The 45,777-nt window shown below is 55.7% G+C and carries 39 protein-coding genes, 1 tRNA gene and 3 pseudogenes (1 of these 43 running past the window's edge); 19 read left to right on the forward strand and 24 right to left on the reverse strand.

Annotated features, from left to right (window positions below):
• Positions 1 to 214, forward strand: partial view of an AraC family transcriptional regulator gene (locus tag BLU64_RS12255; RefSeq protein WP_026744060.1) — the 3' portion only. Its footprint begins 701 nt before the window's first position; only the last 214 of its 915 coding nucleotides appear in the window; its start codon lies beyond the left edge, outside the window; its stop codon occupies positions 212 to 214.
• 45 nt (positions 215 to 259) lie between these two features.
• On the opposite strand, the gene BLU64_RS12260 is transcribed toward BLU64_RS12255, so the two are convergent.
• Together BLU64_RS12260 and metC are read right to left on the reverse strand one after the other, a co-directional pair.
• A complete protein-coding gene (locus tag BLU64_RS12260) occupies positions 260 to 919 on the reverse strand; it encodes a DedA family protein (protein WP_026744061.1) in 660 nt (219 codons plus the stop codon).
• Between the two features lie 188 nt (positions 920 to 1,107).
• On the reverse strand, positions 1,108 to 2,301 hold the full coding sequence (metC, locus tag BLU64_RS12265) for a cystathionine beta-lyase (protein WP_074728876.1): 1,194 nt from the start codon (positions 2,299 to 2,301) through the stop codon (positions 1,108 to 1,110).
• A 329-nt stretch (positions 2,302 to 2,630) separates the two neighbouring features.
• Between metC and exbB the strand changes: the two genes are divergently transcribed.
• The gene (gene exbB, locus BLU64_RS12270; RefSeq protein ID WP_081825737.1) at positions 2,631 to 3,587 is read left to right on the forward strand and encodes a tol-pal system-associated acyl-CoA thioesterase; all 957 of its coding nucleotides are present in this window, start codon (positions 2,631 to 2,633) and stop codon (positions 3,585 to 3,587) included.
• A gap of 3 nt (positions 3,588 to 3,590) precedes the next feature.
• On the forward strand, positions 3,591 to 4,010 hold the full coding sequence (exbD, locus tag BLU64_RS12275) for a TonB system transport protein ExbD (RefSeq protein ID WP_074728878.1): 420 nt from the start codon (positions 3,591 to 3,593) through the stop codon (positions 4,008 to 4,010).
• A gap of 235 nt (positions 4,011 to 4,245) precedes the next feature.
• On the opposite strand, the gene BLU64_RS12280 is transcribed toward exbD, so the two are convergent.
• The 5 genes from BLU64_RS12280 to BLU64_RS12300 form a co-directional block, all read right to left on the reverse strand.
• The gene (locus BLU64_RS12280) at positions 4,246 to 5,265 is read right to left on the reverse strand and encodes a LacI family DNA-binding transcriptional regulator (protein ID WP_026744065.1); all 1,020 of its coding nucleotides are present in this window, start codon (positions 5,263 to 5,265) and stop codon (positions 4,246 to 4,248) included.
• A gap of 31 nt (positions 5,266 to 5,296) precedes the next feature.
• Positions 5,297 to 6,709 carry a glycoside hydrolase family 32 protein gene (locus BLU64_RS12285; RefSeq protein ID WP_074728880.1) on the reverse strand — a complete coding sequence of 471 codons (1,413 nt, stop codon included), beginning with the start codon at positions 6,707 to 6,709 and terminating at the stop codon, positions 5,297 to 5,299.
• A complete protein-coding gene (locus tag BLU64_RS12290) occupies positions 6,709 to 8,079 on the reverse strand; it encodes a sucrose-specific PTS transporter subunit IIBC (RefSeq protein ID WP_074728881.1) in 1,371 nt (456 codons plus the stop codon). Before BLU64_RS12290 ends, BLU64_RS12285 begins: the two co-directional genes overlap by 1 nt.
• 82 nt (positions 8,080 to 8,161) lie before the next feature.
• Complete coding sequence (locus BLU64_RS12295) at positions 8,162 to 9,733, reverse strand: carbohydrate porin (RefSeq protein ID WP_026744068.1); 1,572 nt, start codon at positions 9,731 to 9,733, stop codon at positions 8,162 to 8,164.
• A gap of 185 nt (positions 9,734 to 9,918) precedes the next feature.
• Positions 9,919 to 10,845, reverse strand: coding sequence for an aminoimidazole riboside kinase (locus tag BLU64_RS12300; protein WP_026744069.1), 927 nt, complete (start codon positions 10,843 to 10,845; stop codon positions 9,919 to 9,921).
• Between the two features lie 400 nt (positions 10,846 to 11,245).
• On the opposite strand from BLU64_RS12300, the gene BLU64_RS12305 reads away from it, so the two are divergent.
• Positions 11,246 to 11,701, forward strand: a complete 456-nt coding sequence (locus tag BLU64_RS12305) for a YhbP family protein (RefSeq protein WP_026744070.1) — start codon at positions 11,246 to 11,248, stop codon at positions 11,699 to 11,701.
• Positions 11,702 to 11,705: 4 nt separating this feature from the next.
• Here BLU64_RS12305 and nrdG read toward each other — a convergent pair whose 3' ends face one another.
• Together nrdG and nrdD are read right to left on the reverse strand one after the other, a co-directional pair.
• The gene (gene nrdG / locus BLU64_RS12310; protein WP_026744071.1) at positions 11,706 to 12,170 is read right to left on the reverse strand and encodes an anaerobic ribonucleoside-triphosphate reductase-activating protein; all 465 of its coding nucleotides are present in this window, start codon (positions 12,168 to 12,170) and stop codon (positions 11,706 to 11,708) included.
• 159 nt (positions 12,171 to 12,329) lie between these two features.
• The gene (nrdD, locus tag BLU64_RS12315) at positions 12,330 to 14,468 is read right to left on the reverse strand and encodes an anaerobic ribonucleoside-triphosphate reductase (RefSeq protein ID WP_026744072.1); all 2,139 of its coding nucleotides are present in this window, start codon (positions 14,466 to 14,468) and stop codon (positions 12,330 to 12,332) included.
• Between the two features lie 337 nt (positions 14,469 to 14,805).
• Here nrdD and BLU64_RS12320 point away from each other — a divergent pair, with 337 nt between their 5' ends.
• From BLU64_RS12320 to BLU64_RS12345, 6 genes are all read left to right on the forward strand, one after another.
• The gene (locus tag BLU64_RS12320; protein WP_026744073.1) at positions 14,806 to 15,075 is read left to right on the forward strand and encodes a hypothetical protein; all 270 of its coding nucleotides are present in this window, start codon (positions 14,806 to 14,808) and stop codon (positions 15,073 to 15,075) included.
• 114 nt (positions 15,076 to 15,189) lie between these two features.
• Positions 15,190 to 16,098 (forward strand): homocysteine S-methyltransferase family protein, encoded by a 909-nt coding sequence (locus BLU64_RS12325; protein ID WP_074728883.1) that lies wholly within the window; start codon positions 15,190 to 15,192, stop codon positions 16,096 to 16,098.
• A 67-nt stretch (positions 16,099 to 16,165) separates the two neighbouring features.
• Positions 16,166 to 17,707, forward strand: coding sequence for an ABC transporter substrate-binding protein (locus tag BLU64_RS12330; RefSeq protein ID WP_026744075.1), 1,542 nt, complete (start codon positions 16,166 to 16,168; stop codon positions 17,705 to 17,707).
• A 58-nt stretch (positions 17,708 to 17,765) separates the two neighbouring features.
• Positions 17,766 to 18,731, forward strand: a complete 966-nt coding sequence (locus tag BLU64_RS12335) for an ABC transporter permease (RefSeq protein WP_051625594.1) — start codon at positions 17,766 to 17,768, stop codon at positions 18,729 to 18,731.
• 47 nt (positions 18,732 to 18,778) lie between these two features.
• Complete coding sequence (locus BLU64_RS12340) at positions 18,779 to 19,600, forward strand: ABC transporter permease (RefSeq protein ID WP_026744077.1); 822 nt, start codon at positions 18,779 to 18,781, stop codon at positions 19,598 to 19,600.
• Positions 19,593 to 21,188 (forward strand): ABC transporter ATP-binding protein, encoded by a 1,596-nt coding sequence (locus BLU64_RS12345; RefSeq protein WP_026744078.1) that lies wholly within the window; start codon positions 19,593 to 19,595, stop codon positions 21,186 to 21,188. Before BLU64_RS12340 ends, BLU64_RS12345 begins: the two co-directional genes overlap by 8 nt.
• 122 nt (positions 21,189 to 21,310) lie before the next feature.
• Here BLU64_RS12345 and ridA read toward each other — a convergent pair whose 3' ends face one another.
• The 4 genes from ridA to argF form a co-directional block, all read right to left on the reverse strand.
• Positions 21,311 to 21,697, reverse strand: a complete 387-nt coding sequence (gene ridA, locus BLU64_RS12350; protein ID WP_026744079.1) for a 2-iminobutanoate/2-iminopropanoate deaminase — start codon at positions 21,695 to 21,697, stop codon at positions 21,311 to 21,313.
• Positions 21,698 to 21,813: 116 nt separating this feature from the next.
• Positions 21,814 to 22,278: an aspartate carbamoyltransferase regulatory subunit gene (gene pyrI, locus BLU64_RS12355; RefSeq protein ID WP_026744080.1), complete on the reverse strand. Its 465-nt coding sequence runs from the start codon at positions 22,276 to 22,278 to the stop codon at positions 21,814 to 21,816.
• A gap of 13 nt (positions 22,279 to 22,291) precedes the next feature.
• Positions 22,292 to 23,227: an aspartate carbamoyltransferase gene (pyrB, locus tag BLU64_RS12360; RefSeq protein ID WP_026744081.1), complete on the reverse strand. Its 936-nt coding sequence runs from the start codon at positions 23,225 to 23,227 to the stop codon at positions 22,292 to 22,294.
• A 348-nt stretch (positions 23,228 to 23,575) separates the two neighbouring features.
• Entirely contained in the window at positions 23,576 to 24,586 is a 1,011-nt protein-coding gene (gene argF, locus BLU64_RS12365) for an ornithine carbamoyltransferase (protein ID WP_026744082.1), read from the reverse strand.
• Between the two features lie 161 nt (positions 24,587 to 24,747).
• Between argF and rraB the strand changes: the two genes are divergently transcribed.
• On the forward strand, positions 24,748 to 25,173 hold the full coding sequence (gene rraB / locus BLU64_RS12370; protein ID WP_026744083.1) for a ribonuclease E inhibitor RraB: 426 nt from the start codon (positions 24,748 to 24,750) through the stop codon (positions 25,171 to 25,173).
• A 75-nt stretch (positions 25,174 to 25,248) separates the two neighbouring features.
• Here the strand turns inward: rraB and BLU64_RS12375 are convergent, their stop codons facing one another.
• From BLU64_RS12375 to pepA, 4 genes are all read right to left on the reverse strand, one after another.
• Positions 25,249 to 25,752 (reverse strand): GNAT family N-acetyltransferase, encoded by a 504-nt coding sequence (locus BLU64_RS12375; protein WP_074728885.1) that lies wholly within the window; start codon positions 25,750 to 25,752, stop codon positions 25,249 to 25,251.
• A gap of 287 nt (positions 25,753 to 26,039) precedes the next feature.
• A complete protein-coding gene (locus BLU64_RS12380) occupies positions 26,040 to 28,895 on the reverse strand; it encodes a valine--tRNA ligase (RefSeq protein WP_074728887.1) in 2,856 nt (951 codons plus the stop codon).
• Between the two features lie 12 nt (positions 28,896 to 28,907).
• On the reverse strand, positions 28,908 to 29,357 hold the full coding sequence (locus tag BLU64_RS12385) for a DNA polymerase III subunit chi (RefSeq protein ID WP_074728889.1): 450 nt from the start codon (positions 29,355 to 29,357) through the stop codon (positions 28,908 to 28,910).
• A gap of 137 nt (positions 29,358 to 29,494) precedes the next feature.
• Positions 29,495 to 31,003 (reverse strand): leucyl aminopeptidase, encoded by a 1,509-nt coding sequence (gene pepA, locus BLU64_RS12390; protein ID WP_074728891.1) that lies wholly within the window; start codon positions 31,001 to 31,003, stop codon positions 29,495 to 29,497.
• 281 nt (positions 31,004 to 31,284) lie between these two features.
• Here pepA and lptF point away from each other — a divergent pair, with 281 nt between their 5' ends.
• Positions 31,285 to 32,385 (forward strand): LPS export ABC transporter permease LptF, encoded by a 1,101-nt coding sequence (lptF, locus tag BLU64_RS12395; RefSeq protein WP_026744088.1) that lies wholly within the window; start codon positions 31,285 to 31,287, stop codon positions 32,383 to 32,385.
• The gene (gene lptG / locus BLU64_RS12400; RefSeq protein ID WP_074728892.1) at positions 32,385 to 33,455 is read left to right on the forward strand and encodes an LPS export ABC transporter permease LptG; all 1,071 of its coding nucleotides are present in this window, start codon (positions 32,385 to 32,387) and stop codon (positions 33,453 to 33,455) included. The genes lptF and lptG overlap by 1 nt, the downstream gene beginning before the upstream one ends.
• 63 nt (positions 33,456 to 33,518) lie before the next feature.
• Here lptG and BLU64_RS12405 read toward each other — a convergent pair whose 3' ends face one another.
• A complete protein-coding gene (locus BLU64_RS12405) occupies positions 33,519 to 34,811 on the reverse strand; it encodes a DUF445 domain-containing protein (protein ID WP_026744090.1) in 1,293 nt (430 codons plus the stop codon).
• 202 nt (positions 34,812 to 35,013) lie between these two features.
• Here BLU64_RS12405 and BLU64_RS12410 point away from each other — a divergent pair.
• The 3 genes from BLU64_RS12410 (at position 35,014) to BLU64_RS17025 (ending at position 37,574) form a co-directional block, all read left to right on the forward strand.
• A tRNA-Leu gene (locus BLU64_RS12410) sits at positions 35,014 to 35,098 on the forward strand.
• A gap of 219 nt (positions 35,099 to 35,317) precedes the next feature.
• Positions 35,318 to 36,574: a tyrosine-type recombinase/integrase gene (locus tag BLU64_RS12415; protein ID WP_026744091.1), complete on the forward strand. Its 1,257-nt coding sequence runs from the start codon at positions 35,318 to 35,320 to the stop codon at positions 36,572 to 36,574.
• Positions 36,575 to 36,626: 52 nt separating this feature from the next.
• Positions 36,627 to 37,574 carry a hypothetical protein gene (locus tag BLU64_RS17025; protein ID WP_051625595.1) on the forward strand — a complete coding sequence of 316 codons (948 nt, stop codon included), beginning with the start codon at positions 36,627 to 36,629 and terminating at the stop codon, positions 37,572 to 37,574.
• A 118-nt stretch (positions 37,575 to 37,692) separates the two neighbouring features.
• On the opposite strand, the pseudogene BLU64_RS12425 reads toward BLU64_RS17025, so the two are convergent.
• A pseudogene (locus tag BLU64_RS12425) lies at positions 37,693 to 37,881 on the reverse strand (transcriptional regulator); the annotation flags it as partial.
• A 55-nt stretch (positions 37,882 to 37,936) separates the two neighbouring features.
• Between BLU64_RS12425 and BLU64_RS12430 the strand changes: the two are divergent.
• Positions 37,937 to 38,197 (forward strand): DUF2442 domain-containing protein, encoded by a 261-nt coding sequence (locus BLU64_RS12430; RefSeq protein WP_051625596.1) that lies wholly within the window; start codon positions 37,937 to 37,939, stop codon positions 38,195 to 38,197.
• A gap of 150 nt (positions 38,198 to 38,347) precedes the next feature.
• On the opposite strand, the gene BLU64_RS17895 is transcribed toward BLU64_RS12430, so the two are convergent.
• The 4 genes from BLU64_RS17895 to BLU64_RS12450 are packed head-to-tail and all read right to left on the reverse strand — an operon-like array spanning position 38,348 to position 41,988.
• A complete protein-coding gene (locus tag BLU64_RS17895; protein ID WP_074728894.1) occupies positions 38,348 to 40,381 on the reverse strand; it encodes an AAA family ATPase in 2,034 nt (677 codons plus the stop codon).
• Entirely contained in the window at positions 40,374 to 40,910 is a 537-nt protein-coding gene (locus tag BLU64_RS12440; RefSeq protein WP_036153594.1) for an ash family protein, read from the reverse strand. Before BLU64_RS12440 ends, BLU64_RS17895 begins: the two co-directional genes overlap by 8 nt.
• A complete protein-coding gene (locus BLU64_RS12445; protein WP_074728896.1) occupies positions 40,907 to 41,107 on the reverse strand; it encodes a helix-turn-helix transcriptional regulator in 201 nt (66 codons plus the stop codon). Before BLU64_RS12445 ends, BLU64_RS12440 begins: the two co-directional genes overlap by 4 nt.
• A 2-nt stretch (positions 41,108 to 41,109) precedes the next feature.
• Complete coding sequence (locus BLU64_RS12450) at positions 41,110 to 41,988, reverse strand: integrase domain-containing protein (protein ID WP_026744097.1); 879 nt, start codon at positions 41,986 to 41,988, stop codon at positions 41,110 to 41,112.
• Positions 41,989 to 42,997: 1,009 nt separating this feature from the next.
• On the opposite strand from BLU64_RS12450, the pseudogene BLU64_RS12460 reads away from it, so the two are divergent.
• Positions 42,998 to 43,357: pseudogene (locus tag BLU64_RS12460) on the forward strand (type II toxin-antitoxin system RelE/ParE family toxin).
• Complete coding sequence (locus BLU64_RS12465; RefSeq protein ID WP_074728898.1) at positions 43,341 to 43,664, forward strand: helix-turn-helix domain-containing protein; 324 nt, start codon at positions 43,341 to 43,343, stop codon at positions 43,662 to 43,664. The pseudogene BLU64_RS12460 and the gene BLU64_RS12465 overlap by 17 nt, the downstream one beginning before the upstream one ends.
• Positions 43,665 to 44,224: 560 nt before the next feature.
• On the opposite strand, the pseudogene BLU64_RS17030 reads toward BLU64_RS12465, so the two are convergent.
• Positions 44,225 to 45,714, reverse strand: a pseudogene (locus tag BLU64_RS17030) (IS3 family transposase).
• Positions 45,715 to 45,777 lie beyond the last annotated feature (63 nt).

Raw genomic sequence — 45,777 nt, forward strand, 5'->3', positions numbered from 1 at the left:
TACCTCGCCGCTGCAATATCTGAAATCTTATCGTTTGCACAAGGCGCGATTAATGATGCTGCATGATGGACTAAAGGCCAGCGCCGCCGCGCTGCGGGTCGGGTATGAAAGCCCGTCGCAGTTCAGCCGGGAGTTTAAACGCTATTTCGGCACGACGCCGGGCGACGAGGTGGTGCGGCTACGGTCGGGCAGCGCGCTGGTGGAAGGTAATTAACAGACGTCGCCGCGCAGGCGTTCAGCCCGGCGGCGAAAGGCGGCATTAAACGCTGACGCGTTTTTTACGCCATAGCATGATGGCGATACCGACCAAACTGCTGAGCAGCAGCACGACGGGCAGCAGGCACAGTCCGGTCATCACCTGGTCTTCGTAGCGTTTCACCAGGGGTATATGGCTGATGGCGTAGCCCAGCGATACGATGCCGCAGACCCACAGCATTCCGCTCAGCCAATTGAAAACCTGAAAACGGGTATTGCTCAGCCCGGAAATCCCGGCGATGGTCGGAAGCAGCGTACGCACAAAGGCCAGAAAACGACCGATCAGCAGCGCCACCAGTCCATGCCGGTGAAACAGCGAATAGGCGCGCTGGTGATAATGCACCGGCAGTTGTCCCAGCCAGGTTTTGACCAGCCGGGTGTGGCCCAGCCAGCGCCCTTGCAGGTAACTGAGCCAGCAGCCAAGGCTGGCCGCAATGGTCAGCAGCACCATGGTCGGGACAAAACTCATCACGCCTTTCGCGATCATTGCGCCCGCCAGCAGCAACAAGCTGTCTCCCGGTAGGAAGGACGCCGGCAGCAGCCCATTCTCAAGAAATAAGGTGACGAAGAGAATGCCGTAGACCACCCAAATAACGTGAGGATCGGCCAGCGCGCTGAAGTCCTGCTGCCATAGCGCCTGAATTATTTCGTGAACAACACTCATTTTGCGTCCTGTCTGGTTTTGCTGGAACCCTCTGAAATGAACAACGTATTGCTGCTCCGTGCCGCGATTCGGGTACGTAATAGGGTGAAAAACGTGGGTTTGTCGTTAGAACTGCCGTGTAACGACCATAATACACGTTTTCCCTATTCAATCGCAGAGAAACAAGGGATATAGCGCGACAGGAACCTTTACGATTCCTGAATTCTTCTGAACCCGTCGGTGAGATCCTCGATCAGATCGTCGCAATCTTCCAGTCCGATATGTAACCGAATCAACGTTCCGTTAAAACCAACGCCGCCGGCCGGTCGGATTTTGGCTAATTCTTCCGGCTGACTAGCCAGAATCAGCGATTCGAAACCGCCCCAGGAGTAGGCCATGCTGAAGTGATTGAAGTTATCAAGATAGCTGGCTAACTGCGCTGATGAGAGTTTTTGTTTCAACACAAACGAAAAAAGCCCGTTGCAGCCGCTGAAATCGCGCGCGAAGGTCGCGTGGCCTTTACATCCCGGCAAAGCGGGATGATTGACGACGTCGACTTCCGGACGTTCCGCCAGCCAGCGCGCGATGCGCAAACTGCTTTCCTGATGCTGCTTCAGGCGCACCCCCAGCGTACGCAGGCCGCGGCTCGCGATATAGGCGCTGTCGGCGTCCGCCATCTGACCCATCAGATAAGACTGCTCGCGCAGCCTGTCCCAGCAGCGCGCATTCGCGACCGCGGTGCCCAGCATGCTGTCGGAGTGCCCCACAATGTACTTGGTGCCTGACTGAACGGAGATATCCACGCCGGCATCCAGCGCCTTAAACAGAATGCCCGCCGCCCAGGTGTTGTCCATGATGATGACGATCTCTGGATTGATACGGCGGACGGCGGCGACAATGGCGGGGACATCCTGCACTTCCATCGTGATGGAGCCAGGCGATTCCAAAAAGACCACTTTGGTTTCCGGCTGGATTAACCCGGCGATATCGCTGCCGATCATGGGATCGAAATAGGTGGTGCTGACGTTCATTCTACCCAGCACTTTGTTACAAAAGTCCTGCGTCGGTTCATAGGCGGAGCCGGTAACCAGCAGATGATCGCCCGATGAAACGAATGACAGGATAGCGTTGGCGATGGCCGCTGCACCGCAAGGATATAACGCGCAGCCCGCGCCGTTTTCCAGCTCGGTCATGGCTTCCTGTAGAGAAAAGTGCGTCAGCGTCCCACGGCGGCCGTAGAACAGGGCGCCTTTGGCGCGATTTATCGTTGCCTGTTTCTTCTCTTGCACGCTGTCGAAGACGAGCGAGGAGGCTCGCTGAATCACGGGGTTAACCGAACCCTGGGTAAATTTCTTCTGTCTTCCCGCGGATACCAGTGCTGTGGCGGTTTTTTTGCTAGTCATGCTTCACCTGTTGCTCATCGGTCTTGATGGCTCCTGTCATTAAGGAGTGCGGCGGTTTTATCTCTTTAACACCTTTATCTTTACGTTATCATGGCTGACACCGAGTGTGTCGGGCGGAAGGCTAAAAAGCACACTCTTGCTGCCAGCGAGGGCAGTAAAAGGGGATTGTGCTGTAAGGAAAGGCGGGGTTTTGGCCAGAAGCGCCGACTGCCACGGAGATATATGCGCAATAATAATGAGAATAGCTATCAATTAATTTTGGCTTTGGTATCATTTTGACCAAAATGGTTGACTAATGAATAGCACTGAATGATTGGCGGAGGAACAGCGTGAATACGGCTGACATTAAAGGAAAGCAGCAGGTTTCATCAGCCTGGCGGACGATCGGGGGCGCCTTTGGCGCAGTGTACCGAAGCCTGCTGGCGTTATTGCTGGTGGCGGGCTTCAGCGGCTATGCGTTTGCCGCACCGTCATCTTTACCTCTCTCCACGAACGGTGGCGATGCGGCGACGACATCACCCCTCTCGTTGCCGCCCGGTTCCGAATCCACCGCGCCGGGCAATTTGATGCAGATGGATTTATCCGTGCTGGGGATGTACCAACATGCGGACATCGTGGTCAAGATCGTGATGATCGGCTTGATACTGGCATCGGTGGTGACCTGGGCCATCTTCTTTGGCAAAAGCGCCGAGTTAATCGGCGCCAAGCGCCGTCTGCGTCGCGAGCATGATGCCTTGAGCAACGTGCGCTCGCTGGACGAAGCGGCGGAAATGACGCGGCTTTGCAAGACGGGCAGCGTCGCGCAACAGTTCGTCGTTGATGCGCAGGACGAAATCTCACTGTCGGCCCGTTCCGACGACAATCAAGGTGTCAAAGAGCGCACCGCGTTCCGCTTTGAGCGCCGCGTCGCCGCTAACGGACGTCATATGTCGCGTGGGACCGGATACCTGGCGACCGTCGGTGCCATCGCGCCGTTTATCGGTTTGTTTGGCACGGTTTGGGGCATCATGAACAGCTTCATCGGCATCGCCCACACGCAGACCACGAATCTGGCTGTTGTCGCTCCGGGTATCGCCGAAGCGTTACTGGCGACGGCCATCGGTCTGATTGCGGCTATTCCGGCGGTGGTCATCTACAACGTGTTCGCCCGTTCCACAACCAGCTACAAAGCGCTAGTCGGCGATGTGGCGGCGCAGGTGCTGCTGCTTCAGAGCCGCGATTTGGATATCGCCGCCAGCGAAAACAGCGCGGCGTCTACTTCGACGCAGACACTGCGGGCGGGCTAAGGCATGGCGATGCATCTGAACGACGGACAGAACGAAAACGGCGAAATGCATGACATCAACGTTACGCCGTTTATTGATGTCATGCTGGTGCTGCTAATTATCTTTATGGTGGCGGCGCCGCTGGCGACGGTCGACGTTCGCGTCAATCTGCCTGCCTCTTCCGCCGCGCCTCAGCCGCGTGAAAAGCCGGTCTATCTGACGATAAAAGCCGATAAGCAGCTTTATTTGGGTGAAGATCCTGTCACGCAGGACACGCTGGCGCAGACGCTGAATGCGAAAACCAACGGCAATAAAGAGAACACCATCTACTTCCAGGCAGATAAAAGCGTCGACTACGAGACCATGATGCAGGTGATGGACGCGCTGCGTTCCGCCGGATATCTCAAAGTGGGGTTAATGGGGATGGAAAAAGTTTCTCGTTAAGGACTCATGAAACATGCTTCACGTTAAGCGCGGCTTTTGCCGCGCTTTTTTGTTTCTGCGGTTTGCTGAGCTGTCAGCGACGAAACAAAACGGGTGATATAGCGCGTTTAGGTCGTGCTAAATCCCGGTTCTATCGGTGATAGTGGATAGATAATCCTATCGAACCAAGCGTTTGCTGGCCTGGTTCGCGGTATTGCTGAAAGGTCTACTGCGGAAAACCCGTTGTGGGAAGCGTTTATCCGCGAGAGTCAGGATGCCGCCAATGGATGCGGCTGGGTACGTAAACGCGCTTTTCGGGGAGAGTGCGCCCGTCAATCAGCGCAGTGATCATATCGAAGCTCCTGCTGGCCAGCGTTTCGCAATCTTGCGCGACGGTGTCGATTCGTAGCGGCAGACAGTCGAACAGATAGTGATCGTCGAAGCTGCACAGTCGGATCTCGTTGTTCATCAGGTTGTGCTGGTTCAGGTAGCGCAGCACCCCTTCCAGCAGGCCGCAGGCGGCGACAAATAGCGTTTTGGGAGGTCGCCCCAGCCTTGCGCACAGCTCGGCGAACATTTCGTAGCCGGAGCTGGGGCGATAGTTGCCCTGCATGATCCAGTCGGGATGGCAACTGATTCCGGCACGTTCCAGCCCTAGTTGGAAACCGGCGAGACGGTCGCGGGTGGGCGAAATGCGGGACTGGCCGCCAATGAAATAGAACTCGCCCTGATGCTGACGTGCGACGGTTTCCACCAGTTTAGCTGTCGGCTCGATCGACTCGGTGATCACCAGCGGCAGATCGGAATCACCTATCATGCGGTCGAACTGTACGACAGGCAGTTGCTGGTTGATCTTCTGATATTCAGCGTCGTTAAGCATGCTGGAGGCGACAATCAGCCCGTCCACCTGACGCTGAATCAGGCTATTCACCGCCATGATTTCCTGGCTGGGATTCTCATCGGTACAGGCGATAAGCAGTTGCAGACCCGCCTCGCGGCACAGCATTTCCAGCTCGTGAGAAATTAACGCAAAGCCGTAGTTGGTCATTTCCGGCACGACCAGGCCGAGCGTGTTGCTGCGGGTAGAGCGAAGCGAGCGGGCGTGAATACTGGGAAGGTAACGATGCTGTTGAGCGAGAGCGAGAATGCGGTCGCGTGTGGCGTCCGAGACGCGAAACTCCTTACTACGCCCATTTAAGACCAAGCTAGCGGTGGATTTGGAAACCCCCGCCAGCTTGGCGATATCACTGATGGTTACGCGCTTAGTTTGTTTCACCACTCGTTCTTAATGGTAGAAAAAAGGGAAACTATTCTATCACGCATGGCGCTAACAGCCAGTGCTGCAGCGTTAACCTCCCTGAACCGCTGAAACTGACGGTGGCATCCCGCAGTGGGAAATAGCGGGCCGACATTACGGCAGCGCCGTGGTTGATGAAAATCTCCACGCTGGAGCGATCGCACAGGATATGTAGGCGGTGCAATTCGCCGCGCCAGTAACGATGTTCCGGTTCGCCCGTCCGCAGGTTATGACGACTCAACGTCAGCCGTTCGCCATCCCAGCATAAGACCATCAGATTGGCGAAGTTGATCTGGAACTCGCCCTGCGTATCCACCATCAGTTCGGCGCTGCTCGCAGGCAGGATTGGCGCGTAATCCGCTACGCCTTTCCAAACGTGTTTCTGCGTTCGCAGGCTCTGCAGCTCTCGAGCGGGCTGCTGATAAAGCATGCCGTCCTGCAGCGTTAGCTCACGCGGGCAGGTCATGGTGTGTACCCAGCCGTATTCGATGGTCGGTTGTTGGAACTCATCCTGATCCGGCACTGCCATCCAGCCGAACATCAGGCGACGGCCGTCCTGACTCGTCGTGGTCTGCGGCGCATAGAACTCAAATCCCAGATCCAGCTCCTGGAAGTCTCCGTGGGTAAACTGCCCTTGGTCATAATCAAGCTTACCGACGAAGTAGCCCGCCTGAAAGATGTTCAGGTAGCGTTCTTCTTCGGCCGCCAGACCTTGCGGACTGCAAATCAGCACGTCGTGCTGCCCTAACGGGAACAGATCCGGACATTCCCACATGTAGCCGAAATCGCCCAGTCCGCCGAGGCGGGAACCGGCGATTTCACCCAGAGACTGCCACTGGTGCAAATCGTCGGAGGAGAACAGCAGCACCTTGCCCTGCAAGTCGGTGTCCTGAGCGCCGAGCACCATGTACCACTTGCCGTCATGACGCCAAACTTTGGGATCGCGTACGTGGCCGGTATAGCCTTCCGGCAGTGGCAAAACGGTGCCGAGCTTGTCGAAGCCGCCGTCGGCATTTTCCCGCGCCAGACACTGGTTGGCCGTACGGGAGCCGTCGTCGTACTTCACGTTGCCGGTATATACCAACGTCAGCGTGCCGTCGTCGTCTTCTACCGCGGAACCGGAGTAGCAACCGTGGCTTTCATAATTTTCCGCCGGTATCAGCGCCACGGGTTCGTGGCGCCAGTTGACCAGATCGGCCGAGCTCCAATGCCCCCAGAATTTGGCTCCGTGGGCGCAAGCTAATGGATTCCACTGATAAAACAGATGGTAACGCCCTTTATGCTGAATGAATCCGTTGGGATCGTTCAGCAAACCGACATTCGGTGACAGGTGCCACTGCGGACGGTAAGGGTCATAGCACTGGCGCGATTGAGCCGACATCAAGGCATGAGCCATACGTTTTAATAAGTGGGTTTCTCTCATTATTTGCTATCCGTTTTGTATCTCAGGAACAGTGAAAGCACGAAGGCTGTCCCGAAGGCTATCAGCATGCCGATCACATAACTGATAAATGAGTCGGGTTTTACGATCGCCATACCCGGAATACCGGTCAGGCCTACGGCGGTCATGCCGACGTGGTTCGCTACGACCCAGGCACCGCCCAGCGCACCACCAGCGATGGCAGCCAGGAACGGTTTCACGAAGCGTAGGTTGATGCCGAACAGCGCCGCTTCGGTGATCCCCAGCAGTGCCGAGAAACCGGAAGGAATGGCGATGGCTTTGATGCGGGCATCTTTGGTCTTAAAGTAAACCGCCAGACAAGCTCCGCCTTGAGCGATGTTGGCCATACACCAGATCGGTAGCAGAAAGTTGACGCCGATGTTTGGATTGCCCAGCAGACCTGCTTCGATGGCGTGGAAACTGTGGTGTACCCCGGTGATCACGATAACGGAGTAGAGACCGCCGAAGAGTAGGCCCGCAAGCCATCCAGCATGCGAGATCAGGGTGCTCAGTACCATGGAGATACCGTCGCCCAGCATCCGGCCCGCAGGACCAATCACCAGCATGGCGACGAAGCCGGAGATAATGACGGTCAGGAACGGCGTCAGGATAATATCCAGCGCGTTAGGGATAATTTTGCGCAGGCGTTTTTCCACCATGCTCATGAACCAGACCGCCAGCAGTACCGGGAACACGGTGCCCTGATAGCCGATCATGGCGACGTCGTAACCGAACAGGTGCATGGTCTTGAACCCTTCGGTAACGCCCCAGGCGTTGGTCAGCGCGGGGTGGGTCAGGATCCCCCCGAGCGTCGCACCCAGATAGGGGTTACCGCCGAATTCGCGCGCGGAGGTGAAACCAATCAGGATCGGCAGAATGATGAAGGCGGCGGAGCTGAAGATATCCAGCAGGATGAAAATGGCGCTATCAGGGTTCACCCAGTTATAGGTTTTGATCATCCCCAACAGGCCCATCAGCAGGCCGGAGGCGACAATAGCCGGAATGATAGGAACAAAGATATTGGACAGCAGACGCGCCAGACGCTGAAGCGGGTTTAGCTTTTTGGCGGCGGCCGACGCGGCCTCTGCTTTGCTGGACTCATTGACGCCCGCGGCTTTGATGAACTCCGCATGAACCTTGTTGACCAATCCGGAGCCGAAAATGACCTGCATTTGCCCTGAGTTCTGGAAACAGCCTTTAACGCCGTCCAGTTTCTCGATAGCGGCTTTGTCTGCCTTATTATCATCTTTTAATACCAGACGCAGACGTGTAGCACAGTGGGCCGCGCTGGCAATATTGTCCTTCCCGCCCAGCAGGGTAAGAAGAGAAGCCGCAGTGGCTTTAATGTCCATAAGTTTCCTCATAAATCAAACAACACTACATCAGCTGAAACCGCGGCAATTCAAAGAAGGCCGCGGGTAAAGGCTGAATCAATTAAAACCAGGTTTCCATCTGAACGCCGAAGGTCCATTCGCCGCCAGCGCTAAAGCCGGTGGCGCCGAAAGCATCTTCGTTGGAGTAGTTGTCCAGACGTTTATCCCAGTCCATGTAGCTGGCGAAAACGCGCAGCTCGGGCCGGCTGAAAAAGTTGGCGATATCGCCAACCTTGAAGGTCGGTGCAAAGGTCAGCTTGTAAAAACCGCCGCTGACCTGATTGCGCGCTAAATAGCCTTGCGGATCGAGATCCATGTACTGATAGCTACCTTCATACGCCAGTGCGAAATTGGGGGTGATTTCCTGAATAAAGCGTGCGTTGAATGTCACCCACTGATAATCATCTCCGGAGACGTAACGATCTTTGCTGCTCTGCGCCATCAGCGACGGCGCGAAGCTCCAGGTCTTGTTGATGGCGGTGGTGCCGTAGGTCGCCAGACGCCAGGTATCGGCGTTTTGCGTCAGGTTGCCGTCGGAGCCGATCCCTTTGACTTCCGCGCCCAACCCATGACCGTACAGCAATGCGACGAGCGAGCTGCCGTCCCGCAGGCCGTAAAAGTTGTCACCGCGCCATGCCACCGCGGCGTGTAGGCCGGAATCGCCAGCATTGCTGTTGACGATATGGCTGGCGCTGTTGGCGCCGGTGTTGGTGGTGAGATCGTTGTTCTTCGCTCTCAGACCACTCAGCATGAACTGGAACGGACCGACAAAGTTGTTGCTGGTCACGATGTAGTTCTGAATTTCGTTATCCAGCGCTTCGTTGTCGCCCAGGCTACGGCCGTAGAGGGAAAAGTTGGTTTTCCAGCCGTCGACGGGTTGAACATCGTAGATGCCGCCGCCGGTGCCGGCCAGGAAGACGACGTCGGAGTCCAGCCAGTGGATATCGAAGTTGTCCCGATCGAAACGTTTACCCGCCCACAACGTAGTGTCCTTGAACGCGCCGGTGAACGTCGGCAGAGAGCCTAGCTCCACGAAAGCTTCGCGGATATTCAGGTCGCTGCTGTCCGCCGTCCAGTCATTATAGCTGCGCTGTCCGTCGGCCATCATTACCCTGAAACGCGTGGTCGCGCCGTTATCCAGCTTGGTTTTGTGCTCCAGCTTGAGTTCCAGGTATGTGTCGTCTTCGTTGCCCAGACGGCCGATGTTGCCGCCTACGCTGCCTGCGGGCGACATGCCCGGACCGATATCCGCTTTGCTGCTGGTGGCGGAATCATGTATCGCCAACCCGGATCGCGCATAGCCGTGGAATTCGAAGCCATCGGCGAGGCTGCTTTTGTCAGCCAGCGCGGTGGTGCGTTCCGCGACCTGTCGCGTTTGCTGCTCGTTTTGCGTGGTGCGTTGTTCGACCTGATGCGCCTGCTGTTCGATTAGCGCCGTGCGGGTAGAGAGCGTCTGCGCTTGCTTTTCCGCCGCGTCGGCGCGGGCTTCCGCCCGCTGAGCGCGCAGTTCGGCCTGCTGTACACGCTGTTCCAACGCATTGAGCCGATCTTCAAGCGTGGTGGTTTCCGCCCCAGTGGCATAATGGGAACACAGAAGAAGCCCTATCGTTGCAGAGAGGTAGTTGAGTTTCATGGTTTTTATTCTCTTTTTAGGTTGAGCGATATTATTTTTGCTAAATTGCTAAACCGGTTGCGCAGCGAAATTAAAGGGGAGAGAGGGGGTTGGCAAGGGTTTTTGCTAACTCGATTCTTTATCTGTGATCCTGGCTACAAAATACCTGTTCCCACGTCGCTTTTTTACGCGGGAACAGGAAAGTTTTAGGAAAGCGGCGTAGCTAACTGGTGCGCGTAAGGGAGCGCTGTCATCGCGCCTTTGGCGGTGGTCGCGAGCGCGCCGCAGCGCTGCGCCTGATCCACAATATCCATCCATTGGGCGATATTGTTCAAATCGTCGTGCTGTGCCAAGCCTTGCAGCAGGCCGGCGACAAAGGCGTCGCCAGCGCCCGTCGTGTCGACGGGCGTCACGTACGGCGCGTCGAAGTGTTTCAGGTTTTTGCTGTCGCGCAGCCACACGCCGTTGCCGCCCTGCGTGACCAGCAGCAGTTTCAGGCCGTAGCGGGACATCAGCGCTTCCGTTCCTTGTTCGATTTCTGACGTGCCGCTCAGGAACAGGAATTCATCTTCGGAAAGTTTCACGGCATCGGAAAGAGACAGCGCCTGGTCGAGACAGTCACGTAGTTCCTGCTCACTTTCCCACAGGTCTTCGCGGATATTCGGATCGAAGCTGACCCAGCCCTTGGCTTCCCGGATGCGCTTCATGGCCTCCAGCGCGGTCCCGCGTGAAGGTTCCTGAGAAAGAGCGATAGAGCACAAGTGCAGCCATTCGCCTCGCTGAAAATCAGGCAGGTCGTGCGACTGAATAAACAGGTCGGCGCTCGGGCGCACCATGAAGGTGAAGGAACGCTCCCCCTGATCGTCCAGCTCTACCAGTACGGTAGAGGTCCGATGCTTGAGGTCCAACTGCATGAAACCGGTATCCACCTGCTCCTCGATAAGCACCGTACGCAGGAATCGGCCGAAGGCGTCTTCGCCCACACGGCCGATAAATGCGCTCTCACCGCCGAGACGGGCCACCCCCACGGCGACGTTCGCCGGTGCGCCGCCGGGACATTTCAGATAACGATCCGTGCCTTCAGGAATCAGGTCAACCACGGCATCGCCCATGACCCACACTTTATGTGACATAACTATGCTCTTTACTGGGATTGATAAACCGGCCGCTAAAATAGAAGAATCGGTTTAGCTAATCAACACCTTCCTGTGACGAATGTTACCAATCGCACACATTGATCCTTAAATTAGGTACCAGTCGGTGAAAAAAACCGGTATTTTCGCCGAAATTAATGACGCGACGAAGTCATTACTTATCGTGAATGTTGCGAGTGAAAGGGTTGGCTGATGTGGGTTTTCCACACGTGAGCCGGGAGAAAAAGGACGTATTGCTAAACCCTGTGCGAGAACAAAATGTGGGGTGAGTCGCCGCCCACTGACCTTATGAACACGCCATTTTTCTGAAGATGCTTCAATGCCGCTGTAGCGAAAGTGCTGCTACTCTAAAGAAATAGGTGAAGGGAGGGACATCAGGATGAATTCAGAAGCTATCTTGGCGTCAATATCACGCTATTTGCGTCGGCATCACGTCCTGACGCTGTGCGCGGGTGACGCGGCTAATTTATGGTGCGCCAACAGCTTCTATATCTACGATGCCGACATAGCGGCCTTCGACATCATGACCCCGACCGATACGCGACACGCCCAACTCATGCGGCACTCCCCGCAGGTGGCGGGCACCGTTAGCGATCAGCAGAAGAATGAGATGTTGATTCAGGGTGTACAGTTCCGGGCCGAGGCCCGATTGCTTCAGGGGGCGGAGGCCCACATCGCTCGCGATCGATACAATGCGCGCTTCGCCCTTGCTCGACGGTCCAGTGCGCCGCTATGGCGCTTGACGTTGACGGAATTGAAGATGACCGATAACCGGCTCAGATTTGGCGCCTGTTTACTGTGGCAACGGGACGAGGTAGACGCGCATTCACGATGACGCTTTAGCGCAGGCGATGGATGACCTGATTGCTGCTGCCCCGCCAGATGAGTGAGGGATCTTTCAAATCCTGCACAAATTTACCGTCCACCAGCACGTTGATGAGATCTACCACCTGACGCTGCTCCGGCGTCAGGTCCGCCAGCACATAGCCCGTCCACATCCAGATATCCTTGCCCTCGCACTCGCGGCGAATGCGTTGCACCAGACGCAAAATGTCCGGCACGTTCTGCGGATGCAGCGGGTCGCCGCCGGAGAGCGTCACGCCCTGACGCGGGATGTCGGTGTCTTGCAGATCGGCGATGAGCCGATCCTCTTCGACCTGCGTAAACGGCTGACCGGCGCTGAGACGCCAGGTGCATTTGTTATAGCAGCCGGGACATTGATGTTCGCACCCGGCGACAAACAGGGTGCAGCGCGTGCCGGGTCCATTGACGACATCCACGGGGTAGTACTGAAGATAATTCATCACGGTGTCCCTATCCGGGGTCGTCCGGAGACGGCCTGTCTTGATATGCGTGTGGTTCGAATCTTAAGGCGACTGCGTATTGGCACTGGATGCACAGCGGGGAGAGTCAGCGCCTGACCGCGGCATAAGCGTTGTCGGTCAGGCGCTGAGGACGCGGGGTTAACCCAGCTGTCCGTTGGCCAGGTGCTTGATTCTGCGTTTCACTTCTTCCTGTTTGCCCGCGTTAAACGGACGCGCGTCCGGGCTGCCCAGATAGCCGCACACACGGCGGGTGACGGAAACACGGGAGGAGTCGTGGTTACCGCATTTCGGGCAGGTGAAGCCTTTGCTGGTACAGGCGAACTCGCCGGTGAAGCCGCACTCGTAGCATTCGTCGATCGGCGTGTTGGTCCCGTAATAAGGGACGCGGCTATAGCTGTAATCCCAGACGTCTTCCAACGCTTTAAGGTTGTGCTGCAGGTTGGGGTATTCGCCGTAACAGATGAAGCCGCCGTTCGCCAACGCCGGATAGGGCGCTTCGAAATTGATTTTTTCGTACGGGTTCACCTTCTTCTCGACGTCGAGATGGAAGCTATTGGTGTAATAACCTTTGTCGGTCACGCCTGGGACCACGCCGAACTCCGCGGTGTCCAGACGGCAGAAACGGTCGCACAGGTTCTCGCTCGGCGTGCTGTACAGGCTGAAACCATAGCCGGTTTCTTCTTTCCAGCGGTCGGTCGCGGCTTTCAGATGCGCGACGATCGCGACGGCCTTTTCACGCAGCGTTTCGTCGTCGAAGACGTGTTTTTCGTTGCCGAACAGCGCGTTGATGGTTTCATGCACGCCGATATAGCCGAGAGATATGGATGCGCGGCCGTTTTTAAAGATTTCAGCGATATTGTCGTCGGCTTTCAGACGTACGCCGCAGGCGCCTTCCATATAGAGGATTGGCGCGACGCGGGCTTTTACGTTTTCCAGGCGCGCCACGCGGGTCATCAGCGCTTTCTTCGCCAGCTCCAGTCGCTGGTCGAGCAGTTTCCAGAACTGAGACTCATCTCCTTTGGCTTCCAGGGCGATGCGCGGCAGGTTCAGGCTGATGACGCCGAGGTTGTTGCGGCCGTCGTGGATCTGCTCGCCGTCCTCTTCATAGACGTTGAGGAAGCTGCGGCAGCCCATCGGCGTCTTGAATGAACCAGTGACTTTAACCACCTGATCGTAGTTCAGGATATCCGGGTACATGCGTTTGCTGGCGCACTCCAGCGCCAGCTGTTTGATGTCGTAGCTCGGATCGCTCGGTTTGTGGTTGAGACCGTCGCGCACGGCGAAGACCAACTTCGGAAACACGGCGGTTTTGCGATTTTTACCCAACCCGGCGATGCGGTTACGCAGGATGGATTCCTGAATCAGGCGTGATTCCCAGCTGGTGCCCAGCCCGAAGCCGAAGGTGACGAACGGCGTCTGACCGTTGGCGGTGTGCAGCGTGTTGACTTCGTATTCCAGCGACTGGAAGGCGTCATAACACTCTTTTTCGGTGCGGCTGTGCGCATAGCGTTCGGCATCGGGGATATTCCACTCTTCCGCCACGGCCTGATGCTTCTTGTAACTGGCGGCGACGAACGGGGCCAGAATTTCGTCAATGCGGTTGATGGTGGTACCGCCGTAAATATGGCTGGCGACCTGCGCGATGATCTGGGCGGTGACCGCTGTCGCGGTGGAGATGGAGCGAGGCGGCTCAATCTCGGCATTGCCCATCTTGAAGCCCTGCGTCAGCATCCCGTTCAGGTCGATCAGCATGCAGTTGAACATCGGGAAGAACGGCGAATAATCCAGATCGTGGTAGTGGATTTCCCCACGCTCATGCGCCAGCACCACGTCGCGCGGCAGGATGTGCAACTTGGCATAGTGTTTGGCGACGATACCGGCCAGCAGGTCGCGCTGAGTCGGGATCACCTTGCTGTCTTTGTTGGCGTTCTCATTCAGCAGGGAAACGTTGCTCTGTTCGACCAGACCACGGATTTCTTGCGTCAGGCGACCCTGACGTTCGCGCGAGACGTCGCGGTCGTGGCGATATTCGATATAGGCGCGGGCAACGGGCTTGTAGTTGCTCGACATCAGCAGGTTTTCGACAGCGTCCTGAATTTCGCGGATTTCAACGCGGGAGCGGTCCCGCATCTGCTCGGTGACGGCTGCCGCCACGGTGGCGCAAAAATCGAAATCGTTAACGCCCGTAGCGCTGGCGGCTCGTTCCACCGCCTCACGGATACGAATTTCATCAAAAGGTACCTGACAGCCGTTCCGTTTAATCACCACTGGTTTCACGTTCGCGTCCTCATTAATGTCTGTGCAGTAGTTATCCACAGGCACAACCGCGTCGCGTAAGGGCTTCACGAGGTTGTGGATGATTTTGTGGATAAACGCTATATGTAGGTCTTATTGAGAGTATAGACACTATATATTGAATTTTGCCAGGCGGGATTATAGTGATTTTGATTGGGAGGTTTATCTCCAATTTCATGCTGAGGTTGATGCAGAACAAAGAAATTTCTAAACAGCTTAAATTAGAGACGAATAGCGTGATGCCTTTTTTGTAAACGTTCGACATAGAGGTGGAAACCGTCTTTAAACGCCCAAAAAGGCATTAAAAGGATAGGGTTTTGTGTCCTTTGTCAGCCGTTTTTTTAACGACTTTGTTCCAATGACGACTTCATCACGTCGCCTGGCCCTCTTGCGCACGCTTTTTGCCTTCGTCGTGGAACATGTTTCCGGGCCGATCGTGTTCTACACGGGTGATGGTATTCCGCTATTGACTGCATTTTTCCCTGGTCTGTGCGAGGGAGGAAAGGCGCGCTTTCCCGTGTGCGTTCAAACCGCAAAGGGCTTGCCGTATTACCGTCGGGAGGGGGCGCTCGGCGGCAAGGCGAAATAGATGTAAGGCGTAGAAGCTCTCCGCTTTTTAGCTATCAAGGCTTCTAGACATCTATATGACTTTTTTTGTAAGGTGGACCACCATTTTTTCAGTTTCGCTGAGTAAGGAAGGACGATGTCAGACAACGTGCTGATTCTGGACGGCGGCATGGGCCGTGAACTGGCGCGGATTGGCGCGCCTTTCCGCCAACCCGAGTGGTCGGCGTTAGCGCTGCTGGAGTCTCCGCAACATGTACGGCAAGTGCATGATAGCTATATCGCCGCCGGTTCGCAGGTGATCACGGCGAACAGCTACGCCGTCGTGCCGTTCCATCTTGGCGATGATCGGTTTTACCAGCGCGGCCATGAACTGGCTGCGCTGGCTGGAAAGCTGGCGCGTGAAGCGGCGGACGCCGCACCGCACTCCGTGCGGGTCGCCGGTTCGCTGCCTCCGGCGCTGGGCTCTTATCGTCCCGATCTATTTTCCGCCGATGCCGCTGAACCTATCTTACGGGTGTTGATCGACGCCCTTGATCCCTATGTTGACGTCTGGCTGGCTGAAACCCAGAGTTCGCTGGCGGAGGTGACGCTGGTGCGTCAACTGCTGGCGGACGACCCGCGCGAACTGTGGCTTTCCTTTACGCTACAGGACGAACTGGATGAGCAGGGCCGCGCGCGGTTGCGCTCCGGAGAGACCATCGCCGAGGCGGCCAAAGGCGCATTCGCGCTGGGCGCCGCGAACGTGCTGTTTAACTGTAGCCGCCCGGAAGTCATGGCGCCCGCCGTCGCGGAGGCCCGCGCCCAGTTAAGCGAGCAGGGCGCGACCCTCGGCATCGGCGTGTACGCTAACGCGTTTGAGCCGGAAGACAATCGCCGGGAAGCGAATGAAGGCCTCAGCCGACTGCGTGCCGATACGCATCCTGAAGGGTATCAGCAGTGGGCCGCCGAATGGGTGGCGCAGGGCGCGACGCTGGTCGGCGGTTGCTGCGGCATCGGTCCTGAACATATTGCCCGCCTGGCGCAGGCGTTGCCGCATCGGGACTAAACCCCGACCGGCGTCTATAACGATAATAACCTCTCGCCACGCGCAGGGGACTACAGGGGAATACATCATGAATCGTCGTCACTTTATCAAGAACGCCTGCGCGCTTTCGGTGGCCACCGCCACCGCGGGCTGGCCGCTCGGCCATGCGTGGGGCGCGGATGCGACCGAAACGCCGAAGAAAGGCGGGCATTTGGTCGTCGGCGTGGATAATGCGTCCAGCACCGACCGCCTCGATCCTGCATTTTGGTTCGAAACCTACATGTATTTCGTCGGCTCCCAGCTGTTTAATAATCTGGTCGAGCTGGATGAACGCGGCGAACTCAGCCCGTCGTTGGCGGAGTCCTGGGACAGCCAAGAAGGCGGCCGCGTCTGGGTGCTGAAAATCCGGCAGGGCGTACAGTTCCATGACGGCCGCACGTTGACCGCCAAAGACGTCATCTATTCGCTGAATCATCACCGTAGCGCAGACTCCAGCTCGTCAGTCAAAGGCTATCTGGAGCCGGTCACGGCGCTGGAAGCGACCGGCACGCACGAAGTGACGATCCGCTTAAATGCGCCGAACGTGGAGTTCGTGGCGCTGCTGAGCGATGTGCATTTCGCTATCACGCCGGAGAACGAATCGTTCGATAAAGGCATCGGCACCGGCGCTTTTATTCTGGAAAGCTTCCAGCCCGGCGTGCGTACGCTGGTCAAACGCAACCCGAATCACTGGAACAGCGGGCGCGGCCACGTCGACTCGGTCGAAACGCTGGCGATGAACGACTCTACGGCCCGCGTCGCGGCGCTGGTGAGTGGCTCCGCGCATCTCATCAACCGCGTGAATCCGCGTATCGTCGGGCGCATTGAGAAGATGCCGAATCTACAGCTGCTGCGGTCGCATGATAGCCAGATCTTCACTTTCCCAGGCCTCGGCAATCTGCCGCCGTTCACCTCGCAGGACGGTCGACTGGCGCTCAAATACGCGATCGATCGCCAGCAGATCATCGACACCGTGCTGGGCGGTTATGGCACCGTCGCCAACGATAATCCGGTGTTCCCCTCCAGCCGCGACTTTGCGAAAGATATTCCGCAGCGTCCGTACGACCCGGAGAAGGCCAAATGGCACTGGCAGAAAGCCGGATTCAACGCGCCGCTGGTGCTGTCGGTCGCCGATGCGGGCTTTCCCGGCGCGGTGGATGCGGGCCAGCTCTATCAGGCCTCCGCTCAGCGAGCGGGCATTCCGTTAAAGGTGGAGCGTGTGCCTGACGATGCATTCTGGGACAATGTCTGGATGAAAAAACCGTTCGTGTCTTCCAACTGGTCTATGCGCCCGACGACGGATGCGCTGTTATCGCTGGTCTTCACCAGCACCGCGCCGTGGAATGAGTCCGGGTGGAAAGAACCGTCTTTCGACCAACTGGTGCAGGCGGCGCGCGGTGAAGTCAACGAAGACAAACGCCGTCAGATTTATCATGATATTCAGCTGATGCTGGTGGAAAAGGGCAGCGAAATCATTCCGCTGTACGCCGACTCTCTCGACGCGTGCAGTCAACGCGTGAAAGGGCTGACGGCCATTCCGGGCTTCCCGCTGAGCGGCAATCGCGCCGCAGAAAAATTGTGGCTGGCATAAGGATCGCCGGGCCGACAGGTAAAACGAGGTGAGCGTGCTTGATAGCGTAAGTACCCGCATGCCGCTGCTGACGATGATTTTGCGTCGTTTGCTGGCTGGCGGGGTGATGATCGTGGTGGTGTCGGCGCTGATTTTCGCCGGGATCCAGCTGTTGCCGGGGAATGCGGCGACCGCCATCCTGGGACAGACGGCCACGCCGGACGCCGTGAAGGCGCTCAATCTTCAGCTCGGGCTGGACCAACCGGCGTTGACGCGCTATGTCAGCTGGCTGTCGGGCATCGCCCACGGCGACTTCGGTCATAGCTTCACCAGCCGCCAGCCGGTCGGACCGGTGCTGGCCTATCGGCTTGAAAACACGCTGTTTCTGGCCGCCTGCACGTCTGCGGTGGCAGTGCCGTTGGCGCTGCTCATCGGTTTTCTATCGGTGCGTTATCAGGGCAGCTGGCTCGACCAGCTCTTGAACCTGTTTACGCGCACGGCGGTGGCGCTGCCGGAGTTTTTCTCGGGCTATCTGTTGATTCTCGTGTTCTCCATCACGCTTTATTGGCTGCCGAGCAACAGCAGCGTGAATGAGGGGATGCCGTTCGCGGACCGTTTAACCGCCGTCGCGCTGCCCGCCATGACGCTGCTGCTGGCGGTGCTGGGTCATATGAGCAACATGACGCGCGCCGCGCTGATCAGCGCCCAGAATGCCGCGTATGTCGATACCGCGCTGCTGAAAGGGCTGTCGCCTTCCCGCATCCTCTTGCGCCACGTGCTGCCCAACGCCTGGGGGCCGATCATCAACGTGATCGTGTTGAATCTGGCCTACCTGATGGTGGGCGTGGTGATTGTGGAAAACGTCTTTGTTTACCCCGGACTGGGACAATATATGGTCGACAGCATCAGCAAACGCGATATTCCGGTGATTCAGGACTGCGCGCTGGTGCTGGCCGCCATTTATATTTTGCTAAACCTGCTGGCGGACGTGGTGGCGTTGATGGCCAACCCGCGTTTACGCCACTCCCGGCCGTCGAACGGATGAGCCGGCGCGGCCCACAAGATCGTCTTGATGGTAATGGATAAGAGCACATGCCTCCTGTGAAACCTTCCGTTGTACTCGGCCTGTCAGGGCTGAGCCTGTTTATTCTGGTGGCCGTTTTCGCCCCCTGGATCGCGCCTTTCCCGGCCGATCAGGTGATCGGCGGCGCGTGGTCAGGGCCGATGGATCGCGCATGGCTGGGCACCGATAATTTGGGCCGAGACCTGTTTTCCCGATTGATTTGGGGGACGAGGACGTCGCTGACCGTGACGGCGCTGGCGGCCGCGTTGGCATTTGTTCTCGGCACGCTGCTCGGTTTTCTGGCCGGAGTGTGCGGCGGCGTGATCGATCAGGTCATCTCTCGCGTCAACGATGTGCTGATGGCGATCCCGACCCTGATCCTGGCGCTGGTGGTGCTCGCGCTGCTCCCGAAAAGCCTGTTCGTCATTATCGTCGTGCTGGGCGTGCTCGAAGCGACTCAGGTACTGCGTGTGGCGCGGGCGTTGGCGGTCGATCTGGCGACGCAGGAGTTTATTGAAGCCGCGCGGATGCGCGGCGAATCGATGCGCTGGATCCTGTGGCGGGAAATCTTGCCGAACGCGCTGACCACGCTGATCGCGGAGTTCGCACTGCGTTTTATTTTCATTCTGTTGTTCCTCTCCGCCCTGTCGTTTCTGGGGATGGGCATCCAGCCGCCGACCGCCGATTGGGGCGGGCTGGCGCGGGATAATAAAGACGGCATTCTGTTTGGCGTCTGGGCTGCGCTGGTGCCGGGCGCGGCGATCGCGCTGCTGGCGATATCGCTCAGCGTGGTGGCCGACTGGCTGCTGAGTCGCGACGGCCGTCGCTGGCAGGGAGGTCGACATGGTTGAGCTGCTGCGAGTCGAAGCATTAAAAGTGGTGGCGGGTGATAGCACGCTGGTTCAGGACATTTCGTTCTCGCTGAAAAAAGGCGAGGTGCTGGGGCTGATTGGCGAGTCCGGCGCGGGCAAGTCCACCATTGGTCAGGCGATTCTCGGTCACTGCCGCCACGGGATGCAGATTCAGGGCGGTCATATCTGGTTTCAGGGAACAGATCTGGCGGCGTTATCCGAGCGCCAGCTGCGCCGGGTGCGCGGTCCCCGCATCGCCTACGTTGCCCAGTCGGCCAGTACGGCTTTTAATCCAGCCCGCAAGATCGGCGAGCAAGTGATCGAAACGGCGGTGCGCCATCGTGTGATGTCGCGTCGACAGGCGATCGAACGGGCGATGACGCTGTTCGCTCAGCTGTCGTTGCCCGACCCGTCGAGCTTCTTCCAGCGTTATCCGCATCAGGTGTCCGGCGGGCAGTTGCAGCGGGCGATGATCGCGATGGCGATGTGCGCGGGACCGGAGCTGATTATCTTCGATGAACCGACCACGGCGCTGGACGTCACGACTCAACTTGGCGTGCTCAAAGCCATCGACGACATCATCCGTATGACCGGCGTGGCGGCACTTTACATCAGTCACGATCTGGCGGTGGTGGCGCAGCTGAGCCAGCGCATCATGGTGCTGCGCCGGGGGCGGCAGGTGGAAGTCGGCGCGACGGAGGCGATCCTGGCGCGCCCGTCGCAGGAGTACACCCGTCAGCTGTTGCAGGCGCGCGGCGAACCGAAAATGCCGCAGCCGGATGAGGGCGAGGTGCTGCTGGACATCGAGCAGTTAGAGGCGCGCTATCAGCGTCAGCCGGTGCTTCATGACATTTCGCTCCGTTTGGCGCGAGGGCGCACGCTGGCGGTGATCGGCGAGTCCGGGTCGGGCAAATCGACGCTCGGGCGCACGGTGTGCGGATTACTGGCGCCCAGTCAGGGAGATATCCGACTGCGGGGAGAAACGCTGCCTGCGACGCTGGCGAAGCGTAGCCGACGACAGCTGCAGTCCATTCAAATGATTCACCAGCACCCGGACATGGCGCTGAATCCGCGTCTCAGTGTGAGCGTGCAAATCGAGCGAGCGATGGTCTGCCTGACGGATCTTGACCCTGCCGCGCGCCGCGGGCGTGTCAATGCGTTGCTTGAGCAGGTCGGACTCTCCGCCGACATCGCACATCGTCTGCCGACGTCGCTCTCGGGCGGCCAGAAGCAGCGTGTGTGCATCGCTCGCGCGCTGGCCGCACAGCCGGAACTGATTATCTGCGATGAACCAACGTCTGCGCTGGACCCGCTGGTGGCGCGCGATGTGCTGGCGCTGTTGCGTCGCATCCAGCAGGAAACCGGCGTCTCCTACCTGTTCATCACGCATGATTTGCATGTGGTGCGGGAAGTCGCGGACAGCGTCGCGGTGTTACGTCAGGGGCGGATTGTCCGTCAGGGCCGGGTGGAAGAAGCGCTGTCTCCGCCGCTCGACGAGTATACCCGCGAGTTGCTGATCGCCGTACCGGAGATGCGCGGCGGCTGGTTGCAGGAAGTGATGGCGCAGAACGAGAGCGACGCCGATTAAGGGATGCGCGCGATTCCGCGCTGCTTTTCTGGACGGGTATGATGAATTAATACTTGGAGTTAAGATCGAAAAAGACGCGCCTTTCGGGGCGCGTCTTTTTTATTGGCGAGGAGGCGGCGCGCTTAGCGGCGAACGGCAATGGCCTCGATTTCGATCTTCACGTCTTTCGGCAGGCGAGCGACTTCCACGCAGGAGCGGGCCGGGAACGGGGCATCGTTTTCATTGAAGAAAGCTTCATAAGTCGCGTTCACCGTCGCAAAGTCGTTCAGGTCTTTGACGAATACTGTCATTTTCACCACGTCGCTCACCTTCAGACCGGCGGCTTCAACAATGGCTTTGACGTTTTCCAGCGACTGGCGTGCCTGCGCGGCGACGTCGTCAGGAACCAGACCGGTTTTAGGATCGACGGGGATCTGACCCGAGGTAAGTACCATATTGCCGAGATCGACGGCCTGAACATAAGGACCGATAGCGGCCGGAGCGTGTTCCGTACTGATAATGCGAGACATGTTTTCTCCTGATTGAGTCCGAATGCGTGCTTGCAGCATCCATTATTCCTGAAACATAACCCCATTCTACCCCGTGAGTCGCTTCACGAGGCAATAGGTTTCTGATATCCGGTCGCTCAGCGGCTGTTCAGCACCGCCTGACGTTCAAACTCTTTTTCGCAGTATTTGCACTTCAGCAGCACTTCGTCTTCATGAGATTTCACGGTGAAGGAAGAGGTGACCGGTTCGCTGTGGCTGATGCAGTTGGTGTTCGGGCAGGTCAGGATGCCGTGGACATGCTCAGGGAGTTGCGGATGCAGCTTGCGCACGACGTTGTACTGGTCGATCTGATTGACGGTTGCCTGCGGCGCGTACATCGCCAGCTGATTGGCCTGTTCTTCCGTCAGGAAAACGTTCTCGATCTTGATCAGGTCTTTGCGGCCTAGCTCGTTAGACGGCAGATTCAGACCGATGGTGATGCGCTGGTCGGTGTCGGTGAACTTGAACAGGGTGAGCAGCTTAAAGCCGATTTGCGCCGGAATGTGGTCGATCACCGTACCGCGTTTGATGGCTTCCACCTGTAATTTGTTGTCGTGAGTCATGTGTCTTCCTCTCTTACAGAACCAGTTCGCTGTTCAGCACCAGGGCCAGCAGAGCTTGACGCGCGAAAATGCCGTTGCCGGCCTGCTGGAAATAGTAGGCGTAGGGCGTGTCATCGACGTCGGTAGTGATTTCATCGATGCGTGGCAGGGGATGCAGCACTTTCAGATTCGCGCGCGCCTCGGCGAGATCCACGGCATGCAGGATGTACTGCGCTTTGATGTTGATGTATTCGGACGGGTCGAGCCGCTCTTTCTGGACGCGCGTCATGTAGAGGATATCCAGCGCCGGCACGACTTCTTCGATACTGTTATGCAGGCTATAAGGAATGTTCCGATCGTCCAGCATTTTCAAAATATAGTCCGGCATGGCCAACGCATCGGGCGCGATAAAGTAGAAGCGGTTGCCCTCGAACTTGGCCAGCGCCTGCGTCAGAGAGTGGACGGTGCGGCCGTATTTCAGATCCCCGACCATCGCGATGTTGATGTTATCCAACCGCCCCTGCGTTTCCTGAATGGTGAACAGGTCGAGCAGCGTCTGAGAAGGGTGCTGGTTGGCGCCGTCCCCGGCATTCAGGACGGGAATGCCCTGAGAGAACTCCGCTGCCAGACGAGCCGCGCCTTCCTGCGGATGGCGCATCACGATGGCGTCCACGTAGTTGCTGACCACGGAAATCGTGTCCGCCAGCGTCTCGCCTTTTTTTCCGAGCGACGTGTTGCTGCTGTCGGCGAAGCCTACCACGGAGGCGCCCAGACGGTGCATAGCGGTTTCGAACGAAAGACGGGTGCGCGTGGAAGCCTCGAAGAAGCAGCTGGCAATCACTTTATGTTTCAACAGCTCGGGCTGTGGGTTGGCTTTCAGGCTGGCGGCGACTTTCAGCGTCAGCAGCAGATCGTCCCGGCTGAGATCGTTGATTGAGATAATGTGTCTTTTATAAAGCGGATTGACCATTTGGCGATTCTCCTAACGGTTCGGCACGGTCTACAGGGTGGCGGCCTGACGCCCTTTTCGACAGACAAAAAAAAGCCCCTCAACGAGGGGCTTTTTTCAATGAAACAGGATGTACAGGGAGAAAAAACGCGGCGTGGCTGCCAGAAGGCAGTTGCGGTTGATGACCGACAAAGATGGCTGCGTTGTACATGGTTCCTCCCGGCAAACTGCCCGGAATTATACGCGCGGAAGAGGTGATTTCAAGCGAAAAACGCAGCTTTTGCCTGTCAGCAATCGGTTGCGAATGGATTGTGCTCCACTGCCGTCGACGGACCGATTATGGGGCCGGGACGACAGTGAAACGATGCGCTACAGGCTGGGACTCAGAGTGGCGACCATCACGGCTTTAATCGTGTGCATCCGGTTTTCCGCCTGATCGAACACAATGCTGTGTCTGGACTCGAATACCTCATCGGTGACTTCCATGCCGCCGTGCAACCCGTACTGTTCGGCCATCTGCTTGCCGATAGCCGTTTGGTCGTCATGAAAGGCGGGCAGGCAGTGCAGGAATTTAACCTGCGGATTGCCCGATGCTGCGATCATGGCCATATTGACCTGATAGGGTTTTAGCAAATCGATGCGCTGCGCCCACACGTCTTTGGGTTCTCCCATGGAGACCCACACGTCGGTATAGATGAAATCGACGTCTTTGACGCCCATCGCAATGTCTTCCGTCAGTGTGATGCTGCCGCCGGTTTTCTCTGCTGCGGCCTGACATTCCGCGACCAGACCCGTTTCCGGCCAGCAGCTTTTCGGGGCGATCAGACGCAGATCCAGTCCGGTTAACGCTGCCGCTTCCAGCATGGTGTTACCCATATTGTTACGGGCATCGCCGACGTAGGCCAGCTTCAGCCCGGACAGCGGGCGGCCAGGCGTGTGCTCCTGCATCGTCAGCAGGTCCGCCAGCAGCTGGGTGGGATGAAATTCATCGGTTAACCCGTTCCATACGGGGACGCCGGACAGCTCCGCCAGCGTTTCGACTCGCGCCTGACCATAGCCACGGTACTGAATACCGTCGTACATCCGTCCCAGCACGCGCGCCGTATCCTTCATGGACTCCTTATGACCAATCTGGCTGCCGCTTGGGGCCAGATAGGTGACCTGCGCACCCTGATCGTACGCAGCAACTTCGAAAGAGCAGCGAGTGCGGGTCGAATCTTTTTCGAAGATGAGTGCGATGTTTTTCCCTTGCAGGTGACGGGTTTCTGCCCCCTTTTTTTTGTCTGATTTCAGTTTTGCTGACAGGGATAACAGGCTGCTGATTTCTGCTGGCGTAAAATCCATGAGTCTCAAAAAATGACGTTTGTAGAACGGGTTCATTGTGCTTATCTCCGTGCGGACAATCCTTGTGATTGAATTAAAATTCACTTTATATGTGTAAATATTCAATTTCAAGTGCCAGGGTCAAACTTTGTGGTGGAGCCGGGTGCGGGGCTGTGGGACAATGCGACGATATCTCGCCGATTAATGAGGACTGAGTCATGGTAAACCGTGAATTGTTGGAAGAGCAGCGTGAAGAAACGCGGCTGATTATTGAAGAGTTGCTGGAGGATGGCAGCGATCCTGACGCGGTCTACACTATCGAGCATCACTTCTCCGCCGAGAAGTTCGAAGACCTGGAAAAGGTGGCGGTTGACGCCTTCAAGCTGGGCTACGAAGTCACGGATGCGGAAGAGCTGGAAGTTGAAGAAGGCTTGCTGCTGATGTGCTGCGACGTGATCAGCGAAGTGTCGCTCAAAGCCGAAATCATCGACGGCCAGGTCGAACAGCTGCTGGCATTGGCCGAGCGTCATGAGATCAATTACGATGGCTGGGGCACTTACTTCGAAGACCCGAACGGCTCTGACGAAGATGATGAAGGCGAAGGTGAATTTTACGACGAGGATGATGACGGCAAGCGTCACTAATTCTTCGATCTCTGCGAGGCCCTCTTCTCCGGGCCTCGCGATGTTGCCGGCGGCGTCACCGCCGTCAGCCATTTCTTACAGCGGCTTCATCATTCTCACTTCACAGTCCACATGACCGGTGCTCCCTAAGGCATAGGGAATTTGGCGAAATCCCAACTTTTCATAGAGCCGAATGGCGCTGGTAAGGTGGCCGGTCGTCTCCAGATAGCAGCGGCTAAAGCCGTGCTGACGGCCAAATTCCAGGGCTTGCTGTGCAAGCTGTCTGGCGAGCCCCCGTCCACGCGCCACCGGTAAAAAATACATCTTTTGTAGCTCGCAAATATCCGCATCTCCTCCTGACAGCGGGGCCACGCCGCCGCCGCCAACCACTTCGCCGCCGCACTCCACCACCCAATAAGCACACTGCGGGCGGTCGTACAGTTGGAACAGCGAGTCCAGATCGGGATCGGCGATGGTGTAGCCTTTGTCCGCCGTCAACCCGAACTCAGCCGACACGCGGCGGATCACGCCAGCCATCGCGGCGTTGTCGGCCGCAGTGATGGGGCGAATCAAAAGTTGAACGGGAGTTGCGATTGTCATGGTGCTTCAATGCTCGCTTTTCAGTTTACCGTCGTGGCCAAATGAGGAAAGTGGATACACTGACTGTAATAACACTTTATTCGGCTCGAATGCAATCGTCGCAGCCGTCCGTACACAGGCTGGCTGCGACGATTGTATAAGGGATTGCGTTATGCGTTTCGATATCCGACAAACGGACTGTAGAGGTATTGTTTAAAGGGGGACGCAATGCAATAAAAAGGGAGATCTGGACGATCTCCCTTTTTGTCGACCGCGAGCAGATCGCACGGGGTCGAAGATGATTTTGCTTACAGCGCGGCGATGGTTGCCTGCTGCTCCAGCAACTTCGCTTTCGCGTCAGCGTAGTGGGTCAGCTTCTCGCGCTCTTTGGCGACGACCGCTTCCGGGGCGCGCGCCACAAAACCTTCATTCGCCAGTTTGCTTTCGATACGCGAGATCTCGCCATCGATCTTCGCGACCTCTTTCGCTAAGCGATCCAGCTCGCTGACCTTGTCGATCAGACCGGCCATCGGGATCAGCAGCTCGGCGCCGTCCACCAGCTTGGCGACGGAAACCGGGCCTTTATCGCCGGCAGGCAGGACGTCGATGCTCTCTAGTCGCGCCAGCGTTTTGATGAAGCTGAGGTTCTCTGCTACCCGGCGCTGCGCGTCGGCGTTGCTGTCGCGCAGCAGCATTTCCAACGGTTTGCTGGGAGCAATATTCATCTCGGCGCGAATGTTACGCACGGCGATAATGGTTTGTTTAATCCACTCCAGATCGTGCAGCGCCTGACTGTCTTCCAGCGCGACATCGAAGGCCGGGAACGGCTGCAGCATGATGGTATCGGCATCGATGCCTTTCAGCGTTTTCACGCGCTGCCAGATCGTTTCCGTGATGAACGGAATAATCGGGTGCGCCAGACGCAGCAGCGCTTCCAGCACCTGTACCAACGTGTGACGGGTGCCGCGAAGTTCCGCTTCGCTGCCGCCGTTCATGACCGGCTTGGCCAGTTCCAGATACCAGTCGCAGAACTGGTTCCAGGTGAACTCATAGAGGATGTTGGCCGCGAGATCGAAGCGGTAGCTGTCGAGCGCCTCACGGTAGGCTTTCACCGTGCGATTGAATTCAGCCAGAATCCAGCGGTCGGCCAGAGACAGGACACGTTCGCCGCCTTGCATACCGCAATCCTGTCCTTCGGTGTTCATCAGGACGAAACGGCTGGCGTTCCACAGCTTGTTACAGAAGTTGCGATAGCCTTCCAGGCGCTTCATGTCCCAGTTGATGTCGCGACCCGTGGAGGCCAGCGCCGCCAGCGTGAAGCGCAGGGCGTCGGTACCGTGCGGTTCGATACCGTTCGGGAACTGCTTCTCTGTGCGCTTGCGGATTTTTTCCGCCAGCTGCGGCTGCATCATATTGCCGGTACGTTTTTCCAGCAGCGCTTCCAGAGAGATGCCGTCGACCATATCCAGCGGGTCGATGACGTTACCCTTGGATTTGGACATTTTCTGGCCTTCGTCATCACGAATCAGACCGGTCATGTAGACGGTGTTGAACGGCACCTGCGGCTGGCCGTTTTCATCTTTGATGAAATGCATCGTCAGCATAATCATGCGGGCGATCCAGAAGAAAATGATGTCGAAGCCGCTGACCATCACGCTGCTTGGATGGAACGCTTTCAGCTCTGGCGTCTGTTCCGGCCAACCCAGCGTGGAGAAGGTCCACAGCCCGGAGGAGAACCAGGTGTCCAGCACGTCTTCGTCCTGAGTCAGCGCGACATCCTCCGCCAGATGGTTTTCGCGGCGCACTTCGGCTTCATCGCGGCCGACGTAGACGTTGCCGTTGGCATCGTACCAGGCCGGAATACGGTGGCCCCACCACAACTGACGGGAGATACACCAGTCCTGGATATCGCGCATCCAGCTGAAGTACATGTTTTCATACTGCTTCGGTACGAACTGGATACGACCCTCTTCCACGGCTTCCACCGCCTGTTTGGCCAGCGGCGCCGTGCGGACGTACCACTGGTCGGTCAGCATCGGTTCGATCACCACGCCGCCGCGGTCGCCGTAAGGCACCGTCAGGTCATGCGCTTTGATCTCTTCCAGCAGGCCCAATTCGTCGAAAGCGGCCACGGTCGCTTTGCGCGCGGCAAAGCGTTCCATGCCGCGGAAGGCTTCCGGGATGGTGCCGTCATAGACATCGGAGGCATTACCGTTGGTGTCGAACACTTCCGCCTGCTCACGGATATCGCCGTCGAAGGTCAGGATGTTGATCATGGGCAGCGCGTGACGTTTACCGACTTCATAGTCGTTGAAGTCGTGGGCTGGCGTGATTTTTACGCAGCCAGTGCCTTTTTCCATGTCGGCATGTTCGTCCGCGAGGATAGGGATGCGGCGGCCGATCAGCGGCAGAATGACGTCTTTGCCGATCAGATCTTTATAGCGAGGATCTTCCGGGTTTACCGCCACGCCGGTATCACCCAATACGGTCTCGGGACGGGTGGTGGCGACGATCAGATAGTCTTTGCCTTCCGCCGTTTTGGCGCCGTCGGCCAGCGGGTAACGCAGGTGCCACATGGAGCCTTTGACGTCGCGGTTCTCCACTTCCAGATCGGAGATGGCGGTGCGCAGTTTCGGATCCCAGTTCACCAGGCGTTTGCCGCGATAGATCAGATCTTCTTTGTAAAGGCGGACGAAGACTTCCTTCACGGCGTCGGACAGGCCTTTATCCATGGTGAAGCGTTCGCGCTCCCAGTCCACGGAGTTGCCCAGACGTCGCATCTGGCGCGTGATGGTGCCGCCGGATTCTTCTTTCCACTGCCAGATTTTGTCGATGAAGGCTTCGCGGCCGTAATCGTGGCGCGTTTTGCCTTCTTCGGCGGCGATTTTACGCTCAACCACCATCTGCGTGGCGATACCGGCATGGTCGGTCCCCGCTTGCCACAGCGTATTTTTGCCCTGCATGCGCTGATAGCGGATCAGAGTATCCATAATGGTTTGTTGAAAAGCATGACCCATGTGCAGGCTGCCGGTGACGTTGGGCGGCGGAATCATGATGCTGAAGCTTTCTTGCTCGGTATCGCCGTTTGGCTTGAAGTAGCCTTGTTTTTCCCAGTGCTCGTAAAGCGGCTGCTCTATATCGTGCGGGTTGTATGTCTTTTCCATTATGCTCAAAATTCAGTGGGTTGGCGGTGTAGCCGTGGTCAATCGGAAGCCGACGCTGCGATAGGCTTTATAGCGGTCGCGCGCCAACTGTTTCAGGGATTCTTCGTAAGGGACAAAGTCTATCACTTCATGGAAAGCGGTGGCAAAATCTGCGAACTGCGGTTGCAGGTTGATCAAGACCTCGCGCGGCGCGTTGCCTCGCTTGTGGGGCCAGGCCAACTCGACAGCAGCCCCCTGACGCGGACCTTCCCCCGCCAGGTTGTGCGGCACGAAGGTGTGTGGCGGACGCTGCCACAAGGCTTCATCCAGCCGCTGCGCCTGCGCCTCGTCTTCACAGGCAACGAGCACCCGTTTGCCCGCTCGCCACAGTGTGGCGGCCAGCTCGCAGGTCAGTGCTTCCACCGCGTTAAGTTCTCCGCTTTGGTCTTCTGTTTCGAGAAGATAGAACGTTGCGTTTTTCATGATTACCTAAATTTCCGTCGCTGGTTTCTGACTGGAGCGGGTAGACAAGGCTTGCGTTAAACGCAGATTCCCGCCTGCGCGGGAATCGCCTAAGTGTCGTGATGCGCCGGATGCACTGTCAGCGCGGGTAGGTACCCTTACTCGACGTCGTTCAGACCGGCACGGTTGAGTAAGAACTGTGACAACAGCGCCACCGGACGGCCCGTCGCACCTTTGGCTTTGCCGGAACGCCAAGCGGTACCGGCGATGTCCAGGTGCGCCCAGCTGTATTTACGCGTGAAGCGAGACAGGAAACAGGCCGCCGTAATGGCGCCGCCGGGACGACCGCCGATGTTCGCCATATCGGCGAAATTGGACTCCAGCTGTTCCTGATATTCGTCCTGCATCGGCAAGCGCCATGCCCGGTCGCCAGCCTGTTCTGAAGCGCCCAGTAGCTCATGCGCCAGCGGATTGTGATTGGACATCAGGCCGGTGATGTGGTGACCCAGCGCAATCACGCAGGCGCCGGTGAGCGTGGCGATATCGATAACCACATCCGGTTCGTAACGTTCGACGTAGGTCAGGGCGTCGCACAAGACCAGTCGGCCTTCCGCATCGGTATTCAGGACTTCCACCGTCTGACCTGACATGGTGGTCAGGATATCGCCCGGCCGGTAAGCGCGCCCGTCGACCATGTTCTCACAGCCCGCCAGTACGCCGATGATGTTCAGCGGCAGTTCCAGCTCCGCCGCCATCCGCATGACGCCATATACCGTGGCGGCGCCGCACATGTCGTATTTCATTTCGTCCATGCTGTCGGCGGGTTTGATGGAGATGCCGCCGGAGTCGAACGTCAGTCCTTTGCCGACCAGCACGATGGGTTTAGCGTCGGCGTCGGGGTTGCCTTTATATTCAATCACCGACATCAGCGACTCGTTTTGAGAGCCTTGTCCCACGGCTAGATAGGCGTTCATCCCCAGCTCTTTCATCTGCTGTTCGCCGATGACGCGGGTGGTGACGTGGCCGTAGGCGTCAGCCAACTGACGGGCTTGCGATGCCAGATAGGCGGCGTTGCAGATATTAGGCGGCATGTTGCCGAGGTCTTTGGCGGCTTTGATGCCGGAGGCAATCGCCAGACCGTGCTGAATGGCGCGTTCGCCGGAGGTGAGCTCGCGGCGGGTCGGGACGTTGAAGACCATTTTGCGCAGTGGACGGCGCGGTTCCACCTTGTTGGTTTTCAGTTGATCGAACGTGTACAGCGTCTCTTTCGCTGTTTCAACGGCCTGACGCACTTTCCAATAAGTGTTACGACCTTTTACATGCAGCTCGGTCAGGAAGCAGACGGCTTCCATAGAGCCGGTATCGTTAAGGGCGTTGATGGTGCGCTGGACCACCTGCTTGTACTGGCGCTCGTCGAGCTCGCGCTCCTTTCCGCAACCGATCAGCAGGATGCGCTCGGAAAGAATGTTCGGTACATGGTGCAGGAGCAATGATTGGCCGACTTTGCCTTCCAGCTCGCCACGGCGCAGCAGGGCGCTGATGTAGCCGTCACTGATTTTATCCAGTTGTTCGGCGATAGGTGACAGACGACGCGGTTCGAATACACCGACGACAATGCAGGCACTGCGCTGTTTTTCCGGGCTACCGCTTTTTACGCTGAACTCCATGTACTCTCCTGAATCTTTAAAGACAACAGCGGGTGCTACGGTTAGAATGTGGCACTCCGTAATACTTTCCCGCCGTCGCGTTAACATAACCTGTGTTAATCTGAACGACGTAGCGAATCTGTAATAAGGCTTTGCAGGTTCTGATAGCACATCCCGAACGCAGGATGTTGTAATACCGGTTTAGCTACGAGAAGGTTGCCACAAATGAGTATAAATGGCGAGTTAGCGAAAAAACTATCGACTTTCCTGCAAAAAGACAAGTTTTCACAGGCGTATTGAGCGTGATCATCATTCGATATCTGGTACGGGAAACCTTTAAAAGCCAGCTGGCTATCCTGTTTATTCTGCTGCTGATTTTTTTCTGTCAGAAATTAGTGCGAATACTGGGCGCGGCGGTGGACGGTGACATCCCGACTAATCTGGTTTTATCCCTATTGGGGCTGGGCGTGCCGGAAATGGCGCAGCTTATTTTGCCGTTGAGCCTGTTTCTCGGGTTGCTGATGACCTTTGGGCGACTGTATGCCGAAAGTGAAATCACCGTGATGCACGCATGCGGACTGAGCAGAAACGTGCTGCTGAAGTCTGCGGCCTGGCTGGCGTTAGCGACAGCCGTGGTGGCGACGGTCAACGTGCTGTGGCTCAGCCCCTGGTCGTCGCGGCATCAGGACGAGGTGCTGGCCGAGGCCAGAGCGAATCCTGGTATGGCTACGTTGGCGGAAGGGCAGTTCCAGCAGTCTCAGGACGGCAATTCAGTGTTATTCGTGGGTAACGTCAGCGGCAAGGAGTTCGAACACGTATTCCTGGCTCAGATGCGTCCACGTGACAACGCGCGGCCTTCCGTGGTGGTGGCCGATCACGGCACTGTCTCACAGGGCGACGACGGTTCGCAGATAGTGACGTTGAATAAAGGCACTCGCTATGAAGGGACGGCCATGATGCGTGACTTCCGCATCACGGACTTCTCGGACTATCAAGCGTTGATAGGACATCAGGCGGTCACGGTCGACCCTAACAACGTTGAGCAGATGGATATGAGGTCGCTGTGGCGTTCCGATGATATCGGCGCTCGTGCCGAGTTTCACTGGCGCCTGACGCTGATCTTGTCTGTACTGGTGATGGCGATTATCGTCGTACCGCTTAGCGTGGTGAATCCTCGCCAGGGTCGCGTGCTGAGCATGTTGCCTGCCATGTTGCTCTATCTGATTTTCTTTCTGCTGCAGACTTCGCTGCGATCTAATGCCGGTAAGGGCAAGCTCGATCCGCTGGTATGGATGTGGCTCACCAATGCGGTTTATGTGGCGATTGCCGTAGCGCTCAACCTGTGGGACAGCGTTCCATTGCGTAAACTGAGATACCGCCTGACACAAAGAGGAGCGGCCTGATGTTTGGTGTTTTAGACCGCTATATCGGTAGAACTATTTTCAATACCATCATGATGACGCTGTTCATGCTGGTATCGCTATCCGGCATCATCAAATTTGTCGAGCAGCTGCGTAAAGTCGGGCAGGGCGGTTATTCGGCCTTGGGCGCGGGGTTCTATACCTTGCTTAGCGTTCCGAAAGATATTGAAACGTTTTTCCCGATGGCGGCGCTGTTAGGCGCACTGCTGGGATTGGGAACGCTGGCGACGCGCAGCGAACTGGTCGTCATGCAAGCTTCCGGCTTTTCCCGCCTGCAGATTGCAGGTGCGGTCATGAAGACGGCTATCCCGCTAGTGCTGCTGACTATGGCTATCGGCGAGTGGGTGGCGCCGCAGGGCGAACAGATGGCGCGTAATTTCCGTTCGCAGATGATGTTCGGCGGTTCGATGCTGTCTACCCAGAACGGGATGTGGGCCAAAGATGGAGCTGATTTCGTTTTCATTCAGCGCGTTGTGGGCGAGAAAGAGCTGGCGGGCGTGAGTATTTATCACTTCGATTACGACCGTAAGCTGCTGTCGGTCCGTTATGCGGCCTCTGCCACCTTTGACGGCGGCGTATGGAAACTGTCGCAGGTCGATACGTCTGAACTGACCGACAGCAAAAAGATCGGCGGCAGCCAGACCTTGAGCGGTGAATGGCATACGAGCCTGACGCCCGACAAGCTGGGCGTGGTGGCGCTGGAACCCAGCGCGCTTTCCATCAGCGGCCTGCATAATTACATTAGTTACCTGAAGCAGAGCGGACAAGAGTCGGGCCGTTACCAGCTCAATATGTGGAGCAAAATCTTTTCTCCGCTATCGGTGGCGGTGATGATGCTGATGGCGCTGTCGTTTATTTTCGGCCCGTTGAGAAACGTGCCAGCGGGTATGCGTATCGTCATTGGTATCAGCTTCGGCTTCCTGTTTTACGTGCTGGACCAGATCTTTGGTCCGTTGAGCCTGGTGTACCATATGCCGCCAGTGTTGGGGGCTTTGCTCCCGAGCCTCCTGTTCCTGACCATCAGTGTGATGCTACTGCTGAAACGGCGCTAGACGTTCTCAGTTGTTGATTTAAACGGGCCTGTTGGCCCGTTGTCTTTTGTAACGAATCATCGGCTAAAGCGCGGCTGAAGCGCGCAGTATGACAATCAGGTCAGGCAGTTGCGACAGCAGATACAGTCCCAATCCAATACTTCCCCCCACCAGCGTGCCGTTGATGCGAATGAACTGTAGATCTTTACCGATATTCAGTTCGATCAAATACGACATCTCTTGAGCATCCCAGCTTTTCACCGTATCGCTGATATGGCGCGTCAGAAAGTCTGCGAACTCTGGCGCAAGAGTGCGCACCGCCTCTTCCAAATGCTGATTCAGCGACGTTCGCAGTCCCTCATCCTCCATCAACGTTTGCCCCAGCCACTGACCGATGGCGCTGATGTGGGCCTGTACGGCGGAGTCGCTTTGATTGAGGTCGGCCTTGAGCCAGGCGCGCAGGTCGCCCCAAAGGTCGCTCAGATAGTGATTCAGCGCTTCGTCGTTTTTCAAATAGCGCTTAATCGCTTCGGCTCGCCGCGCCATTTCCGGGTCTGTGCGAAGTCGTTCAATCAGCCGTGCGACGCTACGATTAAAGTGCTGACGCAGTTCGTGACCCTCGTCGCGCACTACCTCGTCCAGCAGCGTGTTAACCGCATTGGCGACCACCTCGGCGCTGCGTTCACCCAGCCATTCCGAGGGCAGGATCTTTTCCGTGACCGGATGCTCGCGTTTCAGCCAACGGACGATCTGGACCGCAATAAATTCGCGTGTCGAGGGCTTGTTCACCATCCTCAGCAGTTGTTCAATGATCGTGTCCAGCAACTGTTGGTGGCGATTATTTTTAGTCAGACTGTCCAATAGAGCGGCGACGGACTGGGTGAGGTCCACTTTATCTATAGCTTTGTGGACCGCACGGCGAATAAATCGCTGAATACGCTGGTCATCCGCCATATCTAAAATGCCGCGCATAAATTGCAGCAGGTAGCTACCTAGCCGTTCGGCGTTCTCGGGGGTCTGCAGCCACCGGCCTACGATTTGAGCGGGATTATGTCGACGAATCAGTGTTAAGAGTGATTCGGTATCGAGGAACTTCTCCTGAACAAAGCGGGCGAGATTGTCTGCTATCCGCGTTTTATTACGTGGAATAATCGCGGTATGGCGGGATATCAATGGTAGCGGGACCCGGCGGAATAGCGCTACAACGGCGAACCAGTCCGCCAGAGCGCCGACCATCGACGCTTCGGCGATCGCCTTCGCCCCACTCACCCAGAAGTTGGGGGGGAGACACAGGGTTACCACAAAGATGGCGGCCGCAAGAGCGAGCAACGACAGCGCCAGACGTTTGGCGCGTTTCAGTTCAGCTTCTTTATTCATGCGTTAAGGTTACCCTGTTTTGCTCTGAACAGGCCAAGCGATTATGCATTCAAGCCGCAGACGCCTCTGTGGAACCGGGTTGTCATCGTGCAGGGCGGTGATAAGACGAATTTTTCATCACTCAGTCGCGGATTGATGGATTAAGGTTGCACGGACGTGGCTGCACGGTATAATCCCCCCGTTTTCCGCATACTACTTCAGTGCCGAAGTGGCGAAATCGGTAGACGCAGTTGATTCAAAATCAACCGTAGAAATACGTGCCGGTTCGAGTCCGGCCTTCGGCACCATTGTGGAAAAATCAGTCACCTTCGGGTGGCTTTTTTTATGTCCATAATCTTCCGTCAATGTCCATATTTCTTTGTTAAATAAGTGATTTTTGCTTATCTGTCTATTCTCTGATTTACATGCTTTATCCACATTGGTCTTTTTTCGTCCATTGACATCCAGATGATTTGGGGGTCAAGATGAGGGTCAGTTCACTTCGATTAGGAGTTGACCCCCAAATTATGGCGCTGACTGACGTTGTTGCCCGTACCGCCAAGCCCCGCGACAAAGCCTATAAGCTCGCGGACGCGCACGGCCTGTATCTTTTGGTGAGTCCTAACGGCTCTAAGCGCTGGTATCTTAAGTACCGTTTTGAAGGTAAGGAAAGCCGGATTGCGTTCGGTGCCTATCCGCTAGTCTCGCTGGCAAAGGCCAGAGAGAAGCGTGACGAGGTGCGATTGCTGCTGTTGGAGGGCATCCACCCAACGGAAAAGCGCGAAGAACAAAAAGAGCAGGCGCAAGAGGCGTTGAATACTTTTGCGAAGATCGCGCAGGACTGGCACCGAAACATTAGCCAAAACCGGTGGTCAGAAACACACGCCGGAAGGGTATGGCGCGATATGGAACGAAATTTACTGCCTGCTATCGGGCATCGCCATATTGCCGACCTGAAAACCAAAGACCTGCTGGAGCCGCTGAAAGTCGTGGAACAGAACGGTCATCTTGATTTGGCGTCACGACTGCGCCAGCGCGTCACCGATATCATGCGCTACGCGGTGCAGAACGATCTGATAGAGCGTAACCCCGCGCAAGACCTCTCCGGGGCGATAGCCACGCCAAAAGCCACCCATCGGCCAGCGTTGAAACTGAACAAGCTACCGGATTTTCTGGCAAGGATTGAACACCACAAAGGGCGGGCATTAACCAAGCTGGCGTTAAAACTTACTCTGTGCGTTTTCATCCGCTCCAGCGAGCTACGTTTTGCCCGCTGGCCGGAAATCGATTTTAAACGCGCGATGTGGACGATACCGGCTGAACGTGCAGTCATCCCCGGTGTGAAGCATTCGCAGCGCGGCGCAAAGATGCGCTCTGAACATCTGGTGCCATTATCCCGACAGGCTTTAGCGCTGCTGGAAGAGATTAAGACCATCAGCGGCGCTCATGAACTGATCTTCCCCGGCGATCGTCGGCCAACTAAACCGATGAGTGAAAACACCGTCAACAATGCATTACGAACCATGGGTTATGACACCACCGCCGAGGTTTGCGGACACGGCTTCCGCACTATGGCCTGTAGTGCACTGGTCGAATCCGGCCAGTGGTCACGGGATGCGGTAGAAAGGCAAATGAGTCATCAGGAACGCAACGGCGTCCGTGCTGCCTATATCCACAAAGCGGAGCATCTGGATGAGCGCAGGCTAATGCTGCAATGGTGGGCAGATTATCTGGATGCGAACCGGAAAGAGTATGTGGTGCCGTATGAGTTTAGAAGGTATTAAAATTACTCATACATTAATTTTTAATCTGAAATTATTTTATGGATGAATTGCAATGCTATTTAAAAAAACAAAAGATAACTTTATTTATATTGTTTTGTCATTTTTTTTAATTGGTAATATGTTTTTAATTAATCAGGCGTTTTACCTCAAAAAATTACTTATTATTTCTTTTCTTGTTATTACTGTTTCTGCTTGCTTCTTTCAGAAGGGAAAACTTGAAGGAATAATAAGGTATTTTATCTATTTTAATAATGATAAGATTGTTAAAAAGATATCAGGGATAATGTCATTACTTTCCTTGTTGTTTTTTATATTATCATTATTTTCCCTAAACATGGGTTTGATATGGTTTGCTAGATGGTTTATTTTAATATTTATTATTAATGTTGCTGTTAGTGGAATACTTGTTTTCTTTGATCTTGAACGCAGCGGTCATATTGTTTTTAATAAAATGAAATTTGTTTTTGGTAGTGCTGTATCTTTACTTTATTTAATTACAAGTGCTTATGCGGCTAGTTATTTCATGCAATTTAGTAACATGGATGTAAGTGACTCCCCATTGCTTGAATTTGGATGGAAACTGGCTTTCTTTACTATATATTTTTTTATGATACTACAACCAGTTTCATATTTTGTTTTTCTATCGATATCAAATAAATTGATCGGCCATCAGTTAATTACTTTTTTCGGGATTCTCATGGTTACATCGCTGCTATTATTTGCAGTGCCTCGCTGGGCAGAAAATTTCATAGTGCTAGTACTTGATTGGGCAACAAGTAGTGAATGGCATAATTCAGCAATGTGTGGTTCTTTGAGGATTAGTGACTCAACTGAGCGATATTTTGGATTCAATACAGACAAGTACACAGTTTATTTCTCTAATCGCGATGGGAAATGGGGATTTGAAGAACTTCAATGTGCTAAAGATGACAAAAATCAGGACTCGTTTACCCGCGTGCTTGTGGAACAGTCAAATATGCCTCAGTGGTTTAAAGAATAGACCATCGATAGCTATATTAAACAACAGAGTGCCCAGGTAATACTTTCTATTGGGTAGCTGTTATTTACCTATGTACCGCGCCAGCCCCTTTTTTAGGAGGGGCTGGCGCTCATTTTTCTTATGTGGATGATTTTCCCTGCGACTCATAATATCCAAGAATCATTTCCGCCAGATCGTCTTCCACCGTACAGAAGTAGCAAGCCGGAACCTGTAGCACCGATGCTAATCGACAATCCAGCTCAAAATCCAACGTGGGAATACCGCACTCACATTGATTCATACGAGCGCTGGCCGTCGCTTCATCAATTTTGATGATTTTGGTACGGTAAAGGACAGGAAAGCGCGAAAAGGAAAAGAGCCAGATGAAAAGGGTGAAAAAACTGTTATCTGATAAACCCCCAATAACTATCTATTTTTCAAATGAATACCTGCATCTACAGGCTGAGGGGAAAAAACTGTTAGACGTTCCACTTAAAAACTTCCCACGTCTCGAACGTGCTACGGCTGAGCAGCGGGATAATTTCACCTTTAGTTTCAGTGGCATACATTGGGAAACGCTTGATGAGGATATAAATATTGAGGCGCTTTACGCTGGTGCGGTCAAGGATATAACTAAACAATAATTTGTTAAGCCAGTTAGGAGTTTCCCCCACTTTTCCCCCACTTACTCAGGGATAACGGCTTCCCCCACTTCGCGCCTATATATGCGTAGGAAGTGGGGGAAAATGCCGGATTGAGAGATTCATTATCCGTTCGCCCCCACTTTCCCCCGTTTAATCCCCCACCTTATTCCGTTGCGATAGCGGTGTAATCCGCTCCCCCTCAAAGGCGATTAGGCCATCCTTTTCCAGCTTGTCCAGCCAGCGGGTGAACTTCTTGTTCACATCAAAGCCCATTGCCCGCATGTCGTCTCGCACCAATGAACGGGTACAGCCTTCACCGTTGGCCCTGCGTGAGCGAATGGCCTGCCATAAGGCGACATGGTTTTCCGTCAGCCGAGAGATACCGGCTAAATCGGGGTCGTTGGCAACATCCTCTCTGACTTCACGCCCCTCATCGTTCAGCACCAGCGAAGTAATCTGATCGCCATCATCGTCCACGTATAGATTGACGGTATTCAGGTCATAGGCACGACGAGGGCGCTCTTCTGCATCCTTCATTTTGGTGCAACTGAGGATCAACGCGCTGCCGTCACCTTCACGTCTGACGTTAAATTCTACGTCCAGCGCAGCACGGAAGGCGCTGGAGCCGCGTGCCCCTTTGTCCTGATCTTTACCGGAATGATGAATAATCAGCACCGTCGCCTGTGTCGCTGCTTTAATCGCGTCACATCCCTGAATGAATGCACCCATATCTTTAGCCGCGTTCTCATCCGAACCGCCAAAACAACGGGCAAGCGTATCCAGAATAATCAGGCGAACTGGCATACCCGAGGCGACTTTCACATCGCGGGCGGCGCATATCACCTGCTGCACGCTCTCGGGGCTGGCCGGAAAAATCGGGCAATCGACGCGATAAAGCGCATCAATCGGGCTACCACCGTTTAGTGTCTGCTCCCATGCCCGGATACGGCGGGGAACGCCGATGCCACCTTCACCAACGACATAAATCACCGCGCCCTGCGTAACCGGCTTGCCCTCCCACGGTTTGCCGGTGGCGATATGGCATCCCCACGATACCGCCAGAAAAGACTTATACGAGCCACTGGCACCGTAAGCGCTGGCAACAGATGAACTCGGCAGATAGCCTTTAATCAGGTAGTCCTGCCGCGTATCAAAGCCGTCAGAGCCTTTGCGCAGGGGCAATGAAGTATTGAAGCCCGGTGTTGCGGAATCGGTGCGAACTAAAGACGTATACATTGTGTCAGGCTGATAGCGTTGTTTATTGAACGCGGATTTGGTGGCCTCAAGCCCATATTGCTGGCGGTAATCATCCCAGTCACAGAGTGTTGTGGTGGGCGGTAACGACACCCAGCCGTCCACCGCGAGCGCGGCTTTTTCAGCCTGCTCCTTACCGATATTGGTTGAACCATCGGCATGCAGGTCATGATCGCCCGCCAGAATGATAGTGGCATTGGGATACCAGCTACGCAGAGCTTGTGCGACGTTCATCAGGTTATTGGCCGATACCGCCGCGACCACCGCCGCCGTGGTGATCTGGCTGATGGTCAGGCCGGTGGCGTACCCTTCGGTGATCACGATGGTGCCCGGCTCTTTCGGGCAATGCACCGCAATGAAAGAGCCTTTCAACTGTGAACCCGGTAGCAGGCGTTTTTCTCCATCGTCGTTGATCAACTGTGCGCCGGCCAGTTCACCGGAAACGCGATGCAGCTTCAGCAGCAGGCTTCCCTCATCAAACAACACGCCGCCGATACGCATTTTTTGCTGTGCGGTCAGGCGGGCATGAACGATAGAGAACCCTTTGGCTTTCAGGTAGGTGCTCTCGCCATTCCTCGAATGGATCAGCATATGCTTGATTTTATCAGCCAGCGGCGGGCGTTTAGCAGCTTTTTCCCTGGCTGGCGCTGTTAAGGCGGGAAGCGTCAGCGCGGCCACCTGTTTTGCCGCGTCTGATAGATCACAGTTTTTGACCCGTGTGACCAGATCAAGGCCATCGCCATGACCACACTGATTGCAAAACCACGTTCCCCGTCCCTCCTTGTCGTCAAAACGAAAGCGATCTTTGCCGCCGCAGGCAGGACAAGCGCCGTGTTTGTCGCCGGAAGGCACTGGAATAGCCAGAGCGGCCAGAATGGCACCCCACCGGTGGCGCGACTGAGCGGTAATGTCTGAAACGAACTTACTCATCGTCAGCCACCTCTGCTTGCAGCGCGTCATTTAACTGGTTCAGACGCTCCCATAGGATAAAGATCAGCAGTTCTTTCGCGAGCGGGTTGTCCAGTTCAATGATGGCGTAGGCCAGCGCCCGACAGTGATCGACGAGTTCTTCTAATGTCAGGGGTGTGGGGTCATACATGATGTACCCCCGCAGAAAAAAAGAAAGATTGCGGGTAGAAAAAGAGAAGGGTCGTCGCCATAAGGCAGCCTCCGTGGTAAGCAGGGTATCACTACCACCTGAGACGCCAACCTCTATGGTGGTAGCCCAGACGGGGTTGGCGTAACCGGTTACCACGTAGCCCGGCGCTCCTTGCGGAGCCCCCGCCTGAGCCACCATTGACAGGTATGCGCAGGCATCGCCTAATAAAAGACACGTAATAAATCCGTGTCTTTTAGGCAACGTGGTAAGTGTCGGAACGCCAATTCCGGCTACGGATTTTGCCGCAGCATCAGCAGTATATCGTAAATTGCCCGCCAGAAAAAAATAACAATGCATCATGATTTAGCCTCCCCGCGCTGGCTAATACGTGCCGCGATCCAGTCATTCACTTCACTTTCCACCCACGCCACTGAGCGAGCGCCGATTTTGACCGTCTGAGGGAATTCCCCCTGCTTCATCAGCAGGTAAATCCATGATTTCCTGAGGCCGGTTTTTTTCATCACACCCGATAAGCGAATCAACGTGTTATCCTTCATGTTCAATCCTCCTTCCGGGTGTAAACCCGCTCGACATAGCGCCCCCGGCCATCACCGTGGCCGAGATCCATAGAGGTTAATGCTCTGGCTTCACTGCGGGAAAAGCCCTGTGACAGGTAATAACGTATGGCATCCTGCGCCCATGCGTAGCGCTGGCTGTGCGGGGAATAGTGGCTGGTCAACCCCAAGCGGGTGGTCTGCGTGCGCCAGAAATTCATGGCGGTTTTCAGGTCGGGTTTATCGATCAGCCTGCCGTTACGCGCCTCAGTCACCTTTAGCGCCGCTTTTACCGCCCGTTGAATGGTTTCGCGATCGATAATCCGGGTTTCGCGTGGCCTGCCGCCTTTGGTGCCAAACACCACGGTCAGCGTCTGTTGATGGCGCTCAAGCTGCTTTTTCCACGTTTTCAAGGAACTGGCGCATTGCACCGCTTCCTGAGAACGCAGCCCCAGCAATCGGGCAAGCTGAAGTGCGCAGGCCAGCCCTTTATCATGCTGTTGTGCCGCGAGCAGAACGGCCTGATAACGTTCGTCCGGGATGGCGAATTTTGTCCCGGCACGGCTTGCCCCGCTCAGCCCCTGCGCGTTATTGGTCAGGCGGTCGGACGCGGCGAGCTTTTCCCGTCCTCCCTGCTTAAACACCGTGCGCAACGCCGCCATTTCATTGTGCAGGGTACGAAGGGCAATCCGCTGTGACAGGCGTTCGGCGACATAGCTTTCGATATGTCTGGCTTTGAGATACTTAACGTCACGCACCTGAATATTCAGCGCCAGCAGGTGACGGCACAGCCTGTCCATGATGCGAATACGATCATGAACCGTCTTGTAGCTCCCGCCAGCCTGTTTCGCCAGCGTGGTCATTTCACGACTTAATTTACTCATGCAACTTACCTCTCATAATTCAACTGGATGCTTTTCTCTGGCGCATGGGAAAGGGCAGAAACAATCGCAATTGACCTGCCTTGAACGATACCTGTGCGCCAGAGCGGACAGCAGTTGAGGTCTTGGGAGGTGTCGGCGATGCACTCGGTGCGGCCGCCTGCGGTTGCAGGATTTCCTCTCAGGCGGTTAGGCCTGCCTCGGTATCGGTTCAATCTCCTGTAAAAAAGCGGTCAGTCCGGCACAAACGGGTGTGTCAGATTCATGACGCAGTGGTTGAGGTGCATGTCTCAGGGGCTGATGGGCTCTTCGGCTGCGGCGTCACTTTCATCCGTTGACACGGAAAAAGTGACGCCGGTGCAGACGTTGCCGGCAGGTGCGCAGCTGATGCCCGACGGCATAGCAACGCTCAGCCAGCACGTTTACACGCGCAGACGCAAATCATTGAGACGAGTAAAATCGAAGTTACACGATAACGTGAACTTACGAAGGTAAGAGCTGTTTAAGCCGCCTATGAAGTGAAATCACCGCAACGATAAACGTTGCAACTATGGCCAGTCTCCTACGGTATGGAAGCCAGCTCTCTGGCTGGGTATAGTGAAGCCCACAGCAATGTTGGGCTTGAGGTTTAGTCAAAACAGACCTTCATCACCACGCTCGCAACGGCGTTCAAACTACCCGGTGATATCTGCTTGCAAAGGCTGGCAGATTTACCACACGCAACTGTGCGCGTTCTTCCTTGCAGGCTACGGAAGTGTTTGTGGTCGCCCGAAGGCGTCAGTCTCAGACCACGCTCCATTCCTATGACTTTGACAGTGTGACCACCCGAAGGCGTTTCTCACAGGTCACTCGTATCATCCCGATACTGGAAACATTGGTGGCTGTCATCGACAGCAGGTTTTATGGTCAAAAATACGACAGAGTTTTGCAGGTTTCAAGCACTTTGACTCAGCCAGAAAAGAGAGTAACCTAGCACTTAGTGCTATAGTTAGGGTTACAGGATGTCGGCCTGATGCGCGTATTCAAAACCAAATGGTTCACTAAGGCAGCTAAATCCCACGCCATCAAGGATAGCGAGTTATGTCAGGCTATTGAGGCGGTAATGCAAGGGAAGGCTGACGATCTCGGCGGCGGCGTTTATAAGAAACGGCTGAACCAGAACCGCGATCGCGCCATCATACTGGCTAAAGGTGGGCAGCATTGATTTTACACATTCCTGTATGCCAAGCAGGATATGGCGAACATCGATAATCGCGAACTGGCCGGATTCCGCGAATTAGCGAAGCACTACGCTGCCCTTGCCGATGAAAAGATTACGGCACTGCTTAAGAGTAAAGAACTGGTGGAGATTTGCCATGACCGCAAAAAGTAAATTCAAGAGTCCTGCATTTGAAGCTATCCACAGCGCGGCTTCTGGATTATTCAGCGTCGATGCTATTCCACAGGAAACGATGCGCAACTTTGACAAAGCGTGTCTCAACAGCGTGGACGATCTTCAACCTCTTGAGATTAAGGCGCTACGTGAAAAGCTGAACGTCAGCCAGCCGGTTTTCGCCCGCTACCTGAACACCAGTGTTTCGACGGTACAGAAATGGGAAAGCGGCGTAAAACGCCCCAGCGGATTATCGCTGAAACTGCTTACCGTGGTGCGGAAGCATGGGTTGAAGGTGTTGGTGTAGAAAATTAATTTTCTCAACAATAGATGATAAAGGATAAAGCCCATAACTACTAATTAATAGCTCGATCATTTTTTCTTATGAGAAAATATAAAGTCGTGATTTTTTATTGTGAGTAGTTTTTCTTGATACACAGTTTCTTTAAACTGCCCCATAAGAAGATTGAATGTGTATTCATACGAGATTTATATCTCACTAAGTCTAAATATCACTTTAAAATTTGTCAGGCTGATGCTAGCGTTAGGTTAAAACAGTAAGCTCATTAAGTCAGCCCTTTAAGGCTAAAATATGTCGAATGATAACCCTGAACTTCGCGAGTTTTAAGGCAAATCAACCCTAGCTTCCGAATAAATAGAGTGGCTAAAGCGTCTGGTCAACGAGTTGTATTTTTTGGTGAGTTTAGCCATAAAGATGAACTGGGACCCGAAGGGTGTGATAGCTGGGGTGAGGTTGTAATTAAGATAAGTGAAGCCACTTCAAGGGCATCAATTTCTTATATACAAAAAGAAGTTGAAGTACTTAAGGAGCGGTAAGTGTCAAGATAGTTGGCACCCCCGGTTGATTTAGGCTGCCTGCTTTTCCCGCCCTGGATTCAGCATAACCTCACCTGACGGCTGCCAGTTCCGTGTCCTGCCTGACCAACGTTCAGGCCGTTGCGCTTTTGCCATCTGGTACACCTTATCCCGCTTCTTCAGCACCCTGCCATCTTCGCCCCGGTGCCGTTGGCCTGGCGTTACGTACCTGATGCCGCTATGTCGATGCGTTTCGTTATACCACCGGGTAAAACTCTCTACCCATTCGCGCGTATCCTCTAACTTGTCGAACCCCGATGACGGCCACTGCGGCACATATTTCAGCGTCCTGAACAACGACTCCACATACGCGTTGTCGTTACTGACCCCTGGCCGGCTGTGAGACGGCGTTATTGCCAACTCATGCAGCTTCATCTGCAACGTCTGCGACTTCATCGCCGCCCCATTGTCCGCATGCAGTACCGGCGGGTATTGCCAGCATCCTTCCCGACGTACCGTGCGCTCTATCAGGGCGGCTGCCTGCTCGCCACTTTCTGTTTCATTCACTTCATATCCCACGATTTTTCGGCTGTAGAGGTCTTCCACCAGATACAGGTAAAACCAGCGACCCTTCACGGTTGACGGCATCCATGTGATGTCCCACGTCCACACCTGATTCGGGCCGCTGGCCTGCCAGGTCGTGGCCGGCGTGATTTTCTGTGCCGCACGTTGCCGTCCACGCCGATGTCCTTCCTCCATGACGACGTAGCACCCGGTAAAAGGTTGACTCACTCGCCAGATAAATCCCCTTATCGGCCAACGCCGGTACGATTTGTGACGGTGGCACACTGCCAGTATCTGTTGCTCTTCTTGCGCGCTTAACCGGTTCGACGGGGAGGGCCTGACCGCTCTGGCACGCTTGTCCTCCATCGAACTTTGCCAGCGTCGCCACGTCCGTTCACTTAACCCGGCTTCCGTGAGCGACACCGCTAACCGGGCGCCTGACGCCATCGCGTTGCGCACATATCCCATCAGCGTCTGCCGTTCCGCACCTGATGTCAGTCGTCCTCGTCGGTTATTCCGTAGTAGTCCCGCAACTGCTTTCGCAGCACCAGTATCGCTGCCGCCTCCGCCAGGGCTTTTTCCTTACGAACCAGTTCGCGTTTGAGTTGACTGACTTCTTTCTGGCTTTGTCTGAGCGCGGCTTTATCATTAGGCGAAGAGACCTGCAAAAAGCCTTGTTTCCACTGACTAATCTGCTCAGGATAAATCCCTTTCTTACGGCAGTATTGCGCCAGTTCCGCTTCACTGAGTGTGGCGGTTTCGATAATCACAGCCAGCCGGGCATCGGCTGACCATTGGTCTGTGGTTTTGTCTGCACCCGGCACCGGTATTCCCTCTGCTTTCGCCTTGTTACGCCAGTTATAGAGCGTAGCTTCTGATATCCCTTCCATCTGTGCAACTGCGGTGACGGTCATGTTGTAGGGCGGCAGTAGTTTAGCCAGTGCGGCCGATTTACGTTCTGGTGAAATGTGCTTCACGATATGGTTCCATCTTGTCATTAATGTTTTCGATGGGGGTGCCATCTATCCTGACAGAGGGGG

Origin of the sequence: Lonsdalea quercina (assembly GCF_900107885.1) — a bacterium.
GTDB lineage: Bacteria > Pseudomonadota > Gammaproteobacteria > Enterobacterales > Enterobacteriaceae > Lonsdalea > Lonsdalea quercina.

What these genes read in the sequence shown, in the direction of transcription:
- BLU64_RS12335 (WP_051625594.1), top strand. Translation starts at nt 17,766, where the DNA reads ATGCCGCTGCTGACGATGATTTTGCGTCGTTTGCTGGCTGGCGGGGTG.
- BLU64_RS12285 (WP_074728880.1), bottom strand. Translation starts at nt 6,709, where the DNA reads ATGAGAGAAACCCACTTATTAAAACGTATGGCTCATGCCTTGATGTCG.
- BLU64_RS12330 (WP_026744075.1), top strand. Translation starts at nt 16,166, where the DNA reads ATGAATCGTCGTCACTTTATCAAGAACGCCTGCGCGCTTTCGGTGGCC.
- BLU64_RS17895 (WP_074728894.1), bottom strand. Translation starts at nt 40,381, where the DNA reads ATGAGTAAGTTCGTTTCAGACATTACCGCTCAGTCGCGCCACCGGTGG.
- BLU64_RS12440 (WP_036153594.1), bottom strand. Translation starts at nt 40,910, where the DNA reads ATGATGCATTGTTATTTTTTTCTGGCGGGCAATTTACGATATACTGCT.
- BLU64_RS12385 (WP_074728889.1), bottom strand. Translation starts at nt 29,357, where the DNA reads ATGAAAAACGCAACGTTCTATCTTCTCGAAACAGAAGACCAAAGCGGA.
- BLU64_RS12300 (WP_026744069.1), bottom strand. Translation starts at nt 10,845, where the DNA reads ATGTCACATAAAGTGTGGGTCATGGGCGATGCCGTGGTTGACCTGATT.
- pyrI (WP_026744080.1), bottom strand. Translation starts at nt 22,278, where the DNA reads ATGACTCACGACAACAAATTACAGGTGGAAGCCATCAAACGCGGTACG.
- BLU64_RS12465 (WP_074728898.1), top strand. Translation starts at nt 43,341, where the DNA reads ATGACCGCAAAAAGTAAATTCAAGAGTCCTGCATTTGAAGCTATCCAC.
- BLU64_RS12325 (WP_074728883.1), top strand. Translation starts at nt 15,190, where the DNA reads ATGTCAGACAACGTGCTGATTCTGGACGGCGGCATGGGCCGTGAACTG.
- rraB (WP_026744083.1), top strand. Translation starts at nt 24,748, where the DNA reads ATGGTAAACCGTGAATTGTTGGAAGAGCAGCGTGAAGAAACGCGGCTG.
- BLU64_RS12305 (WP_026744070.1), top strand. Translation starts at nt 11,246, where the DNA reads ATGAATTCAGAAGCTATCTTGGCGTCAATATCACGCTATTTGCGTCGG.
- BLU64_RS12290 (WP_074728881.1), bottom strand. Translation starts at nt 8,079, where the DNA reads ATGGACATTAAAGCCACTGCGGCTTCTCTTCTTACCCTGCTGGGCGGG.
- ridA (WP_026744079.1), bottom strand. Translation starts at nt 21,697, where the DNA reads ATGTCTCGCATTATCAGTACGGAACACGCTCCGGCCGCTATCGGTCCT.
- argF (WP_026744082.1), bottom strand. Translation starts at nt 24,586, where the DNA reads ATGAACCCGTTCTACAAACGTCATTTTTTGAGACTCATGGATTTTACG.
- BLU64_RS12295 (WP_026744068.1), bottom strand. Translation starts at nt 9,733, where the DNA reads ATGAAACTCAACTACCTCTCTGCAACGATAGGGCTTCTTCTGTGTTCC.
- lptG (WP_074728892.1), top strand. Translation starts at nt 32,385, where the DNA reads ATGTTTGGTGTTTTAGACCGCTATATCGGTAGAACTATTTTCAATACC.
- BLU64_RS12405 (WP_026744090.1), bottom strand. Translation starts at nt 34,811, where the DNA reads ATGAATAAAGAAGCTGAACTGAAACGCGCCAAACGTCTGGCGCTGTCG.
- BLU64_RS17025 (WP_051625595.1), top strand. Translation starts at nt 36,627, where the DNA reads ATGCTATTTAAAAAAACAAAAGATAACTTTATTTATATTGTTTTGTCA.
- BLU64_RS12415 (WP_026744091.1), top strand. Translation starts at nt 35,318, where the DNA reads ATGGCGCTGACTGACGTTGTTGCCCGTACCGCCAAGCCCCGCGACAAA.
- nrdG (WP_026744071.1), bottom strand. Translation starts at nt 12,170, where the DNA reads ATGAATTATCTTCAGTACTACCCCGTGGATGTCGTCAATGGACCCGGC.
- BLU64_RS12375 (WP_074728885.1), bottom strand. Translation starts at nt 25,752, where the DNA reads ATGACAATCGCAACTCCCGTTCAACTTTTGATTCGCCCCATCACTGCG.
- BLU64_RS12380 (WP_074728887.1), bottom strand. Translation starts at nt 28,895, where the DNA reads ATGGAAAAGACATACAACCCGCACGATATAGAGCAGCCGCTTTACGAG.
- pyrB (WP_026744081.1), bottom strand. Translation starts at nt 23,227, where the DNA reads ATGGTCAATCCGCTTTATAAAAGACACATTATCTCAATCAACGATCTC.
- BLU64_RS12340 (WP_026744077.1), top strand. Translation starts at nt 18,779, where the DNA reads ATGCCTCCTGTGAAACCTTCCGTTGTACTCGGCCTGTCAGGGCTGAGC.
- BLU64_RS12430 (WP_051625596.1), top strand. Translation starts at nt 37,937, where the DNA reads ATGAAAAGGGTGAAAAAACTGTTATCTGATAAACCCCCAATAACTATC.
- metC (WP_074728876.1), bottom strand. Translation starts at nt 2,301, where the DNA reads ATGACTAGCAAAAAAACCGCCACAGCACTGGTATCCGCGGGAAGACAG.
- BLU64_RS12345 (WP_026744078.1), top strand. Translation starts at nt 19,593, where the DNA reads ATGGTTGAGCTGCTGCGAGTCGAAGCATTAAAAGTGGTGGCGGGTGAT.
- exbD (WP_074728878.1), top strand. Translation starts at nt 3,591, where the DNA reads ATGGCGATGCATCTGAACGACGGACAGAACGAAAACGGCGAAATGCAT.
- BLU64_RS12450 (WP_026744097.1), bottom strand. Translation starts at nt 41,988, where the DNA reads ATGAGTAAATTAAGTCGTGAAATGACCACGCTGGCGAAACAGGCTGGC.
- BLU64_RS12260 (WP_026744061.1), bottom strand. Translation starts at nt 919, where the DNA reads ATGAGTGTTGTTCACGAAATAATTCAGGCGCTATGGCAGCAGGACTTC.
- pepA (WP_074728891.1), bottom strand. Translation starts at nt 31,003, where the DNA reads ATGGAGTTCAGCGTAAAAAGCGGTAGCCCGGAAAAACAGCGCAGTGCC.
- BLU64_RS12445 (WP_074728896.1), bottom strand. Translation starts at nt 41,107, where the DNA reads ATGAAGGATAACACGTTGATTCGCTTATCGGGTGTGATGAAAAAAACC.